Origin of the sequence: Bradyrhizobium sp. PMVTL-01 (genome assembly GCF_051861855.1) — a bacterium.
Taxonomy (GTDB): domain Bacteria; phylum Pseudomonadota; class Alphaproteobacteria; order Rhizobiales; family Xanthobacteraceae; genus Bradyrhizobium.
The window spans coordinates 1,856,647-1,914,317 of the sequence record NZ_CP193982.1; the positions used below are offsets into that span (position 1 = coordinate 1,856,647).

At 60.8% G+C, this 57,671-nt stretch carries 41 protein-coding genes and 9 pseudogenes (2 of these 50 only partly in view); 25 read left to right on the plus strand and 25 right to left on the minus strand.

Annotated elements, in window-relative coordinates:
- From ACRQ5Q_RS08565 to ACRQ5Q_RS08590, 6 genes are all read right to left on the minus strand, one after another.
- Positions 1-1,006, minus strand: the 5' portion of a protein-coding gene (locus ACRQ5Q_RS08565; protein ID WP_439397087.1) for a S8 family peptidase. The gene continues 251 nt to the left of window position 1, outside the view; the window shows 1,006 of its 1,257 coding nt (coding positions 1-1,006); it begins with the start codon at positions 1,004-1,006; its stop codon lies off the left edge, out of view.
- Positions 1,007-1,479: 473 nt separating this feature from the next.
- Positions 1,480-2,712 (minus strand): hypothetical protein, encoded by a 1,233-nt coding sequence (locus ACRQ5Q_RS08570; protein WP_439397088.1) that lies wholly within the window; start codon positions 2,710-2,712, stop codon positions 1,480-1,482.
- Between the two features lie 13 nt (positions 2,713-2,725).
- Positions 2,726-3,100: a hypothetical protein gene (locus ACRQ5Q_RS08575; RefSeq protein WP_439397090.1), complete on the minus strand. Its 375-nt coding sequence runs from the start codon at positions 3,098-3,100 to the stop codon at positions 2,726-2,728.
- Positions 3,101-3,339: 239 nt separating this feature from the next.
- Complete coding sequence (locus ACRQ5Q_RS08580; protein WP_439397092.1) at positions 3,340-3,996, minus strand: DJ-1/PfpI family protein; 657 nt, start codon at positions 3,994-3,996, stop codon at positions 3,340-3,342.
- Between the two features lie 337 nt (positions 3,997-4,333).
- Entirely contained in the window at positions 4,334-4,717 is a 384-nt protein-coding gene (locus ACRQ5Q_RS08585; protein WP_439397093.1) for a hypothetical protein, read from the minus strand.
- 382 nt (positions 4,718-5,099) lie between these two features.
- Complete coding sequence (locus ACRQ5Q_RS08590; RefSeq protein ID WP_439397095.1) at positions 5,100-5,321, minus strand: hypothetical protein; 222 nt, start codon at positions 5,319-5,321, stop codon at positions 5,100-5,102.
- A gap of 525 nt (positions 5,322-5,846) precedes the next feature.
- Between ACRQ5Q_RS08590 and ACRQ5Q_RS08595 the strand changes: the two genes are divergently transcribed.
- Entirely contained in the window at positions 5,847-6,104 is a 258-nt protein-coding gene (locus ACRQ5Q_RS08595; RefSeq protein WP_424578217.1) for a hypothetical protein, read from the plus strand.
- Between the two features lie 326 nt (positions 6,105-6,430).
- Here ACRQ5Q_RS08595 and ACRQ5Q_RS08600 read toward each other — a convergent pair whose 3' ends face one another.
- Entirely contained in the window at positions 6,431-6,574 is a 144-nt protein-coding gene (locus ACRQ5Q_RS08600; protein WP_424578216.1) for a hypothetical protein, read from the minus strand.
- Between the two features lie 242 nt (positions 6,575-6,816).
- Between ACRQ5Q_RS08600 and ACRQ5Q_RS08605 the strand changes: the two genes are divergently transcribed.
- Positions 6,817-7,761: a helix-turn-helix domain-containing protein gene (locus tag ACRQ5Q_RS08605; RefSeq protein WP_439397097.1), complete on the plus strand. Its 945-nt coding sequence runs from the start codon at positions 6,817-6,819 to the stop codon at positions 7,759-7,761.
- A 529-nt stretch (positions 7,762-8,290) separates the two neighbouring features.
- Here the strand turns inward: ACRQ5Q_RS08605 and ACRQ5Q_RS08610 are convergent.
- Positions 8,291-8,506: a helix-turn-helix transcriptional regulator gene (locus ACRQ5Q_RS08610; RefSeq protein ID WP_424578213.1), complete on the minus strand. Its 216-nt coding sequence runs from the start codon at positions 8,504-8,506 to the stop codon at positions 8,291-8,293.
- 523 nt (positions 8,507-9,029) lie between these two features.
- On the opposite strand from ACRQ5Q_RS08610, the gene ACRQ5Q_RS08615 reads away from it, so the two are divergent.
- The 6 genes and pseudogenes from ACRQ5Q_RS08615 (at position 9,030) to ACRQ5Q_RS08640 (ending at position 19,987) form a co-directional block, all read left to right on the plus strand.
- Positions 9,030-10,226: a DUF932 domain-containing protein gene (locus ACRQ5Q_RS08615; protein ID WP_439397099.1), complete on the plus strand. Its 1,197-nt coding sequence runs from the start codon at positions 9,030-9,032 to the stop codon at positions 10,224-10,226.
- 173 nt (positions 10,227-10,399) lie between these two features.
- A pseudogene (locus tag ACRQ5Q_RS08620) lies at positions 10,400-12,540 on the plus strand (ParB/RepB/Spo0J family partition protein).
- 102 nt (positions 12,541-12,642) lie between these two features.
- A pseudogene (locus tag ACRQ5Q_RS08625) lies at positions 12,643-13,055 on the plus strand (hypothetical protein).
- Positions 13,056-13,330: 275 nt separating this feature from the next.
- Positions 13,331-17,665 (plus strand): strawberry notch-like NTP hydrolase domain-containing protein, encoded by a 4,335-nt coding sequence (locus ACRQ5Q_RS08630; protein WP_439397101.1) that lies wholly within the window; start codon positions 13,331-13,333, stop codon positions 17,663-17,665.
- Positions 17,665-18,732, plus strand: a complete 1,068-nt coding sequence (locus tag ACRQ5Q_RS08635; protein WP_439397103.1) for a DUF7146 domain-containing protein — start codon at positions 17,665-17,667, stop codon at positions 18,730-18,732. Before ACRQ5Q_RS08630 ends, ACRQ5Q_RS08635 begins: the two co-directional genes overlap by 1 nt.
- A 325-nt stretch (positions 18,733-19,057) precedes the next feature.
- Positions 19,058-19,987, plus strand: a complete 930-nt coding sequence (locus ACRQ5Q_RS08640) for a DUF2493 domain-containing protein (protein ID WP_439397105.1) — start codon at positions 19,058-19,060, stop codon at positions 19,985-19,987.
- Positions 19,988-20,167: 180 nt separating this feature from the next.
- Here the strand turns inward: ACRQ5Q_RS08640 and ACRQ5Q_RS08645 are convergent, their stop codons facing one another.
- Positions 20,168-21,268 carry a HEPN/Toprim-associated domain-containing protein gene (locus tag ACRQ5Q_RS08645; RefSeq protein WP_439397107.1) on the minus strand — a complete coding sequence of 367 codons (1,101 nt, stop codon included), beginning with the start codon at positions 21,266-21,268 and terminating at the stop codon, positions 20,168-20,170.
- Between the two features lie 712 nt (positions 21,269-21,980).
- Between ACRQ5Q_RS08645 and ACRQ5Q_RS08650 the strand changes: the two genes are divergently transcribed.
- Positions 21,981-22,439, plus strand: a complete 459-nt coding sequence (locus ACRQ5Q_RS08650) for a hypothetical protein (RefSeq protein WP_439397109.1) — start codon at positions 21,981-21,983, stop codon at positions 22,437-22,439.
- On the opposite strand, the pseudogene ACRQ5Q_RS08655 reads toward ACRQ5Q_RS08650, so the two are convergent.
- Together ACRQ5Q_RS08655 and ACRQ5Q_RS08660 are read right to left on the minus strand one after the other, a co-directional pair.
- Positions 22,411-22,915 (minus strand): annotated as a pseudogene (locus ACRQ5Q_RS08655) (IS5 family transposase); the annotation flags it as partial. The gene ACRQ5Q_RS08650 and the pseudogene ACRQ5Q_RS08655 sit on opposite strands and share 29 nt — an antisense overlap.
- Before the next feature lie 21 nt (positions 22,916-22,936).
- Positions 22,937-24,214, minus strand: coding sequence for a hypothetical protein (locus ACRQ5Q_RS08660; RefSeq protein ID WP_439397111.1), 1,278 nt, complete (start codon positions 24,212-24,214; stop codon positions 22,937-22,939).
- 280 nt (positions 24,215-24,494) lie between these two features.
- Between ACRQ5Q_RS08660 and ACRQ5Q_RS08665 the strand changes: the two genes are divergently transcribed.
- The 3 genes and pseudogenes from ACRQ5Q_RS08665 to ACRQ5Q_RS08675 all read left to right on the plus strand — a co-directional run.
- Positions 24,495-24,875 carry a transposase gene (locus ACRQ5Q_RS08665; protein WP_439397112.1) on the plus strand — a complete coding sequence of 127 codons (381 nt, stop codon included), beginning with the start codon at positions 24,495-24,497 and terminating at the stop codon, positions 24,873-24,875.
- A gap of 51 nt (positions 24,876-24,926) precedes the next feature.
- A complete protein-coding gene (locus ACRQ5Q_RS08670; protein WP_439397113.1) occupies positions 24,927-25,115 on the plus strand; it encodes a hypothetical protein in 189 nt (62 codons plus the stop codon).
- A gap of 21 nt (positions 25,116-25,136) precedes the next feature.
- Positions 25,137-25,271: pseudogene (locus tag ACRQ5Q_RS08675) on the plus strand (IS110 family transposase); the annotation flags it as partial.
- Between the two features lie 384 nt (positions 25,272-25,655).
- On the opposite strand, the gene ACRQ5Q_RS08680 reads toward ACRQ5Q_RS08675, so the two are convergent.
- From ACRQ5Q_RS08680 to ACRQ5Q_RS08690, 3 genes are all read right to left on the minus strand, one after another.
- Complete coding sequence (locus tag ACRQ5Q_RS08680; protein WP_439397115.1) at positions 25,656-25,997, minus strand: hypothetical protein; 342 nt, start codon at positions 25,995-25,997, stop codon at positions 25,656-25,658.
- 153 nt (positions 25,998-26,150) lie between these two features.
- Positions 26,151-36,218 carry an amino acid adenylation domain-containing protein gene (locus ACRQ5Q_RS08685; RefSeq protein ID WP_439397117.1) on the minus strand — a complete coding sequence of 3,356 codons (10,068 nt, stop codon included), beginning with the start codon at positions 36,216-36,218 and terminating at the stop codon, positions 26,151-26,153.
- Positions 36,219-36,608: 390 nt separating this feature from the next.
- Entirely contained in the window at positions 36,609-36,845 is a 237-nt protein-coding gene (locus tag ACRQ5Q_RS08690; protein ID WP_439397119.1) for a hypothetical protein, read from the minus strand.
- Between the two features lie 840 nt (positions 36,846-37,685).
- Here ACRQ5Q_RS08690 and ACRQ5Q_RS08695 point away from each other — a divergent pair.
- The 7 genes and pseudogenes from ACRQ5Q_RS08695 (at position 37,686) to ACRQ5Q_RS08725 (ending at position 45,550) form a co-directional block, all read left to right on the plus strand.
- Entirely contained in the window at positions 37,686-38,558 is an 873-nt protein-coding gene (locus ACRQ5Q_RS08695; protein WP_439397121.1) for a tyrosine-type recombinase/integrase, read from the plus strand.
- Positions 38,545-39,099, plus strand: coding sequence for a hypothetical protein (locus tag ACRQ5Q_RS08700; RefSeq protein WP_439397122.1), 555 nt, complete (start codon positions 38,545-38,547; stop codon positions 39,097-39,099). Before ACRQ5Q_RS08695 ends, ACRQ5Q_RS08700 begins: the two co-directional genes overlap by 14 nt.
- Before the next feature lie 76 nt (positions 39,100-39,175).
- Positions 39,176-40,372 carry a hypothetical protein gene (locus ACRQ5Q_RS08705; protein WP_439397124.1) on the plus strand — a complete coding sequence of 399 codons (1,197 nt, stop codon included), beginning with the start codon at positions 39,176-39,178 and terminating at the stop codon, positions 40,370-40,372.
- Positions 40,303-40,905, plus strand: a complete 603-nt coding sequence (locus ACRQ5Q_RS08710; protein WP_439397126.1) for a hypothetical protein — start codon at positions 40,303-40,305, stop codon at positions 40,903-40,905. Before ACRQ5Q_RS08705 ends, ACRQ5Q_RS08710 begins: the two co-directional genes overlap by 70 nt.
- Positions 40,906-41,178: 273 nt before the next feature.
- Positions 41,179-41,451, plus strand: coding sequence for a DUF736 domain-containing protein (locus ACRQ5Q_RS08715; protein ID WP_439397128.1), 273 nt, complete (start codon positions 41,179-41,181; stop codon positions 41,449-41,451).
- A gap of 155 nt (positions 41,452-41,606) precedes the next feature.
- Positions 41,607-41,880, plus strand: a pseudogene (locus ACRQ5Q_RS08720) (DUF736 domain-containing protein).
- Positions 41,881-42,481: 601 nt separating this feature from the next.
- Complete coding sequence (locus tag ACRQ5Q_RS08725) at positions 42,482-45,550, plus strand: Ulp1 family isopeptidase (protein WP_439397130.1); 3,069 nt, start codon at positions 42,482-42,484, stop codon at positions 45,548-45,550.
- A 258-nt stretch (positions 45,551-45,808) separates the two neighbouring features.
- Here ACRQ5Q_RS08725 and ACRQ5Q_RS08730 read toward each other — a convergent pair.
- The 4 pseudogenes from ACRQ5Q_RS08730 to ACRQ5Q_RS08745 all read right to left on the minus strand — a co-directional run.
- Positions 45,809-46,548: pseudogene (locus tag ACRQ5Q_RS08730) on the minus strand (IS5 family transposase).
- Positions 46,549-46,613: 65 nt separating this feature from the next.
- Positions 46,614-46,832, minus strand: a pseudogene (locus tag ACRQ5Q_RS08735) (IS3 family transposase); the annotation flags it as partial.
- 9 nt (positions 46,833-46,841) lie between these two features.
- Positions 46,842-46,988, minus strand: a pseudogene (locus ACRQ5Q_RS08740) (transposase); the annotation flags it as partial.
- A gap of 514 nt (positions 46,989-47,502) precedes the next feature.
- Positions 47,503-48,396, minus strand: a pseudogene (locus tag ACRQ5Q_RS08745) (ISNCY family transposase); the annotation flags it as partial.
- A 201-nt stretch (positions 48,397-48,597) separates the two neighbouring features.
- Here ACRQ5Q_RS08745 and ACRQ5Q_RS08750 point away from each other — a divergent pair.
- Positions 48,598-48,822, plus strand: a complete 225-nt coding sequence (locus ACRQ5Q_RS08750) for a WGR domain-containing protein (RefSeq protein WP_439397131.1) — start codon at positions 48,598-48,600, stop codon at positions 48,820-48,822.
- Positions 48,823-48,896: 74 nt separating this feature from the next.
- Positions 48,897-49,043 (plus strand): hypothetical protein, encoded by a 147-nt coding sequence (locus ACRQ5Q_RS08755; RefSeq protein ID WP_439397133.1) that lies wholly within the window; start codon positions 48,897-48,899, stop codon positions 49,041-49,043.
- Positions 49,044-50,051: 1,008 nt separating this feature from the next.
- Here ACRQ5Q_RS08755 and ACRQ5Q_RS08760 read toward each other — a convergent pair.
- From ACRQ5Q_RS08760 to ACRQ5Q_RS08770, 3 genes are read right to left on the minus strand one after another with little or no spacing between them, the layout of a single operon-like run.
- Complete coding sequence (locus ACRQ5Q_RS08760; protein ID WP_439397135.1) at positions 50,052-51,056, minus strand: ThiF family adenylyltransferase; 1,005 nt, start codon at positions 51,054-51,056, stop codon at positions 50,052-50,054.
- Positions 51,053-51,439, minus strand: a complete 387-nt coding sequence (locus ACRQ5Q_RS08765) for an E2/UBC family protein (RefSeq protein ID WP_439397137.1) — start codon at positions 51,437-51,439, stop codon at positions 51,053-51,055. Before ACRQ5Q_RS08765 ends, ACRQ5Q_RS08760 begins: the two co-directional genes overlap by 4 nt.
- Before the next feature lie 11 nt (positions 51,440-51,450).
- Positions 51,451-51,849 carry a multiubiquitin domain-containing protein gene (locus ACRQ5Q_RS08770; RefSeq protein ID WP_439397139.1) on the minus strand — a complete coding sequence of 133 codons (399 nt, stop codon included), beginning with the start codon at positions 51,847-51,849 and terminating at the stop codon, positions 51,451-51,453.
- Positions 51,850-51,932: 83 nt separating this feature from the next.
- Between ACRQ5Q_RS08770 and ACRQ5Q_RS08775 the strand changes: the two genes are divergently transcribed.
- On the plus strand, positions 51,933-52,154 hold the full coding sequence (locus tag ACRQ5Q_RS08775; RefSeq protein ID WP_439397140.1) for a DUF6290 family protein: 222 nt from the start codon (positions 51,933-51,935) through the stop codon (positions 52,152-52,154).
- Between the two features lie 4 nt (positions 52,155-52,158).
- Here ACRQ5Q_RS08775 and ACRQ5Q_RS08780 read toward each other — a convergent pair whose 3' ends face one another.
- The 4 genes from ACRQ5Q_RS08780 to ACRQ5Q_RS08795 form a co-directional block, all read right to left on the minus strand.
- On the minus strand, positions 52,159-52,737 hold the full coding sequence (locus tag ACRQ5Q_RS08780) for a Fic/DOC family protein (protein ID WP_439397142.1): 579 nt from the start codon (positions 52,735-52,737) through the stop codon (positions 52,159-52,161).
- A 5-nt stretch (positions 52,738-52,742) separates the two neighbouring features.
- Positions 52,743-52,997 (minus strand): hypothetical protein, encoded by a 255-nt coding sequence (locus ACRQ5Q_RS08785; protein ID WP_439397144.1) that lies wholly within the window; start codon positions 52,995-52,997, stop codon positions 52,743-52,745.
- 104 nt (positions 52,998-53,101) lie between these two features.
- Complete coding sequence (locus ACRQ5Q_RS08790) at positions 53,102-53,491, minus strand: hypothetical protein (RefSeq protein WP_439397145.1); 390 nt, start codon at positions 53,489-53,491, stop codon at positions 53,102-53,104.
- A gap of 325 nt (positions 53,492-53,816) precedes the next feature.
- Positions 53,817-53,960, minus strand: coding sequence for a hypothetical protein (locus ACRQ5Q_RS08795; RefSeq protein WP_439397147.1), 144 nt, complete (start codon positions 53,958-53,960; stop codon positions 53,817-53,819).
- A gap of 476 nt (positions 53,961-54,436) precedes the next feature.
- Between ACRQ5Q_RS08795 and ACRQ5Q_RS08800 the strand changes: the two genes are divergently transcribed.
- The 3 genes in view from ACRQ5Q_RS08800 to ACRQ5Q_RS08810 are tightly spaced (at most 52 nt apart) and all read left to right on the plus strand, a layout consistent with a single transcriptional unit that may run on beyond the window.
- Entirely contained in the window at positions 54,437-55,687 is a 1,251-nt protein-coding gene (locus tag ACRQ5Q_RS08800) for a Tm-1-like ATP-binding domain-containing protein (RefSeq protein WP_439397149.1), read from the plus strand.
- 52 nt (positions 55,688-55,739) lie between these two features.
- Positions 55,740-56,543, plus strand: coding sequence for a phosphoenolpyruvate hydrolase family protein (locus ACRQ5Q_RS08805; RefSeq protein WP_439397151.1), 804 nt, complete (start codon positions 55,740-55,742; stop codon positions 56,541-56,543).
- Positions 56,536-57,671 carry the 5' portion of an FAD-dependent oxidoreductase gene (locus ACRQ5Q_RS08810; RefSeq protein WP_439397153.1) on the plus strand. Its footprint extends 640 nt past the window's final position, so 1,136 of the gene's 1,776 nt are visible here — the first part of the coding sequence; its start codon is at positions 56,536-56,538; its stop codon lies beyond the right edge, outside the window. Before ACRQ5Q_RS08805 ends, ACRQ5Q_RS08810 begins: the two co-directional genes overlap by 8 nt.

Consider the following 57,671-nt stretch of genomic DNA (forward strand, 5'->3'; position numbering starts at 1 on the left):
ACGTTGGGCTGACCACGTCGGGTTTCTTGAACTGATCGGCCCACTCGCCGGGGCCTCGGCTCGAATTGGTGTGCTTGCTTGGGATCATCTGATTGGAGCCATTGCGATCGACGGTGCCGACCGAAATGACACGGTCGTGGGAGTTCACGCTCCAGATCGTGTTGGGAGTATCCCCGTCCGGTTTATGCTGGCACACATCGACGTGATTGTTGCCTGCGGCGAAGACCACGGTAATGTCTGCATCAATCGCGGCCAGTATGTTCCTTAGATAGGGGTGGTCCCGCTGCATGACGCTGTTTGACGCGCATTGATACAGTCCATAGCTGTTTGAGATAACGAGCGGGCCGCTGATCGTGCCGGTCTTCTTGGCGCTGATGAGCTCGTCGTAGATGAGGAACAAGTCGGTCGCGGAGAAGTCCGTCCGTACCGCAATCAGTTTGGCTTCCGGAGCGACCCCGTCATACTTGCCCCCGTCGGCGATGGAACCTACGGCGATCGCCGCGCACATGGAGCCGTGTCCAACCTCATCGCTCCAGTGGTTGCTGTGAGCCGCGCTCGGAATATCGAGGTCCAGTCGCCGGGCCGGGCCGAATTCCTTCAAGGTCTTGGTGACCCCGGTGTCTATGATCGCTACGGTGACGCCGGCTCCCTTCGTCGTCGACCACGCTTGGGGCGCGCGGATCATTGTTGTAACCTCCGCAAGGTTTCCCCCCGCAGGCGAAAGTAACGGGCCCGGTTTCTTAAGCCAGAACTGCGACTGAGGATCTCGTGGAATGCCGGGATCGAAGATTTGAAACTGGACGTCTTCGTAGAGTTCAGAACCTTCAGCGATGAGTTGATTCGCCGTTTCCGGACTTAAGGTCGCAATTGTTGTGTCGGGGTGGGTTCGAGAAGGCCTAATTGATGCCGCTTCTGTGTCAATCCCTGTCTCAATCCCCTTGGAAACGATGCGATCTCTCGCCAACGCAGGTCGGTCCTGGGGTGCTACGATGAAATACCGCCTCATGTTGCCTCTCTGACAGTTCGTTAAGGTGCAACGCAGTCTTGCAACACCGAACAGGAACGTTGAACAGTTGGATTCATTGTAACGGTGCGGGCGTTGTCAGGTATAGTGCACGGCCTAAGACGCAGGAGCCATATGTTTCTCACTTTTGAAACCGACCAAGCTAGGGATGATTTCTTGCATATGGTCGCGCAGGATAATCCGCTGTTGTACGCTAAGCTGAGGCCGGCCAAATCTCAGCCTGTCATTGTCGCCAGAGATTTCACCGCAGAAGAGGAGGCATGGATCAGGAGCAAGGTTGGAGAGACCACAAAGGTCCATGGCGACGTTCATTTCTCACCTTTCTAGCGCTCACAATCCGTTGCGACATTGGTTGTCCGCGATAGCCCCGAACGAAAGTTTTAAAATAGCCCGATCAGTTCAGCGCGATCAGCGTGTCCTCGGTTGGAATGCTTATGGGATCACTTGTTGTACTTTCACCAAATGCACCGAGCAGGTGGCGCACTCGCTTCTCTTTTTCCTCTAAATGGAATCGAGTAGACGAAATCTGTTTGAAGATAGAATGGCTTTCCATCCTTCTTGAACCATTCAGGATCTGGCACGCCCCGTTCCATCAGAAGCTTGTCGGTGCCTGGCTCAAATGCCTTTTCGCCGATCAGTCCCTTGCATACCACCGGATCCAAACCCAAGGCAGGTAATGTCGGAGTCATCGCACACAATGCCCTCGCCTGCGCGGCGGGTAGAGGGGTGTTCTGCGAAATCGTTGCCGTCGCGTGGCACGTGATGCAAGACGACCGCTGAAAGGCGAATTCGACAAAGTGGTCCGACAGCATCGTGGCCGTTCCATCGGTACGCGTGAACTCAGTTTGAGTGCCGCCGGGCCGATAATTTTCCCAAACGGTTCCTTTGACCATAAGGGGCATCCCGAATGTGTCGGGCGTCTCAAACGTGTTGGAAGGGTTGTCCTTGTGATGAAAAGTCGCCCAGAACCAGTTGGGAACATCTTTTGTGAGGATGTGCAATGCCACGAGGCCGTATTTCTTTCCTTGAAACTCCGCCGTGTAATAGGTCTGCTGTTTGTCGGCGGGAATTAGTCGCTCAACGAAATCGATCCACGCGGCCTTGACTTCGATAGAGTCCGGCGGAAATTGGATCGCACTCTTCGTGCCGTCTTCAACGGCTTTCGCGTAACGTTGTTGACCATCGCGGCTGAATAGGCATTCTCGCCGAACGAACTCGTAGGTGCTGCGGTTAAGTCGCGTTTCGCCGAACCCACCGGAATCGTGGAATATGCCATCGGTCGGTGAAAACAGAATTCCTGGCTGACCTGCGCCGACGAGAGGTTGAAGCTGTGGCACCTTGCCGGGTTTTTCGTCTGGCAGGGAAGTATCGTTCCACTCCGGAGGTTCTCTCCCATCGCTCAGATAGACTTCCGAGTCTGCGTTGCGCCATGTTTCCCAAACGGAAGTGCTGCCGGGAGAGCCGAAGGGGCGAGTGCAGTCTGGCACGCCGCGCCCGAACTTCTTGTCCATTGCAGGATGATTGAGCATGACGAATAAATTCCAAGCATGCTTGCTTGGCCAATCCAACGCGTCCGACCTCGCAGGTATCGTTCTGCAGTAATTTTCGGGTGTCGCAATCCCGTCGGTAGCCAGCAACATTGCATGGAGAAAGACAAACCCGGCCAAGAGTCGCATCGGCTTGATCATTGCCATTCTCCTTTCAGCCGTTTTCAGGCGAACCTGCTGCCAGCCATGCATGGATGTCGGAAAGTATTTGCTGCCCAGTCACGACAGTGCCGTCGGCAAGCGTGATCGAATAGTTGGAATCGGAAACAAACGGCCCCGTTTTCGGCATTTGGGGCATCGCGCACCACCCCTGCTGCAGAATTTGGTAAAACGCCGACTTGGTGGGATCGATTTTATCGATGATGGGGACAGGCGCGCCTCCGCAGCGCTTGTTCGGAACGTCGCCCGCAGCGAACTTTTCAAATGTCGTCTGCCAGAAGAGCCCGTGCAGACTGTTGTTCGCGTCAAGGTTTGCTTTCCGGGCGATCTTGTCGAGATACTCCTGAAGACGCAGAAAGGTTATTGCCACGCCAGCCCTCCTTGCGAACACGATGTGCCAAGATCAAACCTACCATTCAATTGTAAATTGTCTAGGATGAAGTTGCAGGTGGGAGGCGAGTCCTGCACGTATAGCAAATTCGTAGCGAGCGTTCGGCGTTCCACGCGGCCGAGCGCCGAATGAAGCAGCGGCCGCAACCCGTCGCCGATGCAGCAACGTCCGCTAGCCGGCGCGCCGAAAGAAGTGCCTTGCCGAGCAATCGGGGCGGCCTAGGTCAGTTCGTCCCACTTGATCGGGCACTTCGGTGTCATGGGAATCACACCCATAACGGGCGGTTTTGGAAAATACTGCGTCGTAACTTGCACTTCCTTGGCGCGCTCGTCGTCGAACAGCAGGGAAATGAGTTTTAGCGCTTCATCGAGGCCAGCGGAGATGCCGCCACCGGTCAACCGGTTACCGGAAGCATTTTGTGAGACCACAAAGCGCGGATGGGTGATGTCCACCTTGATGCGAGGGAATTGCTGCAGACATTCGGTGAAATACCAGTGGGTGGTCGCCTCGTGGTTGTCCAGCAGTCCTGCACGCGCGAGCAACAGCGCACCCTCGCACACCGAGCAAACCCATTTTGCTTTGGATGCGACCTGGCGAAGATACTGCAGATAAGGAGAGACGGGATTATTCATGATGGCTTGCAGTGCAACGGGATCACCGCCGGGGACCCACACGATATCGAGGGCCGGCATCTGAGCGAAACTCGCCTGCGCCTCAAAACGCACGCCGTTTATGGATGTCACGGCGTGGCCGTCTTCAGAGATCAGGGTCGACCGCAAATCGCCATTGTCATGGCCCGCCCAATAGAACATTTCGAGTGGACCGGCGACGTCGAGCAGATTGACGCCTTCATAAATCGGTATTCCCAGGTTCATGGCGAAACCTCTCTGATGCTGCTGCACCCCGTGGTCCCATCAAATCACGGATGCCGAATCGATATCAATCCGTTGCGGATATGCTGAGGATGCTGGAAGCGAAGCGCTTGAGGAGTTTCACTTCTGCGTCGAAAACGGAACGAGCAGCCCTTGGCCAGCATTCAACCGATATATATCGGCGGCGTTCGCTTAAAAGAACGCGTTCGAAATCCACCGAGCAAATAGTTATGCCTCTCCAGCCTATGCAAGATCGGGTCCTTGCCGAAAAACATAAGTGTCTGCCGTCGATCTTCTGCGGCACCGTACGGCATTGTTGCACGCATGAAGTTCGTACCCATCACGGCGGCAGCCGTAAGTCCCAGACTGCGGGCGGTGAACTGAATTTGCTGAAGACGTTCGGCACGGCTGCAAAGAAGCCCCGGGACGGAACCGGCAGCGCGGTACCCCGGCGGCGGCTACGGCGTCTCCTCACCGCTCTCGGGGTCTCGGTGACGTATGGGATTTTATCGGTAATATAGAGTGCCGACTGCGCAGCGGATGGATGCCCGCTCACAAGACGTACCGGTCCCCGAGAAGCCGTTCCATTGAACCAGACAGGTTTGTCGTTCGGCAGAGCGAGCTGGCCAATATGGCCGTTTTCGGCCTTCACGGCGAGCACGACGGTGCTCGAGTCTTCGACGACGAACTGCAGGTCGGGATGGTCGATCCGGCATTTTGGCATTCGGCTTTGGTTGACTCCTCGGGATAAGCGTCGCGCATGCGCGCAACGGTCGGTCCCGGAATGGAAACAGTTGATCCGTTGGGAGTCGTAAAATTCGGGATGAAACCGCTCCTGAAAACCTAGGTGAAAGTATCGGTGGCGCAGTACAATTTGTGCAATGCTGGGTAGCATACACGGCCGTGTAGATTCTGCAACGCTTGGCCGCCCGCTATTGCGGTTCAGGCAGATTAGGCGTGAGGAGCACGTTCTGACAGATGTTGAGCAGGCCGAGGAAGAGGCCTGGGAGCGGAAGAGGGATCGCGCGGAGAGGCGGAATTCTTGGGCGACGTATTCTGTAACAGGCCCGCTTTCCCGAGTGGGACTTTCATCCGACCGCCAACTCTCATTTAAACTCGAACAGGTCTATGTGTTCCGCGGCTCTGCATTGCGCCGCAGTTTCCGCGACGCGAAGGTGCAGCGGCTTGAGCATATGGCGGGTGACATCGCTGTAGGCCTCGCGGCGCTTGTAGCAGCGAAAACGGAAGAGTGGCTTGGGCGCGAAGCGGAGCAGCGGAGAATCGAAGAGGAGCGTCGTCGCCGCGAACTGGATGCGCGCATCAAGCATATAGAGGGATCGCCGTACCACTTGGGCGAGAGAGCACCTGGCAAAGCGCGAGGCTGGCCTGTCGGCGCAGGCGATCGAGGATCAGTTCGAGACGGAGCGGCTATTCGACGACGATGCCGATCGCGATTTCACGCCATCCAGATGGTGCTAAGCGACCATACGGGCGAGTGTACCCATAAGTTGTGGGCTGCGCACCTGGCGGCAGCGCTCCAGGCGCCGGACCACAAGCCCTTTGATACCTTGCAGAAGATCACGCTCAATTACCCCAATCGAGGAATCAGCCGTGAGCAACCGTGTAAGTGGGGTAGTCGAGTGGGACACTTGTGCACCAGACGAGTAGTCTGCCGATCACATTGAAGCTGCGAAGGTTTCCGGGGCGTAAACGGAAAGTGGGGCGCTACTTGGGGACTGTAATAAGTGATCATTCGTGATCATCACGATACGTCACGAGGCATCAGTTTAGCGAAGGCAGCTTCACCGTAACTCTAAATGGACATCTGCCATAATGGGCACGGCGGAGTGATCTTGGATGAACTTAGTCACAGCATCCGGGGGCTTGCGATTCTCAAAACCTCCGGTGTGTTCAAGGAAGAGGGAGGCTCCTTCTACGAAATCGCCTCGCAGATCGGTAGCCTTACAGCATTCAGCATATCGCAGTGTTTGGGAGCCACAGCAGCAAAGCTCATCGTCCTGGCACTCCCGCTGGCGGTAGTAGGCTTCCGCGCGTGGATCTGCGCCAATGATTCCATACTGCTTTCCCGGCCATCGGCCGCATATTTCTAAATGGAGGTGCCGAAGAGCCCAAACCGTGTAGAGATCGAAGAGAGTACTAAGGTCGCCACCCTCGATCCAAACTCCGTCGTTGGGCGAGAACGCACAAATTGAACCGTCCCAGAAGTTTGTGTGACGCGGGCCGATCCAGCGCGCCGGCTCGGCCGCATCAGTCCAAAAGCCCCACGCGCGCGGCAATAAACCCGCTCGGTATGGAAGGGCTAAGAGAAATATGGCTTTTCGCTGCAAGCCCGAAATTACCGAGCTTTTGGCGAGAAGCCACATTCCGTCTTTGTCTGCGAAAGTCTGAAGAGTGGGATACGCCTCAGCAAGGCGGATCACTTGATCTTCGTAAGCGGCACGCAGGTCGCCGCCGATCCATGATGAGGAACGGGCCGCCCATGATCGACCGGCCGTCCCTTGTCGTCGGGCGGCCCCTTTCCGTGGTCGGGCTGAGGGTCCTCGCGTACTTTGTCGTTCATTACCAATCTCCTGAGTTGAAGTGAGCACCGGCAACTGGTCGTCGACGGTGATCAAGCCATGGACATGGACTCGGAGAGGCCGGTGTTGGTCCAATGCAGTTCCGACCTCATGCAACACGGCCCGGACGTCCTTCCCCAGGGAGGCTTCACCCAGAATCGGAAATGTGCGAGTCTTTGTCACACGCACAGCCTGCGCCCGAGTCGCCGGTTGTGTCAAGCCGTGCCATTCGCACAGAGGGAGCATGCCATCATTTGACGAAAAGCTGGTTCGAGCCATAAGGCGGAAACGAGAGGCTGAAGGTTTGAGCATCCGAGCGCTGTCAGCAGCCATCGGCGTCAGTTTTTCAACGCTCGCGAGAATCGAAAGAGGGGAAGGACTGCCAGATAACAACTCCAAAATTCGACTTATGGAGTGGCTTGGTCCTGATGCCGAAGACGCCGGGCTCGGGTTCGATAAAGTCGCATTCGTGCACTTCCGAGCAGGCAAGAACGTTCGTTCGTTAACTGTCCGCACCCTGTTGAAAGCGGCTGAATGCCTGCGCCAAACTCTAGCGACTGGCGCTCACTGGCCTGGTCATCAGGACATTGATGACCACGCAAGTCCTCCCAGCGTGTCGCTGTCCAAAGAAGAGCTTGAGCAAGCCGCTGAAAAGTTCAGAGCGGATCTAGGGCTCTCGCGGGATGAGCCAATCGATAGCCTTCGCATCGAAGTGGATGGGGTGCAAGTTGTCCCTGCTGGGAGGACGAACTGCCTTGATGCGCAAACAGTGAGACATCTAAGGGGGATTGCCGGAGGCGAATGGTCTGCAATGACTATTCCGCTGGATGCTGACAATGAGAATTGGGTCGTGCTCTTGAATGACAGTCACACGATCGAGCGCCAACGCGTAACTCTATTGGAGGAGTACTGGCACATCCTTCTGGGCCACAAGCTCACAAAGATAGCCCGCGTAGCTGAATCATACGGCAGAACATACGACAAGACGGAGGAGCACGACGCTTATTATCTGGCTTCCGCAGTACTGCTCCCGAGGACGGCGGTTGTCGAAGCAGTAAGCAAGAAACGGACCTCGAACGAAATCGCGCAGACGTTCGGTACGTCGACCGAATTGGTTGAGTATCGAGTGAAGCGCCTTGGTCTCTGGCGTGAGCACACCGGTAAGCAGATCAAGTTGTCTCACGACTAACCGGATCTACCACTGACTTTCGATCGCCATGATATGCCTGAAGCGGCGCCGCTCTGCGGGCCTTGCCGTTTTGAGTTTCGGAAACCAGTCGCTCGATTCTGTAAAACCAAGTGCGTCCAACATACGCGTTCATGTGCCGGACCAATGCTGATCTCGATGAAATCGAGCCGAGGTTTCTCTTCGCAAAGCCTTTCGCCTCCTTTGTCAAATCTGACGTTGTTGCGCATGTCCCGTTTGTAGCCCGCTATCGGCGATAACGCCAAGTAGACCGCGCATTACTCTGGCGTCAACATTAGCCTCCCAATTCTTACACTCGATATGAATTTTGGCGCGCGGGCCCGCCGTTTCTGCTCGCGTGTTTTCGCGACGTTCTTAATCGCCTTTTCGATCGTTCGTTGCCGCGGCAACAACCGATGATCACTATCATGCATGTCTGACCTCTAGCATTTCGGGCACAGCAGCTAAACCCGGTCGGGGCATACAAGCTGATCGCGCTCGGAATATTTGTGCGCGACGTCGATGCCCCATGCTAGCCCACATCCAGTCCTTTCGACGCACTACAAATCACAAGATTCCTGCGGTCCCATGCGTCAAGCTCGTCAACTGGGTATAAGACGGCTTTCCCGATCTTGATGTAAGCAGGCCCTGTTCGCATCGCGCGCCAATTCCGCAGCGTACCCACGGTAATCTCGCCACGATAGCGTGCAGACACTTCCTCGGTGGTAAGGAACTTAGCGTCTGTCATACGTCTTCTCCATCACTCCATCGTACGAGCCGTCATGGTCGATACCGCTTTGATGTTTACATCTAGAATGACGAAAGAAAACGACAATCTCGATAGCCCTGCCAGCTTGCGTCGAACGCCGACGGGTTGGCGCGTCGACCTTCGTTGATCCTCGTGGGATAGCGCGACGGAGCGTAATAAAAATACTTAGTCCTCTCGGCTGCTGGCTTGCGATGTACCCAAGGTGCGAGCGCATCCACGATGGACATGAAAGGGAGATCGCACGAGAAATCCGATGCGGTGAAGTGAGGAACAGCTCTGCGGAAGCGGCCAAACGGGCGGAAATTTGTCGATCCCGGCATCCTGAATTCTCGGGAGGCCTTTGAGGGGAAAGCCTTCCCCTACGCCCGAGCCTGAGGTCTCGGTCGACCCCTTCTGCGGGGAAACCGCGCAACGCCCCCTTAGAGCGAGAGGGCGGACGGGCTTCGCCGTGACGGGTTGAAGAACGGAGGAGAGGCCTCCGGCGCCTGTCGTGGAGATGACCATGACCCAAGTCGAAGTTCTCGATGCTGCTTGCAAACACGCTGGCGGCTACAAGGTGGATGTGACCCGCGGCGAGCGCGTCGGCCGCGTATCCTCGGAGTGGTTCGCGCGGCCGGCGGACGAGCGCTATCTGTCACTGTCGGACCTCCATGCCACCGTGCGCGGACGGACAGAACGCAGCCGGACCCGGACCGTTGAGAGCGCTGCGATCCGAGTTGAGGCCAGCCGCGACGATGTCGAGCACCTGGTTCTGCGGCTGCCCGGTTCCGACGCGCCGGTCGCGCCGACTCACTGGAGCTTCGGCCAACTTGCCAGCCTGGTCGGAGCGCCCGCGGCCTACCTCCGGCAGCTTCCCGTGCCGCTGGCTGGCATCAATCTGCAATACGGCTTGACCTCCCATTCCGCCGAGCAGGTGAAGACGCTCGAGATCGAAGACGGTCGCGTCGAGCTTCGCGCCGTTACGGGCCCCGAATACGGGCGCATATTTGACCACGAACTCGTGGCGGCCGTTGAGCTCATCGCCGGCAATGGTACGGGCGACACGCGCTGGAAGATCCCTGGCGTGCTCGACTGGTCGACTGGCGTCTACAATCCGAACGTCGATATCACTCAGGATACGACGACGCTCTACGCGTCCGATCGCGATGTCTTCCTGTTCCTGGTCGACGATCTCAATCCGATCGAGGCCGGCCGATTGAGCGACGGCTCGCCGGACCTCTATTTCCGTGGCTTCTACTGCTGGAATTCCGAGGTGGGCGCGAAGACGCTCGGCATGGCGAGCTTCTATCTTCGCGCCGTCTGCCAGAACCGCAATCTTTGGGGCGTCGAGGACTTTGAGGAGATCACCATCCGCCACTCCAAATACGCCGCCTCACGGTTTGCCCACGAGGCGGCCCCGGCGCTGGCCAGCTTTGCCAATTCCTCACCGAGGCCCTTCGTCAACGGCATCAACGTCGCACGGCAAAAGATCGTCGCCCGCACCGACGACGACCGCAACGAATTCCTGCGCAAGCGTGGGTTCTCTAAGGCCGAGACAGCGAGGATCATCGAACGGGTGTTATCTGAGGAAGGGCGCAAGCCCGAAAGCGTATTCGATTTCGTGCAAGGCATCACAGCGGTTGCGCGCGGCAAGACTCATCAGGACGCAAGACTCGATCTTGAGACGCGCGCGAAGCAGCTGCTCGATCGCGCAACCTGATACCTGGAAAGCCGGAGATGCGGAACGGCGTGTCTGGCGGTTTCATGCCCTTCCGTTCGTACTGATCGTCGGTTTGCGGCGGGGCCCTTGAGAGGAAGAGGGCCGCGCTGCGCTTCGTGACGGGTTGGAGGACCAAAGAGAGTCTTTGGGCCGCCCGTCGCGGAGTATCACCCATGGCTAACGCCGTTAAGAAGATCACCCTGTCGTCCTCGCGCGACATTCCCTTCAATAAGCTGGTGCTCAGCCAGTCGAACGTCCGGCGCGTGAAGGCCGGCATCTCCATCGAAGAGCTGGCCGAGGACATCGCCCGGCGTACCCTGCTCCAAAGCCTCAATGTCCGTCCGGTCCTCGACGTGGAGGGCGCCGAGACCGGCATGTTCGAGATCCCGGCCGGCGGACGGCGCTACCGTGCGCTGGAGCTGCTCGTGAAGCAAAAGCGCCTGGCCAAGACCGCGCCGGTGCCTTGTGTCGTACGCGACCCGGCGACCGACATTCTCGCCGAGGACGACTCGCTTGCGGAGAATATTCAGCGCGCGCCGCTACATCCGCTTGACCAATTCCGGGCATTCCTGGCTTTGCGCGAGAAGGGGCAGTCCGAGGAGGATATCGCCGCTGCCTTCTTCACGTCGGCTAATGTCGTGAAGCAGCGGCTGCGCCTCGCCGTGGCCTCGCCAGCACTGCTCGAAATTTATGCCGACGATGGCATGTCGCTCGAGCAGTTGATGGCTTTCACCGTCAGCGCAGATCATGGACGCCAGGAGCAGGTCTGGCAGGCCATCTCCGGCTCTTGGCACAAGGAGCCCTATCAGATCCGCCGCATGTTGACGGAAAAGACGGTGCGTGCCTCCGACCGGCGCGCCGTATTTGTGGGTATCGACGCCTACGAGACGGCCGGTGGCGTGGTGCTGCGCGACCTGTTCCAGTCCGACGATGGCGGCTGGCTTGAGGACGTTGCTCTGCTCGACGGCCTGGTTGCCGAGAAGCTGAAGGTAGAGGCGGAAACGATCGCCCCGAAGGTTGGAAGTGGGTCGAGGTCGCGATCGACTTCCCCTATGGCCATACGCGCGGCTTGCGCGAACTGGACGGCGTGCCCGCCGATCTCACCATCGAACGGGCGACCATCGAGGCGCTCGAGGCCGAATATGCCAAGCTCGAAGCCGAGCATGACGGCGCGGATGAGCTTCCCGATGAAGTTGACCTGCGCCTTGGCGAAATTGAGACGGCTCTCGCCGCATTCAATGATCGACCCGCCATCTATCAGCCGGCCGACATCGCCCGCGCGGGCGTGTTTGTCGGCATCGACGCCGAGGGCAAGCTCTTGGTTGATCGCGGCTACGTCCGACCCGAGGACGAAGTGCCCGTGACCGAACCGGAGCAGGGCACGGGCGGTGAACCTGTCGCCGCGGCCATGGATGGCGACGAACCATCAGCACCGGCTGTCCAGCGCGCCGTCATCACCATCGGCGGGCAGGTCGCGGATCCCGAGGACGAGGATGACGATGCGGTGAAGCCGCTGCCGGACCGTCTTCTGACCGAGCTCACGGCGGAGCGGACACTGGCGCTGCGCGACAAGCTGGCGATCACCCCTTCGGTCGCTTTCCAATCGGTGCTGCACAAATTCTGCCTGGACGTGTTCTCGCGCTATTCCTCCTTTGCTTCGGCGATGGAGGTCTCCGTGCGCAGCGCGAGTTTTCCGGTGCAGGCGCAAGGGTTGAAGGACACTCCGGCGGCCAAGGCGATCGACGCGCGCCACAAGACCTGGGAGGAGCGCTTGCCGAAAGACAAGTCCGATCTCTGGGACTGGCTCACGGCTCTCACGGGCGACGAGCAGGCGGCGCTCTTTGCGCACTGCGCCTCATTTGGCGTCAACGCGCTCTACGAGAAGGGCGACCGCTACGGCGGCGGCGCCACCCCGCACGCCGTCGAGCAGCGGATCGCGGATGCGAACTGCATCGCTCTCGCCGTCGACCTCGACATGGTGGCGTCCGGTTGGCGCCCGACCGTCGAGAACTATCTCGGCCGGGTCCCGAAGCGCCGCATCCTGGAGGCGGTGGGGGAGGGGGCCGGCGCGCGAGCTGCCCAGCTCATCGACCATCTGAAGAAAGGCGACATGGCCAAGGAGGCCGAACGGCTCCTGGCCGGGACCGGGTGGTTGCCCGAACCCCTGCGAATGGCCGACGTCGACCAGGCTGCGAGCGCCGACGCCGTGCAGTCTGAAAGCGATAGCGAGGCGCTGCCGGAATTCCTCACCGGCGACGACGAGGAAGCTCCGGCCGATGAAGCGGACGAGCCGCACATGATCGCGGCCGAATAACTCGACCGCGCGGGCCGGCTTCGGCCGTCCCGCGTCTCTTCACTACCAATCCACCCCAAAGCCCGGCTCCCGCCGGGCTTTTGCATTATTATGGAGGCTCTCGTGTCCCTTTTCACCATCGAGACGACCTATCGCCTGCGGATCTATCGGCAGCGAACTTACGACGCCGAAACGCTCGACCAAGCCTGCGATCTCGCGATCGCCGACGAGGGCTGGGACGACAGCAAGTCGGACGTTGAAGCATCCCGCCATACCTATGTCACTGGTGCATGGGAAGGCCGCGACGCCGCCTATATCGGCCGACTCCTGTCGTTTCCCTCACGTTTTGACGAGCAGGTCCAGCGCAAGGCCGATCATTTCGAGGTGCTGCTCGGTCTGCTTAAGATCCTCGCTCACGCTCCGGAGGGTGGCTCAACAGATGTCGAGCTTTGGCGTCGGCGGGCAGACGCTGCCATCGCGAAGGCCGAGGCCTTCTCGCGGCCGAAAACGATCCGATCGAGGGAGCTGCGTCATGAGGCAATACATCGTCACCGTCGTCAAGCACGACGCGAGCTACCTCGCAGCAGCCGCCGCCGAGGCTGACGACGGCTAAGGTTGGCCTTCTTGGCAGTTTGGATACTGAGGAATGCTCTGTGCGCGGCGCCCCGCCATCCGGTGGGGCGCCGTATCTCATGTCGGGCACCGCCTTGATGCTGAGAGCGAGAGGGCTGCCGGAACGGGTTTGAGCCGGTCCGGTCCAGAGAGAGCGCCGATCGGCTCGCCCGTTCCCGCTCTCCTTAAGGCTCCCCTCATGAACCACCTTTTCTGGATTGCGGCCGACGAGGCCGCCCCGGTCTCTCCTGTGCGCGCTGCTCCTGAGAGCGTCAGCGTTATCATCGCTGCGGCTGAGCAGCTTCTCCCGCATCTTGAGCATGGTCGGCGCATTGACGCCGCAATCCTACGCTCCGCAATGGAAGCGGCCTTCGGCGCATCCGATGCGACGGGCGCATGGGATTGGAAGACGGCCTACGATGCCTGTGAAGCTGCCAGCGCCATATTCCTGCGCAAATACGGAAAGGCGCTGTTCCGCAAAGCCGCTTCTCCGGCTTCACGACTTTCCGCCTTGGACAAGATCGCGAAGCTTCTGCCGACCCACACGCGTCGCTCTGCCGCGAGCGAGACTTTCCAGCAATTCTCGACCCCGATCTCGCTCGGCCTGGCCTCGGTGACCGCGGCCGCCGTTACGGCGGCGGATCGAGTGTTGGAGCCATCCGCCGGCACCGGGCTGCTCGCCATCCTAGCTGAGATCGCGGGCGGCGCCCTCGTGCTGAACGAACTGGCCGAGACCCGGGCCATGTTGCTCTCTTCCTTCTTTCCGGCCATTTCCGTCACGCGCTTTGACGCCGCCCAGATCGATGATCACCTCGATCCCACGGTGGTCCCGAGTGTCGTGCTGATGAACCCGCCGTTCTCGGCGATGGCGAACGTCTCCGGCCGCATGGCCGACACGGCGTACCGTCACATCGCCTCCGCCCTGGCCCGTCTGGCTGATGGCGGCCGGCTGGTGACGATCACCGGAGCAAACTTCTCACCTGAAGCATCTGCCTGGCGCGATGCTTTCGCCCGATTGCAGGAACGCAGCCGCGTGGTGTTCACCGCCGCGATCGCCGACACGGTCTATGCCAAGCACGGCACCACGATGGAGACGCGCCTCACCGTGATCGACAAAGTGCCTGCCGATGATCCGAACGCGTTCCCGGAGTCGCCGGGAATGGCGCCCGATGTCGCGACGCTGCTCCGTTGGATCGGCGAACACGTTCCACCCCGCCCGAGCGTCGCGTCAACCGCTGCACTTCCCATGTCAGCATCGTCGGCGCCTCGTACTGTGCGCGGCTATCTGGCGCGGGCCGCTGCACGGCCGGTCAACGCACCGGTCACCGATCCCGAGGGCGTCGACCTCGCCTACGAGACAGTCGATTGGACACCGCCCGAGGGCGCGCGCCTCAGCGACGCCATCTACGAGGAATACCGTCTCCAATCGATCCGGATCGCCGGTGCGCAGGCGCATCCGACGAAGCTGGTGCAGTCGGCCGCGATGGCCTCGGTCGCGCCGCCGAAGCCGAGCTATCGGCCGCGCCTGCTGGCGAATCTCGTCAGCGACGGCATCCTGTCCGACGCCCAGCTTGAGACGGTCATCTATGCCGGCGAGGCGCATGGCAACTACCTCGCCGGCGCTTGGACGGTTGACGAGACCTTCGACCTCGTCACGGCCGCCCGTGACGACGCACCGAACGCAGTCTGCTTCCGTCGAGGCTTTATGCTCGGCGACGGGACCGGCGCCGGCAAGGGCCGCCAGTCCGCCGGCATTATTCTCGACAACTGGCTACAAGGCCGGCGAAAGGCTGTTTGGATATCGAAGTCCGACAAGCTGCTCGAGGATGCCCAGCGCGATTGGTCGGCGCTCGGCATGGAGCGTCTGCTGGTCACGCCGCTCTCGCGCTTTCCTCAAGGACGCGAGATCCGGTTGGCCGAAGGCGTCCTATTTTTAACCTACGCTACGCTGCGGTCCGACGACCGCGGCGAGAAGCTTTCGCGCGTCCGGCAGATTGTTCAATGGTTGGGCTCCGACTTCGACGGCGTCATCATTTTCGACGAGAGCCATGCCATGCAGAATGCCGGTGGCGGCAAGGGCGAGCGGGGCGATGTCGCACCCTCGCAGCAGGGGCGTGCGGGTTTGCGCCTTCAGCATGCGCTCCCCAACGCTCGCATCGTCTATGTCTCGGCGACCGGCGCCACCACCGTCCACAATCTCGCTTACGCCCAGCGGCTCGGGCTCTGGGGCGGCGAGGATTTTCCGTTCGCCACCCGCGCCGAGTTCGTCGAGGCGATCGAGGAGGGCGGCGTCGCGGCGATGGAGGTGCTCTCGCGCGATCTTCGCTCGCTCGGCCTCTACACCGCCCGCTCGCTTTCCTACGACGGGGTCGAATACGAACTCCTTGAGCACCAGCTCACCGACGAGCAGCGGCGCATCTATGACGCCTACGCCGGTGCGTTCGCCATCATTCACAATCATCTCGACGCGGCGATGCAGGCCGCCAACGTCACCGGCGAGACCGGCACGCTCAACCGTCACGCCAAGTCGGCCGCGCGCTCGGCCTTCGAGTCCGCCAAGCAGCGCTTCTTCGGCCATCTGCTCACCAGCATGAAGACGCCGACCCTGGTCCGCTCCATCGAGCGAGACCTCGCCGACGGCCATGCCGCCGTGATCCAGATCGTGTCTACGGGCGAGGCGTTGATGGAGCGCCGGCTCGCCGAAATCGCACCTGAGGAATGGAATGACGTGCGCGTGGACATCACGCCGCGCGAGTACGTGCTGGATTACCTCGCCCATTCCTTCCCTGTGCAGCTCTATGAGCCCTTCACTGACAGCGACGGCAATCTCTCGTCCCGGCCTGTCTTCCGTGACGGCCAGCCGGTCGAGAGCCGCGAAGCCGTCGCCCGCCGCAATGAGTTGATCGAGCGACTCGCTTCGCTCCCGCCTGTTCCCGGCGCGCTCGACCAGATCGTGCAGCGTTTTGGCACGGACCTCGTGGCGGAAGTGACGGGACGTTCGCGGCGCGTGGTGCGTCGGGGTGGCCGCCTTGCCGTGGAGAACCGTTCGGCCTCCGCCAACCTCGCAGAGACCGCTGCGTTCATGGATGATTTGAAGCGCGTACTTGTCTTCTCGGAGGCTGGCGGCACGGGCCGTAGCTACCACGCCGAGCTCTCGTCGCGGAATCGCCGGCTTCGCGTCCATTATTTGCTCGAGCCGGGTTGGAAGGCCGATGCCGCGATCCAGGGCCTCGGTCGAACCAACCGCACCAACCAGGCGCAGCCACCTCTGTTCCGCCCCATTGCGACCGACGTGAAGGCGGAGAAGCGCTTCCTCTCGACCATTGCCCGCCGGCTCGACACGCTCGGTGCCATCACGCGCGGCCAGCGCCAGACCGGCGGCCAAGGCCTGTTCCGGCCCGAGGACAATCTTGAGAGCCACTACGCCCGCGATGCGCTGCGCCAGCTCTACCTGCTGCTCGCGCGCGGCAAGGTCGAAGGCTGCTCGCTCCAGACCTTCGAGGACGCCACGGGTTTGATTCTCGTGGACGAAAACGGCATCAAGGACGAGCTGCCGCCGATCACGACGTTCCTGAACCGGCTGCTCGCGCTCACCATCGACCTGCAAGGCCTACTGTTCACGGCCTTCGAGCAGTTGCTGAACGCCAAGGTCGAGGGCGCCATTGCCAGCGGCGTCTATGACGTCGGCCTGGAGACTCTGCAGGCTGACAGCTTCGTCGTCACCGATCGGCACCCGATCTACACGCACCCCGCGACCGGCGCGGAAACCCGGCTGCTCACGATCACGGAACGCCGGCGCAACCGTCCAATGACGCTGGATCATGCACTCGATTATCTCGCCGATGCTCGGGCTGTGCTGCTGGTCAACGAGCGCTCGGGGCGTGCCGCGGTGCAGTTTCCGGCGCCGAGCTTCATGCTCGATGACGGCGAGATCGAACGCCGCGTCCGGCTGATCCGCCCCATGGAGCAGCATCATGCTTCGATGAAGGTGATGGACGAAAGCCACTGGCAGCCTGCAGATCGCGAGACATTCGCCGCAGCCTGGAACGGCGAAGTTGTCGATGTTCCCGAGTTCGCTGAAAGTACCCTCCACATCGTCGCTGGTCTGCTGCTGCCCATCTGGAAGCGGCTCCCGAACGAGTCGACCCGGGTCTATCGGCTTCAGACCGACGAGGGCGAGCGCATCATCGGTCGCAGGGTCTCGCCGGCCTGGGCGGCGAACGCTTGCCCGACAGCGACCTGCAGCTTGACCCCACACGAGGCTTTCTCGGCGCTGATGGAGGGGCGCACCGTCCTTAACCTCGCCGTGGACCTGCAGCTCCGTCGCGTCCGCGTGATGGGCGCCCATCGTATCGAGCTGTCCGGCTTCACCGATGCGATGCGTGAGCGGCTGCTCGCGTACGGCCTCTTCAGCGAGATCATCTCGTGGAAGCTGCGCATGTTCGTGCCGACCAATGAGACCGGTGTCTCGGTGTTGGCAAAGGTGCTCGACCATTATCCGGTCGCGCGCGTCAGTGAGCGGGAGGTTGCCTGATGTCCCGCGACAACGCTTCCGAACTGGCCCGCCGTCTCGCGCGTGACGCCGAGGCTGTGTGCCGCCATTACCTGTCCAACGGGCGGCGCCAGGGCCGCTATTGGACAGTAGGTGACGTCCGCAATACGCCAGGCCGGTCGATGTTCGTCCGGCTCAGCGGACCGGAATCTGGTCCTGGCGCCGCCGGGCACTGGCGAGATGCCGCCTCGGCCGAACATGGCGACCTCCTCGACGTGATCCGCGAGAGCTGCGGTTTCACCAGCTTTCGCGATGTCGCGAATGAGGCACGACGCTTTCTGAGCTTGCCGCGTCCGGAACTGGAGTCCGAGCCAAATCACCACCGGTCGAGACAATTGCCCGCGCCCCTCGGATCGCCGGAGGCGGCGCGGCGGCTCTTCGGCATGGCGCAGTCGATCGTGGGCACGCTGGGAGAAGCGTATCTCCGCAATCGCGGCATTACGGCTTTGCACGAAACCGGAAGTCTGCGCTTTCATCCGCGCTGCTACTACCGGCCCGACGACCACAGTCCGACCGAGACTTGGCCGGCGATGATCGCTGCCGTCACCGATCTGAACGGCCATCTGACCGGCGCGCATCGCACCTGGCTTGACCCCGGAGGCTTCAGCGAGACGACGCTCGGCAAGGCGTTGATCGACACGCCGAAACGCGCGATGGGCGACCTGCTTGGTCACGCTGTTCGATTTGGCGTAGCGGGTGAGGTCATGGCGGCCGGCGAGGGCATCGAGACGATGCTGTCGCTCCGCAGCGTCCTGCGGGCCATGCCGATGGTCGCGGCCCTCTCGGCGGCGCATCTCTCCGCCATCCTCTTCCCGGACACGCTGCGCCGGCTCTACATCGCTCGCGACGACGATCCCGCAGGTAGCGGCGCCATGGCGACCTTGATCGATCGGGCGCAGGAGGCCGGGATCGAGGCGATCGTGATCTCGCCACGGCTTGGCGACTTCAACGAGGATCTTCGCCTGCTCGGATTTGACGCCCTTCGGGCCGCGAGCCGCGTGCAGATCGCGGCGCAGGACGTCGCGCGCTTTATGGAGCTGGCGGCATAGCCGGAACGGGATTAGGGCGAGGCGGCCGCTTCGTTACCGCGAGGCCGGTGGCCATGCTTCCCTCGGCGCCGGAGAGGACCGCCCCACGGCCTTCTTAAGAGGGCGATCGGGCGGCAAGCGGCCCGGACCGGCAACCTCGTGGGCCGACTATTTTCCGTCGGCGGCAGAGCCGCCTTTACATCGCGAGGCAAAATAGTCGGCCCCCTTCGGTCCTCTGCTCCGCTTCGGCCCTTCGCTTCGCTGCGGGTGCAAGTCCGTTCCGCCTGCCGCCTTCGTCGCCATGAAGGCCGCGATGGGCGCGGTCGATCCGGCGAGGAAAGCCGCAATGACCACCGACCACGACAATGATTTCGAGCCGCACCACAGCTCATCCCCGACTGACCATGTCCTCCAGGAACTCCAGCTCTATGGCTACCGTGCGTTCCAGGACGAGCCTGATCCGAGGCCGCTCCCCGAAGCGCACATCCTCGCCGGCAGCGTCGCCGACATCTTCGAGGCCTTGGTGGTGGCGCTGTCCGACAGCCGTCTCGAGCCCGACCTCGAAGACCTGCTGTGGTCGACGGTAAACGTCTTCCATCGCGCCATCGACAGGATCGAGCGAGAGCTCGACGACAACGAGCTGGCGCAGCAGCGGTCGCAGCGGGAGCAGGACGGCAGCGAGATCAAATCCGTCGAGCTGGAGCGACTGACGGCAGAGGGGCAGACCCAGATCGAGCGACGCAACGCCTTCGAGCTGATGCGAGACCAGGCCGCCGATGAGTTCGAGCGCCATACCCACTCCGCCTGGCGGCCGCGCAACGGATCGAAGGTCAACCACCGCAATCTGACCGTCGCGATGATCGACAGCCGCGATTTCTTGGCCGCGAAGAAGCGCGCCGACAACCAGGTGCTCATGCCGCCCGGCCCGAAAGTCGCGTTGACCGGCGGTCTCGAATTCAACGATCACCGGTTGATCTGGGCCAAACTTGACCAGGTGCACGCCAAGCATGTGGATATGGTGTTGCTGCACGGCGGATCGCCCAAGGGCGCCGAGTTGATCGCCGCCAAGTGGGCCGACAACCGCAAGGTCCCGCAGATCGCCTTCAAGCCCGACTGGACAAAGCATGCCAAGGCCGCTCCCTTCAAACGCTTCGATGCGATGCTCAATGAGTTGCCGATCGGCGTGATGCACTTCCCCGGCACCGGGATCCAGGACAACCTCGCTGACAAGGCGAAGAAGCTCGGCATCCCGGTCTGGAAATTCGGCGGCGCGTGAGCGCCGCAAATTTCTACTACCCGACTTGAACGACGCGATCGTGCAACTTTCGCTCCGCTTCCTCCGCCGCCTTCTCGACGGCACGAAAGATCGTGGTCCACACTTCAACCAACTCCGGAAATTCGATTTGCGCCTCGGCCGGGTTTGAACAATTCGCCACGGCGCGAAGGAACGTAGCCTCTACCTCTGCTTTTCCCTCAATCTCGCCTTGATAGGCATCGGCAGCAGCGTTGTAGCCGCTCCAGCGCACCCGCCGCAGCGCGCCTCCTTCGTCAAAGCCGCTTGGCCGAGGTAGAGCTCGATGCTTGCGGCTTTGCCGTTGACGTCGACGACATACTCCCCTTGAGGGCCGAAAGTCGGATACTGACGCGCAAGCTCCGTGTCCGGGAGCACGACCACGATCATGTTGTCCGGCAGTCCCAAGGCGGTGGCCTGCCGATACGCCTGACGTCCAGTTGTGTCGTTGTCGAATACGGCTACGAGGCGCAACGGTGCCCGCGCTGCCGCAAATGCCTTTAGGAATTTCACAAGATAGGCAGCGCCGCCATCCACGCTCAGCTCAGCGTGGTTGAAGAACGAGAAGTAATCTTTCCGCTCTGGAAACAGCGCCGTGAGCGAGCGTTGTAATATCCGAATGTCCGTGCTGCCCTCGGCAAGGATGACCGTTGTTGCCAGCGGACGGGGATCAAGGGGAGCGGAAGCTCTCTTGTCATCGCAAATGCTGGCGCCCGACTCGATCCAACCGCCGCCGATCAGCGCCGTGATGTCGAGAGAGACGTGCCGCATGTCAACGCAGGCATTCAACAAAGCCCGAAGGCTCATCAGAGATCCACAGCCGTCGAACCAAAGCCAGCCTTCGCCGTCGCGATCACGCATCCAGCGATCGATCTCGTCCGTCGCCACCTCGCGCGTGTAGAGGGTCGCCAGCACTTCGGGTGCCCGCCGATACCAATCCTCGACAGAGAATGAGCAAGGTGCCGCGACCGTTTCCTCTGCCCAATCGCCATCGGCGCAGTATTCCTCCCAGGTCTCGCGCGTCGTTGCGAGCCAAGCCTCCAGCCGTTCACGTGCCGTAGCGGCTGTGCAGCCCAAGAGATCCAGGCGGGACAAGACGACCGCTCGGGGCGCCTCGTAGACCACGTCAGAACTTTCCTCTTCATCGACCGACGGCCTGACGGATCGGTCGCTTTCCTGGAATAGCGCGCAGAAATGATCGGGAACGACGGACTTTGCGCCACAGATCTCGGTCCTATCGAAGTAGATTCCGCAGTAACTTCCCATCCATCACTCCTACAGGCCAACCTCCAGCATGGTGATGTGATCAGCGAGCGGTTGGCGCGCCCTTTGAACTCAGCCAAGTGGGCCTCCCCAACCGCACATCGACTCACAATCCATTCTAGCCGATCATCCCCGCACCGTGACGGCAACGATGTTCCAGCTGAGAGCCACGCAGCCCTGACAACCAGGCTCCTATCTGGCGGACACCGCCCCGCTGCTTCGGCGCTGATCCTTGATCCGGCCGCAGGCCTGACGCCATCAACCCGCAAGGGGTCGGCTTACGCTGAAGCGTGCCGCCGCTTCGTCTTCGCCTGCGCGGTGATTGCGGCCTACGCCCGGATTCATCGGGGGCCTGTCGCGCGGGGATGGTCCCCGCCTCAGAAGAGGAGCCGGACCGATGTCTCAAAGCCTTGCCTTCGCCAACGCATGGAACCTCGCCACCACCCTCATGGTCTGCGTCGTTATCTTCCGCACCCGGCATGGGCGGATACGGCGTCATGCCCGCCACCGAATACGACGGCGATCCGGCCGCCGTGATTTACGAATTCGATCCGTTCCAATGACGAAGGGGCGGGTTCAGATCGCTGGCCGGTGAGCGGAGGTCCTTTCGGATTTCCGCTCCCCGTCGCCGCCGTTTGTCGCTATGCTATCGATTGCGCCGTGGTGGTGGTGGAAGGCGCGACCGTCAGACCTCTATCTCACGGAGACCACCACCATGATCATCTTTGGACCACTGCTTGTCCTCGTTGGCGTCGGCTTCTTTTGCTGGTTGCTGTTCACGCTCGCTGTTTTTGCACTGCCTTTCTTCGTTGGCCTGACGATCGGCACCTGGGCCTTCCACACCGGCGCCGGAGTGCTCGGCGGCGCTGCAGCAGGGCTCATGGCGGGCGGTGTGACCATTGGCATTGGCCAACTCGCGCTCGCCTTCGTGTCATGGACTTGGCTTAGACTCTTGATCATCCTCCTCTATGTCGCGCCCGCTACGGTCGCCGGTTACAGCGCCACGCACGGAATTGCCCAGATGGCGATGCCTTCACCCGCGTGGCACACGGGTTTCGCGGTCGTCGGGGCTGTTGCCGTTAGCATCACGGCCTTGATTCGCTTCACCGGGATGGCCTTAGACGAACCAGCAAGACAACGCGTGGGCGGGTGGCGACGCGTCGGAAGTCCTTGAGCCTGCAGAAGCTGCGCTCGATGATATTTCGGCCTTTGTAGACCCGTTTGTTGGAGCGATGGATGACGATGCGGTTAGAACTGTTGGGATTACGGGTTTGGCGCCGTCGCCATCATAGCCCTTATCGGCGATGAGTGCGCGCATGGGTGGGGCGAGCGCCAGAACATCGGGTGCAGCAGTGATATCGGCATCCTGCCCCGGGGGCAGATGCAAGGACGACCGGCCGGCGGCGTGGATCGCTCAGCGCATGGATTTTTGTCGTGCGACCGCCGCGCGAGCGGGCCGATCGCCCGATTGTGCTCCCTCCTTTTCCGCCGGAGGCACAACGATGAGCTTTGATCGAGGTCGAGTCGAGCGACAGCGAGACGGAATCTTGCCGAGCTCGGCCAGCGCCTCAAAAATTGCGCACCATCGTGCGCGCTCGGCCCAACGATTGAAGCGATTGTAGACGGTCGTGTAGGGCCATATTCACGCGGACCTAGTATGTTCGAGAACAACTACCGAATGGCGGCGGGCAATATGGTAAGTTCATCCTGCCCTACAGCCACGATCTTATCAACCGAAAACCCGTTGAATCGCGCCATATCCGTATAGGCGCCCACATTCTGGAATTCAATCCAATCGCCTTCGCTCAAATCGCGTGGCAGCGAATACGAGAATCCAAGCCTGTCCATGCTGTCGCAAGTTGGGCCAAAGATGATGAAGTCCTGCCACTCCTCAGTCTGGATCGGCTGTCCCCCACGCCAAGCGCGGGCGGGAAGCAGAAAACATTGTCGGGCAGGTGAGAGCCCGCTGTAGATGCCCGCGCCGCAGTAGAGCGTCTCGCCTTTTCTTAAAATCACGCGGCAAAACAAAGAGATGCTATCGTGAACCAGTGCTCGTCCGGGCTCACACAACAGTTCAACACGCTTTAGTGCATCCGTTCGGCGCACCAGTTTCGTGATCTCGGAGAGCATGCGCAAGGGAGAGTGATAGGGGAAGTTCAGATAATGGCCGGGAAAGCCGCCACCGATATCGAGCGCTGTGGGGGCCGGAGAGACAGCTTCCATAATGTCGACGGCCGCCCGAATGCCATGCAGATAGGGATCGACAACGATCGTTTGGGAACCTGGGTGAAAGGACAATCCCGTGGTCCAGCGCGATTGCGCGTTGACGAGATCCAGCAGACGGCTCGCTTCGGCGGGCGAGGCACCAAACTTGCCGTTTAAGTCTATGATGGCGCACGTCGCGCTACACTTGAACCGGACGTAAATTCGTATTTCCGGATCATGCAACGGCAAGACTTCGAGGAGCTTCCGCAGCTCGGCTTCGCAATCGATGACATAGTCGCGAACTCTCAGATCGCGGAACGTCCGTTCGATATCGCGACGAGATTTCACGGGATTCATGAACCATGAACGGGCCCCGGGAATAGTGGAATGGACAAGGTGGGCTTCGGCCAGCGACGCCACGTCGAATCCGGCAACTCCGGCGCGAGAGACCGCGTGAAGAATTTTGGGCAACGGATTCGCCTTCACCGCATACAGAACGCGTCCCGAGAAATGCTCGGTAAATTCGCGCGTGACGGATGCAAGACGGCCCTCATTGAGCGTATAGAAGGCGTCAACTTCCGCTCTTTCCAATGACCTTACCAAGCTCATATTGGACCATTCCTCTCGCGCCAGACGCGGAGTAGCCAGCGCCGTTGTTGCCTGCTGCGAGAGCAATGACCATGCCAGCGTTCCTCGCGCATTAAACCGCGTGATTACGCTTTGAAACAGTTCGCCATGAGCCACGGCGCGCGATGTCTTGGATCTTACACCTTTTGTACACGGGCTGTGAAAAACCAGACAAAGATCGCAGGGCCGACGCATCCGGATCGTGCATCCCGGCCTTAACCTCTGGTTGAAATTCGCTCTGGGCCTAAGACAAGGAGCAGGCTATAAACCGGGGCGGCGGCCGTCAGTTTGAAGGCCAACTAGACCAGGGTCGGAATCAATCCACCCATTGAAATGGACCCCGATTTTGGGACCACGTGCTCAGTTGGGAGGGCTGCTCCGTTGATAAACGGAGCGCATGATGACGGCGAAGACGAGACGCAAGATTGACGCGGCACTGAAGGCAAAGATCGCGCTGGAAGCCGGACGGAAGGCGACGGTGGCCGATCTGGCCCAGCGCTATGAGGTTCACCCGAACCAGATTTATGCCTGGAAGATGCAACTGCTGGACCAGGCGGCCCGGGCCTTTGACTTAGGTGTCGGGCGCGAGAGCGAGGAGCCTCGCGAACGCGAGATCGAGAAGCTGCACGCCAAGATTGGACAGCTGACAGTCGAGCGCGATTTATATGAGCGATCTCACGTCAAGGGACATCGGATCGCTGTAAAATTGATCGAACATGGTTGCTCTCCCTGTGAGAAACACCGCCGAGTTAAACTCCCCGTCGGGTTGCGCTCATAGTATCTTTTTAGCGCGGAGGTCCGGAAGATGAGCACGCCGGACCGCCGAGGAATGCTCGATCGCGCCGACATGGCGCTGTCGATCCGCCGGCAATGCATGTTGCTTGCGAAATACCTGAGCGACAAGGCCCGCAAGGACCGCTGGGCATGGAACTTTGGCATCAAGCTGTCCCGCCCTATTACGGTTCGAGAGAACCGGCAATGGAAGCCGGCGGTTGCTGGCACCATCGGCGTGCGATAGCCGTAACCACCTCCCGCACCGATCTTGGTCCGATTCGTTTCGTTAGAGCTCAGCCGCTCTGCTTGGCTGATAACCTCGTTGTCACCAGAAACCGGTGAGAAGATGTCGAAACATTCGGTATCAGCTGGAGAGCTGGCCGGATTGTTCGCGCTGTTTCCGAACGGCTTCTGAGTTCATCGGGTGCTTGAAGGAAGGAGTTTCGAAAGCCACCCGAGAATCCATCCGCCCGATTGCGAGTACGGCTCGCAGAGTAGTGATAGGCCCAGTCCGCAACATGTCGCGCGACAGCCCCTGCTCGACCACGAACCGGAATGTTCAAGGAGGAGTCATCGATGGCAATTTACCTTATCGAGAGTATCGCAACGAAGTGCTTTGCTTGATTGTCTAGAACGCTCTCCGCTTAGACTTGTGTGTGGGACGAACGAAAAGTAAGTTGCGGCTGCGCGGGCGGCGGGAAAGCCATGCGCTCACGGCGTAAATTGTGCCCATGATAGCGAAAGCGATCGAGAGCAAAAAGAAGAATAGCATCGCTTGAACCTCTTAATTGTTGAAGGTGGTCTGGCTGCATGCGTGGACCGACGCGCGCAGCGCCGAATTAAGCCAGAGGCCAATCTTCATACAACGTGACGTAACGTCAGGATCAACAAGCCGGGCGGGGAAAACGATGTCCTGGCGGTTCGTGTGCACCTGATCGTCCGGGTTCCTTGGACTCAGCGATGGCGCGAACGCTGTCATGATCGGCGAGCGGATCAGACGATAAGGCGATAGCGAGTCGGGTCTGGCCTCGTAACAGGTCACCGACGCATCGCCCTCACCGAAGCAGCGAACCTCTTCTTCCGAGCCTGTTTTCGCGATTGCGAGGTCGGACGTCGATTCCGACACGGCTGGTCCTGCTGTTAGAGGATCGGCTCGGTACTCCGAGTAATCCTATTCGCTGTCAGGGCCGGACAAACGGAGGGAGGATTTCTGGTTCATCGTAGCCGTCAGGAGCAATGCCTATGGCGCGACAATCAGGATGAGAGCGCGTAGCGGCACCTACGATTGCTGCCGACGGTCTGGTGAATTGGTCAAGGCCATCGAAAGGCATCGAGCCAGAACTCGGCGGTTTTCTGGAATGTTCATCATCGTCGTGTGGTCACCCGGAACGGACACGGCGTGAATGGCCTCGGGACGCAAAACCCTGTCCCACCCCCGCGACGGCGAACTTGCTTCCTGACCTATTGAACGTCGTGCACGACGGCTGCGGACAGGCGCGTTGACGTAAAACTGGTTGATCTCGATTCCAAGAGGTGGAACTTCATACAATTCCAGTGCCCTTTGGAACTGCGCGGCCTTTTCATACATCAAAAGAAGGCTTTCTAGATCACGATCCAGGGGTATCGCCCCAATTTGCTGTGCCTTTTGAATCAGTTGGCCAATCGAGCTGTTTGCAGCAAATCGTTCTAAGAATCGGAAGCTCTCATCTTCCAAGAATTCCATAGAATCCAGTAGCACTTCCCGTGCCATTTGGGTCAGCGATAAGCTTCGTCGATTTGCAGGTAACGCAGCATCCATAAAGGCCATGAATGACACAGGTTCATTCAGATTCAGCAACTGCTGCGCAATTGCGTAAGCCAAGATTGCCCCTGATGAGTATCCAGCAAAGCGATACGGTCCTTGTGGCTGGATCTCTCTAACTGCTAGCATTACTTCCGCAGCTATTGCCTCAAGAGTTGGTGGATGTACGTCGTCGAAATGCGGCCATGGCAAAGCATAGACCGGACAGTCTAGGTCCATTTCCTTCACGAGGGGGAGGACATAGGAGCAATCGCCCAACCCTGTGGGAACAAAGAAGAGCGGTGGCTGTGATCCCGTTTCCAGAATGGAAATCACTTGCGGGCTGCTGAGCTGTCGCTTCAAATGAATCTTCGATGCAAGCTCCCTCAGAACAGGGGCTTGGAAGAGGTCGGCAGCGCTAAACGTCAGTCCAGCTTCTAGTGCTCGACTGAGCAGCTGCACCGCCAGGAGCGAGTGGCCGCCCAGTTCGAAGAAGTGGTCGTGGCGTCCGACCCGTTTCACACCGAGAAGCTCGGCCCAGATCTGTGCCAGCGCCGCCTCGATCTCGCCCTGCGGCAGCTCGTAAGCGCGATGCGCATACGCTTCATCGTCCGGTGCCGGCAGGGCCTTGCGATCAAGCTTGCCATTCACGGTCAGCGGCAGGGCCGCCAGCCGCACAAACGCCGCCGGCATCATGTAGTCTGGCAGATGCGCGCCCACATGCGCCCGCAACGTGGCGGCCAGCTCAGCTCCAGTTACATCCCGCTCATCCGATCGAGCTTCAGGCGCACACACCACATAGGCCACCAGCCGCTTCTCGCCGGTGCCATCCTGCTGCGCCACCACCACCGCATCGCGCACCCAGGCATGTTCGATGAGCCGCGCCGCAATCTCGCCCGGCTCAATCCGGAAGCCGCGGATCTTCACCTGCTCGTCGTTGCGGCCCAAAAACTCAAGATTGCCGTCCGGCAGATAGCGCGCCAGATCGCCAGTGCGGTACAGCCGGTCGCCGTCGACAAAGGGACTGGCGATGAACCGCTCCGCGGTCAGCTCCGGCCGGTTCAGATAGCCGCGCGCAACTCCCGCCCCGCCAATGTAAAGCTCACCCGCCGCCCCAAACGGAATCGGCGCACCGTGTCCGTCCAGCAGGTACACCCGCGTGTTCGCAATCGGACGGCCAATCGTCTCGACGACAGTCTCTCCCCGTCGCATGCAAATCCAGGTCGAGTACGTCGTGGTTTCCGAAGGCGCGTACAGATTGCAGATCTTCTCGACCCGACTGCTCTCGAAAGCCTTCTCTATGAGGCCTGCCTTCAGCCGCTCGCCCGCCAAATTGATGACCCTTGTCGAGGGCGGCACGGCTTTGTTATCGACCAGAGAGGCGATCGCCGAGGGGACTGTGTTGATCAAGGAGACATCCAAGGACGTCTGCGCCAGCGTCAACGCACTCTCGACAAGATAAAGCGTGCTTCCTTGTGACAGCGGAACGAAGCACTCATAGACTGACAAATCAAAACTGATCGAGGTGGAGAACAGCATGCGGCTGGTCTCCTCCGCAAACACGCCGCTGCTCCAATGCAGCAGGTTCACCGTGCTCGCATGCTCGATCATGACGCCCTTGGGGGTGCCGGTTGAGCCGGAGGTGTAGATCACATAGGCGAGATGGCGCGAGGTCAGCCCAAGCGGGCGCGGGTCCGGATCCGACGCTGGCAGATTTGCCCATTCCGGCGTCGCCGCCGCCAGATCGACCACCGTCAGATCGGCCAGCGCCTTAGCGCCCAGCGCGGCGCGGCCGGCCGCATCGGCCAGCAGCAGCCGCGGCGCCGCATCCTCCAGCACCTGGTGCAGCCGCGCACTCGGATAGGCCGGGTCCAGCGGCACATACGCCCCGCCGGCCTTCAGGATCGCCAAAAGCCCCACCACCATCATCGGGCTGCGCGCAACGCAGATCGCCACCGGCTGGTCCGGCTCGACCCCGAGGGCGATCAGATGATGCGCCAGGCGGTTGGCTTGCGCGTTAAGCTCGCCATAGCTTACGCGCTGGTCCCGATAGACCACCGCCACCGCATCCGGCACCTGGCGCACCTGGGCCTCGAACAGCTCATGGATGCACCGGTCCGACGGATAGGTCGCAGCCGTCTGGTTCAGCTCCTCCAGCAGATAGGTGCGCTCCTCAGGTGGCAGGATGTCCAGCTCCCGCACCGGCGTGTCCGGCGCCCGCTCCAGCGCCTCCGCCAGCTGCTCGAGCGCCCGCTGCATGTAGCCGCAGATCCGATCCGCTGAGACGCCCTCCGTCACCTGCGCCGTCAGCCCGAGTGCCTCGCCAAAATCCTCCACCGACAAGGTCAGCGGATAGTTGGTGCGCTCCTCCTCGCCCAGCCATTCCACGCCGGACAGCACCTCATCGGCTGCGGAGGCGGAGAACGCCGCCGGCGTGTTGTGGCGGTAGTTCAACAGCGCGCTGAACAGCGGTGCCGGCGCCGCAACGCCGCTGCAGCGCTGCGCCAGCGCCAGCGAAGCATGCTCATGTGCCAGCAGCTCAGCCAACCGGGCATGCGTGGTTCGCACGCTCGCCTCGACCGCGGTCCCATCAAGATCAAGCCGCAGCGGCAGGGTATTGATGAACAGCCCCATGGCGCGGTCGGCTCCGGCGTTGCCCTGCAGGCGACCGAACAGCACCGTGCCGAACACCACCTGCTCGCGGCCGCTGCTGCGCGCCACCACCTGCCCCCACGCCAGATGGCACAGGCTTGCCAGGCTCACCCCAAGCCGCCGCGCCTGGCTGCGCAATCGCGCGTTGAGCGCCTGCGGCAGCATCCGCTGCGCCTCATGAGCCCCGCGGCCGTCGCCGTGGACCTCGCTCAGCCCAAACGGCGTGGTCGGCTCGGCGATGTCCCCCACCATCGTCCGGAAGAACTCTTCATGCGCCTTTGCTCCAACGCCCAGCCCTGCCGCCGCCACCAGGTTACGGAACGGCTGCGGGGCTGCCAGCTCATGCTCGCGTCCCGCCAGCACGGCCCGGACCTCGGCGTGCATCAGCTCCAGCGTGGTGTGATCCCCGATCAGGTGATGCTGCAGCTCCAGCAGCAGCCAGCGCGCACTGCCGGGCTCGCGCGCAATCACAAACCGCAACAGCGGCGCCCGGCCAAGCTCGATGCGTTGCCGGCGCGGATCAAACCGATCCCTGAGCTGCTCGGCTCCTCCGCCATGAGCGGCATCCAGCTCGACCTCGATCACCTCCAGTCGCGCCTTCCGCCACACCAGCTGGGCCGGGCGCGACAGCCCTTCCCAGACAAATGACGTCCTCAGGATATCGTGCCGATCCACCACCCGCTGAACCGCGACAAGATAGCGCTCCAACAGGTCACGATCGGCAAACGCCATCTGCGATACCAGCAGGTACGGATCGCCCTTTGTCGCCAACAGATGATGGAACAGGATGCCGTCCTGCAGCGGCGACAAGCCATAAATGTCCTGGATGTTGCCAACCCCGCCGGGCACTGTGGCGACGATCCGCTCGATCTCGCCCTGCGTTAGCTCAATCAGCGGCAGCATCTCTGGCGTGATCGCCGGACTCTGTTCGCTGATCAGGTTGGCCGGTACCGCCACCTCGTGATGACTGCCGAGGCTCGCGGCAAGATCCGCCAGCACGGGCTTTGCAAACAAGGTCCGCACCTCGACCCCCAGCGACCGCCGCCGCAGCCGCTCCAGCAGCTGCACCGCCAAGAGCGAGTGGCCGCCCAGTTCGAAGAAGTGGTCGTGGCGTCCGACCCGCTCCACACCGAGAAGCTCGGCCCAGATCTGTGCCAGCGCCGCCTCGATCTCGCCTTGGGGCGGCTCATAGGCGCGATGCGCATACGCCTCATCGTCCGGCGCCGGCAGCGCCTTGCGATCGAGCTTGCCATTCACGGTCAGCGGCAGGGCCGCCAGCCGCACAAACGCCGCCGGCATCATGTAGTCTGGCAGATGCGCGCCCACATGCGCCCGCAACGTGGCGGCCAGCTCAGCTCCAGTTACATCCCGCTCATCCGATCGAGCTTCAGGCGCACACACCACATAGGCCACCAGCCGCTTCTCGCCGGTGCCATCCTGCTGCGCCACCACCACCGCATCGCGCACCCAGGCATGCTCGATGAGCCGCGCCGCAATCTCGCCCGGCTCAATCCGGAAGCCGCGGATCTTCACCTGCTCGTCGTTGCGCCCCAAAAACTCAAGATTGCCGTCCGGCAGATAGCGCGCCAGATCGCCAGTGCGGTACAGCCGGTCGCCGTCGACAAACGGGCTGGCGATGAACCGCTCCGCGGTCAGCTCCGGCCGGTTCAGATAGCCGCGCGCAACTCCCGCCCCGCCAATGTAAAGCTCACCCGCCGCCCCAAACGGAACCGGCGCACCGTGTCCGTCCAGCAGATAGATCCGAAGATCGGGAATGCGCCTTCCGATCTGACTGCCCGAATCGGTGGTATCAGACTGATCAAGAGACCGATAGGTGACATGCACGGTCGTTTCCGTAATACCGTACATGTTGATCAGTTGTGGTGCGCGATCTGAATGACTTGCATACCACGGCTTCAGAATCGATGGCTCCAGAGCCTCTCCACCAAAAATAACGTAGCGAAGGCGGTTTCGAGCACCGCTCTGACGCTCCAGATCCACAAGAGCTTTAAAAGCCGAAGGGGTCTGATTCAGAACTGTAACGCCGGACTTGCAAATGAGATCATCGAAGTCAGAAGCAGAGCGAGCGGTGTCGCTCGGCACAAGAATCAAACGACCGCCATAACGCAGTGCGCCCCACAACTCCCACACTGAGAAGTCGAACGAGAAGGAATGGAACAGGCACCATACGTCCTGCTCAGTGAACCCATACCATTCCTGCGTCGCCTCGAACAAACGAACGATCTGAGCATGCTCGACCATAACGCCCTTGGGCGTACCTGTGGATCCCGAGGTGTAGATTACGTAAGCGAGATGACGGGAGGTGAGGCCGAGCGGGCGCGGGTCCGGATCCGATTCCGGCAGGTTGGTCGAGGCCGGTGCCGCCGCATCGAGCTCCACCACGCTCGCATCGAGGCCCACATCGCCCAAGGCGGTGCGGCCGGCCGCATCGGTCAGCAGCAGCCGCGGCGCCGCATCCTCCAGCACCTGGTGCAGCCGCGCACTCGGATAGGCCGGGTCCAGCGGCACATACGCCCCGCCGGCCTTCAGGATCGCCAAAAGCCCCACCACCATCATCGGGCTGCGCGCAACGCAGATCGCCACCGGCTGGTCCGGCTCGACCCCGAGGGCGATCAGATGATGCGCCAGGCGGTTGGCTTGCGCGTTAAGCTCGCCATAGCTTACGCGCTGGTCCCGATAGACCACCGCCACCGCATCCGGCACCTGGCGCACCTGGGCCTCGAACAGCTCATGGATGCACCGGTCCGACGGATAGGTCGCAGCCGTCTGGTTCAGCTCCTCCAGCAGATAGGTGCGCTCCTCAGGTGGCAGGATGTCCAGCTCCCGCACCGGCGTGTCCGGCGCCCGCTCCAGCGCCTCCGCCAGCTGCTCGAGCGCCCGCTGCATGTAGCCGCAGATCCGATCCGCTGAGACGCCCTCCGTCACCTGCGCCGTCAGCCCGAGTGCCTCGCCAAAATCCTCCACCGACAAGGTCAGCGGATAGTTGGTGCGCTCCTCCTCGCCCAGCCATTCCACGCCGGACAGCACCTCATCGGCTGCGGAGGCGGAGAACGCCGCCGGCGTGTTGTGGCGGTAGTTCAACAGCGCGCTGAACAGCGGTGCCGGCGCCGCAACGCCGCTGCAGCGCTGCGCCAGCGCCAGCGAAGCATGCTCATGTGCCAGCAGCTCAGCCAACCGGGCATGCGTGGTTCGCACGCTCGCCTCGACCGCGGTCCCATCAAGATCAAGCCGCAGCGGCAGGGTATTGATGAACAGCCCCATGGCGCGGTCGGCTCCGGCGTTGCCCTGCAGGCGACCGAACAGCACCGTGCCGAACACCACCTGCTCGCGGCCGCTGCTGCGCGCCACCACCTGCCCCCACGCCAGATGGCACAGGCTTGCCAGGCTCACCCCAAGCCGCCGCGCCTGGCTGCGCAATCGCGCGTTGAGCGCCTGCGGCAGCATCCGCTGCGCCTCATGAGCCCCGCGGCCGTCGCCGTGGACCTCGCTCAGCCCAAACGGCGTGGTCGGCTCGGCGATGTCCCCCACCATCGTCCGGAAGAACTCTTCATGCGCCTTTGCTCCAACGCCCAGCCCTGCCGCCGCCACCAGGTTACGGAACGGCTGCGGGGCTGCCAGCTCATGCTCGCGTCCCGCCAGCACGGCCCGGACCTCGGCGTGCATCAGCTCCAGCGTGGTGTGATCCCCGATCAGGTGATGCTGCAGCTCCAGCAGCAGCCAGCGCGCACTGCCGGGCTCGCGCGCAATCACAAACCGCAACAGCGGCGCCCGGCCAAGCTCGATGCGTTGCCGGCGCGGATCAAACCGATCCCTGAGCTGCTCGGCTCCTCCGCCATGAGCGGCATCCAGCTCGACCTCGATCACCTCCAGTCGCGCCTTCCGCCACACCAGCTGGGCCGGGCGCGACAGCCCTTCCCAGACAAATGACGTCCTCAGGATATCGTGCCGATCCACCACCCGCTGAACCGCGACAAGATAGCGCTCCAACAGGTCACGATCGGCAAACGCCATCTGCGATACCAGCAGGTACGGATCGCCCTTTGTCGCCAACAGATGATGGAACAGGATGCCGTCCTGCAGCGGCGACAAGCCATAAATGTCCTGGATGTTGCCAACCCCGCCGGGCACTGTGGCGACGATCCGCTCGATCTCGCCCTGCGTTAGCTCAATCAGCGGCAGCATCTCTGGCGTGATCGCCGGACTCTGTTCGCTGATCAGGTTGGCCGGTACCGCCACCTCGTGATGACTGCCGAGGCTCGCGGCAAGATCCGCCAGCACGGGCTTTGCAAACAAGGTCCGCACCTCGACCCCCAGCGACCGCCGCCGCAGCCGCTCCAGCAGCTGCACCGCCAAGAGCGAGTGGCCGCCCAGTTCGAAGAAGTGGTCGTGGCGTCCGACCCGCTCCACACCGAGAAGCTCGGCCCAGATCTGTGCCAGCGCCGCCTCGATCTCGCCTTGGGGCGGCTCATAGGCGCGATGCGCATACGCCTCATCGTCCGGCGCCGGCAGCGCCTTGCGATCGAGCTTGCCATTCACGGTCAGCGGCAGGGCCGCCAGCCGCACAAACGCCGCCGGCATCATGTAGTCTGGCAGATGCGCGCCCACATGCGCCCGCAACGTGGCGGCCAGCTCAGCTCCAGTTACATCCCGCTCATCCGATCGAGCTTCAGGCGCACACACCACATAGGCCACCAGCCGCTTCTCGCCGGTGCCATCCTGCTGCGCCACCACCACCGCATCGCGCACCCAGGCATGCTCGATGAGCCGCGCCGCAATCTCGCCCGGCTCAATCCGGAAGCCGCGGATCTTCACCTGCTCGTCGTTGCGCCCCAAAAACTCAAGATTGCCGTCCGGCAGATAGCGCGCCAGATCGCCAGTGCGGTACAGCCGGTCGCCGTCGACAAACGGGCTGGCGATGAACCGCTCCGCGGTCAGCTCCGGCCGGTTCAGATAGCCGCGCGCAACTCCCGCCCCGCCAATGTAAAGCTCACCCGCCGCCCCAAACGGAACCGGCGCACCGTGTCCGTCCAGCAGGTACACCCGCGTGTTCGCAATCGGACGGCCAATCGGAGGCAATTGCGGCCAGCATGATGGATCAGCCGCGAGATGGTGCTCAGTAACAACGTGGGTTTCCGTGGGCCCATACTGATTTATCAACCTTGCTCTCGGGTGCGTTTCGAAGAACGACCTGATCTCGGGGGTGGCTCGTAATTGCTCACCCGCTGTATAGACTTCCCTCAAAGAAGGCAGCAGCGTCCCCCGAGCGCACCAAACTTCGGCAAAATGATTCAAGGCCACGAATGGGAGGAAAAGCCTTTCGATCTCTTCTCTCCACACAAAGTCCAACAACTCGGAGAAATCGGCACGGATCTCTTCCTGCACCAGCACGAGCAGCCCGCCGTCCCTCCAGCAACTGAACAATTCCTGGAACGAGACGTCGAAATTCAAAGTCGTGAACTGAAGTGTACGTCGTTTTGGTGCGTCACACTCCGGCGAGGACCAGAGCAAATTCATAAGCGACCTGTGGGGCATTTCCACGCCCTTAGGCATGCCTGACGACCCCGAGGTGTAGATCACATAGGCGAGATGGCGCGAGGTCAGCCCAAGCGCGCGCGGGTCCGGATCTGACGCTGGCAGATTTGCCCATTCCGGCGTCGCCGCCGCCAGATCGACCACCGTCAGATCGGCCAGCGCTTTAGCGCCCAGCGCGGCGCGGCCGGCCGCATCGGCCAGCAGCAACTGCGGAGCGGCATCCTCGATCACCTGGTGCAGCCGCGCACTCGGATAGGCCGGGTCCAGCGGCACATAGGCCCCACCCGCCTTGAGGATCGCTAACAGCCCCACCACCATCATCGGACTGCGCTGCAGGCAAATCGCCACCGGCTGGTCCGGCTTCACTCCAATTGCGATCAGATGATGCGCCAGGCGGTTGGCCCGCGCATTGAGCTCGCCATAGCTTACGCGCTGGTCCCGATAGACCACCGCCACCGCATCCGGCAGCTGGCGCACCTGGGCCTCGAACAGCTCATGGATGCACCGGTCCGACGGATAGGCCGCCGCCGTCCGGTTCAGCTCCTCCAACAGATACGCCCGCTCAGAGGATGACAACAGTTCAACCCGCGACACTGGCTGCTGCGCATCGGCCTTCACAGCAAACAACAAATTCTGCAAATGCTGTGTCATACGCTCGATCTGATTCGGCTCCAGGCGACTTGCATCAAAGTGCCATCGGAAGTTCCCATCCAGAGCGCAAATCTCGAGCGTCAGCAACTCACCGGAGCGAGCTATCTCATAACTGGAGCTCGAAGCCGACTCTTCAGCAGCAGAACAGCTTTCTCGGGTAAGCGTAACGCCAACCGGCCAGGGCCGGCGCAATCGTAGCGCCTCCACCCCGCGCAACGTCGGGCATCGCGCAATAAGATCCCGCGCAAAGGTATCCTGCTCGTTCAGCTGAGCGAATTCGGCCGCGACCGCCGTGCGCGCCTGTGCGAAATCATTATCGAGGTCAATAGTAATTGCCATCGGCACGACAGACGCAACAAGCGCCTCGAGCGCTTTCACGCCGGCTCGCGATCCACTCGGCACGGGAGTCCATCCCAATTGAAGCTCTGATTCCCCCGTGATGCGGGCGAGATAGACCAGCCAAGCAGCTAGCAAGAATTCCGCGCGATCACTGGGAGATAGCTCAGCCAACGCACTCGGCACGAGCCAAACGCTCGACTGCCATGTCGCCGGAGCCTTGCCTTCTAGCGACGAAAACGGAAGCTGAACTATGTTGAACTGCTCTAGTCGCTGTCGCCAGAACTCTTCACGAGATGTTAACAATTCATGGGCAGCTGCTGTGCTTCTCGCCTCGGCTTCGCTTAAGTTCGGGAGGCGGTGGCCTAGATCCATGCCGGAATTCCTCGCGAGTGCCCGCGCATCCACGGGCCGGCCGTCTGAGCCGCCGAACCAAACATCAACATCCTCCGTACCTGTCGCCACCCGCAACGTCGGGGTGATTTCAAGGAGGGAGAGCCCGCCGATAAGCCCGAGCGGTTAGACGACACCTCCAAGCACCTGATTGCGACAACGCCATCGCTTCTACATTTGGACCGATTGAGAACGTCTAATCCAAACCGAAACGAGGCGATCGTCACAGAGTTCTAGAGTTCTACGCATCTTAAGCAACCGACGTGCCAACGATGTTGCGCGAGAGTTCCTCAAAGAACGGCGCGCCTATAGCCGTGATAGAGGAGTTTTACTGTTCGACTTGAGGCATCGATGTGGTGAACCAGACACAGCTCAAACAACAACACCGACGAGAAGGCGACGATCACCGAAACAAGCAACTGCGTGGGCGAAGATCGGTAAGCATCCATCGGTGTTGACAATAGATGTTGCCAGGCCGCGTCGGATGACTTCAGCCTTCGGCAGCTCTCCAGCAAGAATGAGAGTCTGCGATACCAAACCTTCTAGCTTTTCCTGAAACCAAGGCTTGAGGCAGCGTAGCATGGGTGATGGCTTCGCTTCGCAGATCATCCAACAGCTTGTTACCTGCTTGACGGAGCACAACCGCAACCGACTAGCCACGCGGCAATGCGCGGGGCCCGCGATCGCGGAAGTGGAGATCCGTTTACCTGCAATAAGAGAGCTGATCACCATTGGATTCGGTTGCGCCAACTCTTTCAGTGGACTCGCAGATCGCCACGTTTTCCTTGATGTCAGCTCTATTCGGACCGAGCGCACCAAACGGCCTCTTCGATGGATTGATCTGGCCGAAGGACGGCTGACGCCTCGACCGCCTATGGCGCAACGGCGCCGATCGACTTTCTTCCCCTGCCGGCTGCGCCGTCATTCCTCGCGAAACAAGAAAGTCGCCTGGCTGCCATCCTCCGCTGACGCTTCGGCCCCTTCGGGTGCGCCGTCGATCGCCTCCGGCCTGTCGATCACCATCGAGGCCGCAAGGTGCGGGCTCGGAAAACTTCAGATCAAGGAGAACTACCATGGCGACCATCGGCACCTTCAAGAAGACCGGCAACAACGAGTTAGGTTACGCGCGAGAAGGTGTCCTTTAGCGCGCTGACTGTTGCGAGTTTTGCACGCAGACGTCCGGGTCAAGCGTTCCCGCAGCGAAGCGAGGACAACGCTTGACGCGGCGGCGAAACAACAAACTTTTCATTGGGTGCAGGCGAAGTCCTGCACCGCCTGCCACGTGGCGAACGGGGGTAGCGCGAGGGGGAACGCCTCGCATAAGAAGACTCGCGCCGAAGGCGCTCCGCTTATCTCTTGTTGTCATTTGTTGGTTCGATGGATTGGATAAGTACTTGGACGATGTTGATTCTCTTTGCGCCTCCGGGTGCGTTGCTTCCGGAGGGCGGGATGGTTTCGATCGTGCGGGCGACCGCCGGCGTTGAAGGGATTCCAGCTTGGTTTCCCTACTCATGGGCGCATCGGCGCGGCCAGATCGATGCGCTGCCGTTCGACTATGTCGATGTGTCGCTCCGGGCGGCGCGCCGGCAGGGTATGCTAGCGCATCTTGATCATCGGCCGCCGATCGTGATGGCGAACGTCCTTACTGTTTCGGAAGCCGAACGCCTGCCGCGACCGCTTCGCGTCGATCAGCCCCAACCTCTGTTCCAGCATCTTGAGCAGCCCTTTGACCTGATCGCCGAGTGGGCATTGGCAACGGGGATGCGCCGCCAAGAGCTATGCGGTTTTCAGCTTCATCAGGTGCCGGACGTCGCTCATCTCGATATTGAGGAAGATCCGCTTGTCGGTATTCCGCTGAGCACCACCAAAGGTGACCGGCCCCGAACCGTATACCCACCGCTACGATTGATCGACCGCACCCACAGGTATGTTGGAGAGGAACGTGCGGCCCTCGTGAAGCGCCTGCGCAAGGCTCAGCACGGCTATCGGGCGCCGGCGGCACTTTTTCTCAACTGCGGGGGCAATCCTGTAACACGAGCAAGACTTTCCGCGGCGTTCGGCGTGGCGTTCCTGGCCGCCGGGGTTACCGGATCGGGACATTGGCTGCGCCATACATTTGCGATGACGATGCTCGTGCGCCTGCAGAAGCAGGTGGCGACAACGCCGGACCTCAACCCGCTCAAGATCGTGCAGGTCCTTCTTGGTCATGCATCGATCCAGTCGACCGCCATCTATCTACGTTGTGTCGAGCTTCACGCGGACACACTCGCCCAGAGCCTGGCCTATCTGTATGGCGAACTGGTGCCTCATGGCCGGTCGTAAGCGGTCCCCGATCGACCGCCGGTTTGCGGCTGAGGCGATGCAGACGGCGGCGGTGGTCTCGATGGGGCCAGCCGACATGATCATATTCGTCGACGCCTGGGGCAACCCCGATCAGCGGTTCGATTCCAGACAGCTCGCCGGCTTGCCTGCTGATCTGTGTGACCTCCTGGTTGAGGCATTCCGCGAGCACTGCGTCGCTCAGCAACCAACAACACACAAGACTACATGGAGCGCGCTGCGCCGTTTCACCAGTTTCGTCGTATACGACGGCATGATCAAGGCCGCCAGTGATCTCGATACTGCAGCACTTGGCCGTATGTACTCTGGCTCAAGAAGCAAGGGGCATCGCGGGCACCACGCGGGACCCACGCTATTCGCCTTCGATCTTCTGCGGCCCTTGCTCTTCTGGTGCCAGCGTAATCGGCGGGAACGCCTCGCACGAGCTCGAGATCCCCTGGAATGCATTCCCAGGGCGAAGGAACAGCCACGGCGACGGCTTCCTCCAGAACAGCTCAAAGGCAATCCTGCGAGCCTGCTATGAAGAGATCGAGGAGGCCTGGGCCCGTTTTCAGCATGGGCAGGAGGTTATCCGGCGCCCCGAGCTACCGCCCAAGATCTTGCGCGGCCAGGGCCTCGACCGATGGATATGGCGCATCGGCCGGATCGACGGCGGCCTCATGCCGAACACGACGACCCTTGAAGCGCACGGGATCAAAGCTGCCACACTGGTCCAGTACTACGGTGGCGCCCGCACCATGGCGCAGTATTTCCACGTCACGACCGACACGCTCGTTCCTTTCTTCTTGGCGATCGCCATCCAGACCGCGGCCAATCCCGAACCCCTGCGATACATCCGTCGCGATTGCCTCGTACCGCATCCGCTCGACGAACACCGCGTCATCGTCGACTGGAACAAGCCCAAGACGGGCACGCGGCTCCAGAAGGCGCAGCGGCGGTCCTTCGATCGCCGTCGGCGCTATGCCGCACCCAACCTGATCGAGATGATGCTGGTGCTGACAGAACCGATCGTCGCCACGGCACCGCCAAGCGAGCAGGATCGTCTGTTTCTGACGCGCAGCAGTTTTGAGATGCATTCGCGTCGCTCGCTTCGCGGTCGCACCGGGGTCATCGAGCACACCGTTCTAAGGCTCGCCATCCTCAGATTCATCAAGCGCGCCAACCAACGTATCGAGGCCTGGAACACGACTCATCCGGATCAGCTGCGGGAGCCGATTGCCGACTTTGCTCCCGCGTTATTTCGTGGAAGCGTGGCGACCGAGCATTACCGCGCCTCGGGCGGCGACATTCTCGTCGCCCAATCGATCCTGAACCATGCCGGTGTCTTGACGACGGAGACCTATCTTAAGAGCGAGGAGACGACGCGCTTCCAGCGCCAGACAATAGCCCGCTTGCAAGACCTGATGATCGACTGGGTGTCCGGGCCCGACCGGAACGAGCGGGCGCCAATATCATGCGACACGCGCGCCGCCGTTCCCTTCGGCCACGATTGTCTCGCCCCTGTCGCTCCCGGCCGTGACGGTACCGAACGCCTGTGCCCGCGCTTCGGTCTGGCAGGCGCGCCTCGAGCGCAACCTCGCACTGATCGCAAACGAGCATCTCGACCAAGCGAGCCGTGCTCTCGCCAGCACGCGTATCGCCGAGTGCGAGCGCATCCTGTCCGATCTTTCGTCAACAGAGGAATCTCATGGCCAAGCCATCAGTTGCAAATCCACATGACAGGCGCATGGTGGCGACCGCCGAGAAGCTGCATGCCGCGCTCGATCGCCTGCTCCGAGAAGGCGAGCAACGCCTGACCGTCGCGGCACTGGCACGCGAGGCGCATGTCGGCCGTAACGCCATCTACGCCAATCACCGCGATATCCTCGACGATCTCAACCGGGCTCGCCAGCGGCAGCGCGTGCCCGACCGGATCACCACCATCGAAGAAAGAATCGCCGAACAGCGCAATGCGATCGAAGACATGCAGCAACAGATTCGACAGCTCGCGACCGACAATGCCGGACTCATGCGGCGCGCGATCGAAGCTGAACGCCGTGCCGACAGGGCCGACCGCCGCTGCGTGCAGTTGACGAAGGACTCAATCGCCATCGCCGCCCCATGTTGCTGCGATCGTCAGAAGGTGAGCACCGGGACGATGCTCGATGATGCCGTCATCTTGCCCAGGTTCCTTGCCGCCCCTGCCAAGCACCGACAATGTCATGCCAGTCGCGGCCTCCCGGTAACAAGTCATGTCCGATGTTGGGAGTGTCTCGATGCTCCCCGTCACGCCGTCCCCGCTGATGTTCTGCGCCATGAGCCAGGTCTCTCCTCCGCAGGGCTGTCCTGAGGTGCGTCCGTTGCGGCCTTTCTTGCTGGCGTATCTCACACCGCGTTCGGCTGCTGCGCTGCCCGCCCTTGATCCCGCAACAGCGCGATGCCGACCTTCTCCCCGCCGTGCTCGGCTGACGCCTCCGCGCGGCTTCCTCGCGAGGCAAGAAGCTCGTCCCTGCGCCGCCTTCCACTTCGTTCCAGCCCTTCGGGTGCGGGCCGGTCGCCCGGTGTTTTCCGATCGCCATCAAGGCCGCGATGGTCGCGACCTGATACAGCAAAGGAGAAGCCCATGGCTCAGATCGGCACGTTCACCCGCAATGAAGACGGCTCGTTCGCCGGAGTCATCAAGACCCTCAGCCTCAACATCAAGACCCGCCTGGTTGTCGCCGAGAAGGACAGCGACAAGTCGCCCGACCTCCGCGCGCTCGTAGGGAAGAACGTCGCCAAGGAGACTGGCCGGGAATATCACTCCGTCAAGCTTGACGACCCCAGCTTCCCCGCGCCGATCTACGCGAGCCTCGTGGAGAACGAAGGCGGATACGCGCTCATCTGGTCACGCTGAGGCGGCCAATCGTCGGAAGCGGCGCTTCGCACGGGTCGCCGCGATCCAGCAAAAAGGACACTCGCAAATGTCCTCCAGCAAATTGCGAAGCATACTCTGATGCTTGATTTCAAAAGGACGGTTGACGGCTGACCTAAAACGAGTTCAACGGCGAGATCGTGACCTTCTTGCTCCAGGCTAGGAACGTCTGGATCATCCCCGAAACCAGCCGCTCGGGCGAGAACAGCCCCAGCCGCCGAATCTACTGTGGCAGAGCGGAGATCGGTGCCGGCTGGCCCCAACCGCTCCAACGAGGGCCCCGATTATCTGAGCCTCAAGGTTGACGATCCGAGCTTCACCGCTCCGATCTGCGCCAACCTCTTCGACGATGAAGAAGATGAGGGCTTCAGCCTAATCTGGTCCCGTCCCAACCGTCGGAACGGCGACTGATCCGACGAGCTGCGATGAGTTGGCGCAGGCTGGAAGGCGATGAAAGCCGAGCAGCTTACCGCGATAGCTAGGGGCTTGATGCCAACGTAGCGTCAGGTTGCAGAGTCTGACAGGGCTCAACTATCTCAGGTGTGTCAGAGTATGTCACTATGCAGGCATGAAGGGGTTGGTTGTAGCGAACGGGAGGGGCATTGCGCCGAAGAACTGAGCCCAAGTAGAGCTTGGCAAGTATCGCAGCCCGGACGGGGTTCAACAGTAGCTGGGACTATCGATTGCGACCGCGATGTAACGCACGCGATCTTGCGCGGAAGGAGGGCGGTAGCTTTGTGGCTTTCGGATCGTTTGACGGCTTCGGTGTTTCTCAATCTGCCTTGAGATTTGGCAAGCGGTTACCTGTTGGATACGGAGGCTGTGGCGTAAGCAGCCAAGGTGGCAAATGCGAGTAATGCGGGAGCTCTCATCACGTGGTGAGATAATAGTATCATCCCTTCGATTTGGCGATTTTTGCCTCCGGCTTCTTGAGCCCGCAGCCCAATGGTCACTGCACCGGCGTGTGCCTCTGGGGCTGCTATGAAAACTGATCTCAACTAAGGAGAGCGGCATGGACCCGAGCTATCACGATCCGAACTATTGGATGCGCTGGTACGCAGAGCAGCAGGAACTGCAGCGTGCGGGAGAAGAGATCGAGCTTGAGCCAGCATATCAAGCCGGCTTTGAGCAGCAATTGGGTGAGCTGCAGCTCCACTCTCACGAGGTGAGCTCGCCTGAGGGAAGTTCTTCCGAAAGTTCGGCGGGCGGGTCGCACGGAGACATTGAGCGCACAGACATCGGTGGTTCGATGAGAATACCGCCAAGATCCGATTTCCGGGACAAATCGATCAGCAGCACGCGTTGCAGCACTGATGTTTCGCACGCTCATCTTGGCTCGGCCGCAGATGATTACCGCACTGACTTACGACGGAGACCATTCAGCAGCACGCGCTACACGGCGCCCTCGGAAGTACAATCTCCGCTCCAGACGAGGGACAACAAGTCACGTGGGCTGTTCTCCCGGGTCAAATCAAGACTGGGTGAAGTCTTTGGAGTAAGCCGCCGTGAGAGGTGGCCGAGCAGGCCAGCGCCTGTTGACTTCCGCTCGGAGCTTCGCATGGACTTCGCAAAGCGCAGTCGGCCGTCTGAAGCAGACCTGGAGCTGATTGAGGAGTTCAAGACGGCGTTGGTCAGCGCGAACCGTCCGACGAAGACTATCAAGAACCATGAGACAGCTCTCCGATGGTTCAGCGAGTTCCTCCAATCCAAGGGCGTCATTTTGAAGGACCTGCTTGGCAATCCCGATCTGCTGGCGGCTTATAAAGCTGAATTTACGAAGCAGGCGAGCGCCAACAGCAGTAGCCGCGTGGGCGGAGCGTTGGATGCACTTCAGCATTTCCACGCTAGAAATTCCCTTTCAGCCCCCGATTGGGTGGGTAGGCAATATGAACCGATGTATCCTTCGGACGAGCTAATGATCGGCCAATTCGTGAAGAATGTCCAAGACTACAGAATTGAGCCCGATGGTACCAGAGGACGCGGGACCGGAAAGGTCCCCACGCGCACAATTACGTCCAATGTGCAGCCGCTTACCACGTTTGCTCAGTGGCTGCGAGCGCACAATAAGGGTCCACTGGCTGATTACGCGTTCAACGAACCAAGCCGGCTCGCCGCCATGGTCGACGAGTATGTCAATGCTGGCGGTGATGAGGATGACAAGCTCAGTGTGGCACTGTCTCATCTACGCAGGATCGGGGCGAACGAGCTCGAAGCTGTCGGTGCCGGGCCTCGCCTGATGGGCCGTGAAACATTGGGGGCTTATCAGCAGGACAGAACCGCCATCGATGGCTTTTTGACGCACGCTATGTCCAGCTTTGCATCCAAGGTCGCTTCCCAAATGGCTACCAACCTACGCGGTTTTAGCGACTGGCTTCAAAGGGAGGGAAAGCTGGGTATCATGGATCGAATTGACGGCGACGTTGAGCAGCAGTCTTCATTGAACGCAGATTATGCGGCCTTCCGCAAAGCCACAAAGCGGACAGCGCCACTCAATTCGTTTCGAGAATACCTCGGTCTCGAGCCCCAATTCAGGTTCCGTCCTCACGACGACGACGCCAGCCTCATCCAGGGCTTTGCCGACGAAATGTTGAGAAACCCAGATTCCAAGAGAACAAGCCTTACAAAGGTTGCTACGGCGCAACGCGGGTTGAGTCATTGGCTCCGTCAACAGGGTAAGGAAAGTATCGCTAGCCGAATCAACGGCAATGAAGAGCAGCAACGCTCACTGGCCGCAGACCTCCAGGCCTTTATCGAAGCCAAAGGGAAAGATGCTGCTTTTCGTCTGCGCCTGAACAAGCTCAAGCAGTATGCGCAGGTCGTTGATGCAAACAGGATGCTCGGTGTGAACCTCCCGCAGCAGAGAGCTGATTCGGACTCAATCTCTACCTGGATGCGAAATTTGCCTACGCCGCCATCCGAAAGTGAGTGGCCGCCCTTGCTGACAGGCCTGGTTGGCGAGGCGGGGTTGCAGGAACCGGCTAGCTCGACCTCAACCTGGGTTCGAGATCTGCAAGTGCCGTCCTACTTCGATTTTCCGACGCCGGAAGGCGCGCCAGCCCGGTCCTCAGAGATTTACCGAGGTCTTGCTTCTTTCGCTGATCTGCCCTCTACACCCCAGGAAATGCGTGACGACGCCCAGTCAAATCCTGTGCACAGCCTAGCCGGCGGACCGCCGTTCTTCATCGGGCCGTCAGGCGTGCCGCAGGAGCTGGAGGATATCGGACACCTCGTCGGCGAGGATTGGCAGCATGGCTCACAGCCGGTGTCGGATTATCTGCTCGATGTGCTGGACAATAAGATGCTGTTGCCGAGTTCGCGAATGGCTCGCCAGCCGGTCGCCATCAACGGTGAGACCTATTCCATCACGTTGGGGCCGCGAGGACGCCGCGACGCTCAGCTGATTCATCACCCCCGCTCATCCTTCGTTCCCGGGACCACCGCCTCGACCGAGAGTGGCTCTGACGACTGCGATGGGCGGGTGCTCGGGGCCAGGCAATGGCTCGGTGACCAGCACATCCTTCGCGACTACGAGCTCCTGTCGCAGGAGTTGCGGCAAAGCAACCCAAATCTCGCCGCTCGGACCCGGTTGGTGGATCCCCTGGTGGCTTTTCAGGTGGGCCACTTTCCAGACGCGGACGCCCTAACTGCATTCCATCGCCTGGTTAACGATCGGAATGGAAACGACACAGCCGACTTCCTGTTCTTGCCGGTGAACGATACTAGTGCCGAAGAAATGCGGCAGGCTCTGGAGGCCGCTTTCAGACGCCGCGTGCGCCCCCTCGGCAGGCATTGGTCGCTGCTGTTCGTTGACCGTCGCGACCGGCACAGGCCGATTGCTTATCATTACGACTCCGCTCAGGGGCACAATGCCGGACCTGCGGCCATTCTCGCAGCGCGAGTAGGGGCCGATCTGCAAGATGCCCCCATTAGCCAGCAGAGGAACGGCTACGATTGCGGTATCTTTTTGGTAGATGGGACGCGGGCGCTGGTACGACGGCTCGCGGGAAGGCGGCAGGCAGATCTGGGCCTCGGCAACCTCGTAATCGATCGGCAGGCACTTCAAAACCGACTAAGTGGCTGATGTCAGCTTCAATTGAATAGGTCGGTTTATTGAAGTGCAACTTCTGCCCACGGAACTCTGCACCGGCACGTTCGCAGCCGATGATGGAGTCTCACCGGGAGTGGGGTCTGAGCTAGGGCTGCTTTGCAGATAGCGAAGCAGCCCGGCCGGCACTCATCCGGCGTTCCGGCCCTCATCGAGCTCTCCGGGTATGATCGCCCTAGCTAACCGATTCCCAGCTGCGCGCCAGGTGGCTAGGGTGAGAACTAGGGCTCGGACTCAATTGATCCAATAGGCAACGATGGCGGCGAGAAGTTCCTGGCTAGTTTGTCGTAGCGAGTTGCGACACGCCTGAAATCCTTGAGGCGGCAGAAACAGCGCTCGATAACGTTGCGCCCCTTGTAGGCGCGTTTGCTGAAGCTGTGGAGAGTGACCCTGTTGGATTTGTTTGGAATGACGGGCTTGGCACCACGATCGACGATTTCGGCTCGAAAGCCGTCGCCGTCGTACCCTTTGTCGCCAATGAGGGCAGACATGGGTGGCGCGAGTTCCAAAAGGGCTGGCGCTGCGGCAATATCAGCGTCCTGGCCTGGAGTGAGATGAAATGCGCAAGGTCTGCAGTCAGGGTCGCTCAGCGCGTGGATTTTCGTGGTCCGCCCGCCGCGCGAGCGGCCGATCGCTTGTTCATGCTCCCCCCTTTTCCGCCGCTCGCCGAGCGATGCGCTTTGATCGTGGTGGAGTCGATGGACAAAGTCACGCCGTCTTTGCCGCAGCGGGCGAGCGCTTCAAAGATCGCCCGCCAATGTCCGGGCCCAGCGATTGAAACGATTGTAGATCGTCGTGTACGGACCATAGTCGGGCGGGCAATCGCGCCAGCGTGCGCCGCACTGAAGCATGTGAATGATACCGCTGATGACGCGTCGATCGTCATCGCGCACCGGTCCGGTCTGGTTCGTTGGCAGATGCGGCTCTATCAGAGCCCATTGCTTGTCGTTGAGCCAGAACAGTCCTTTGCGCATCGAAGTCCCCCGCGTGGAATCAACCCGCTGCGAGGGAATCACAGTTCGCTAATTAGGTACAGACCCTAGATGTTAGTCCCCGCATTTGAGCTGCTGCCGGTTTGATGGACACCCGATTGAGCTAATCCCACCTTGCGCTCGAACTCAACCGGGCTGAGATAGCCGACGGTCGAATGCCTGCGGGTCGTGTTGTAAAATCTCTCGATGTAGTCGAACACATCGGCTCTCGCCTCGTCTCTGGTCGTGTAGGTTTTGCTCTCCGTCCGTTCGGTCTTGAGCGACGACTGCACCAGGTCGGAGCCGAACTCCATTACCCATTTGCGCAGAACGTTCTCATGAACATCCAGGTCGCGGCCGGCTTGCGCCACTGACACCCCACGCTCCCTGACCAGCTTGACCCCCTCGATCTTGAACTCGCGACTGAACTTCCGTCTCTTCATCGCTCACCTCCGGCTTCATAACCTATCTAATCTCGGTGTCGATGAAGCCGGCAGCAGCTCAGTATCCTGGTCAGCGCTTGATGCGCGGAACGTTCTATTCGCTCCAGGCCGTCGACCGCAGCGAGGGTCTCGCGATAGTGCCGTATCGCTTCGATGGTCCTGTCTTCGAGGCCGCTATTGTCGCTCATATGGCGAGACAATCAGGATGAGAGCGCGTATTGCCGCATCTAGCGATGTTCCCGATAGACCTGTTGTTGCCTCATCTAGTTTGCTCCCTACCCAGGGGAGCGAAGGAAGGCGGTCGCACTACTGGTGGGCATTTCGAGCGCGCCGATGTCGCGCTCGGTCCTCGACCGAGCGCTTGCAGAGCCAACAGACCGGTGATCGGGCGTGGTCAAGGCCGCCAGCCGCCGAAGGCGGTGGCGCAACGCGCCAGCCTTGAGCACGGTCGATCACCGGTCTACTTCACGCCGTCGTTGCTTCATCCAGCAGCGGCGGGCTTTCCGGTGATGGATCAGTCACGTCGGTTTGTGCTGCGTTTTCCGCCGGAGCTAAACAACAGTGCGCTTGCTTGCCCCCTGCGTCACGATTGAGACGACGTTGAAGAGTTCGGAGTACTTTGCTTGGGTAGACCCCGGGGGATTCTGCCTGAAGTTTGCAAAGGAGTTTCGCTCCCGGTTCCCCACGGCTCGGCCTCGAACCATTCGCGCAGTTGTGGTGTAGCCTTGACGAGCGGATCAGGGCGTCGTCGCTCACGCTTCGGCTTCGCAATTGGTCTGTCGGTCGGGCGGACCGCTCCTTCTTTCCACGCGACTCGCAAGCTCGATAAAAACTGTTCGATCGTTGGCGCCGCAGGTGGATGGCTTGCTGGGGCGGCGTCCGTGAGACTGGCTAACTTCTCCTGCACGGCTCGGATATCGCGCAAGGCGACGGGATCCAACCGGGCATACATTTCATTGACGCGGGAGCGGACGGCATCAGGTGTTCTTGCTTCGGCGACCAGCCGCTGATGTGGGGTCGCGGGGCACACGCGCTCCGTCGCGCTCGTTTCGTATTAATTTGAACGATGGCTGGAAAAAGTTCACGAACAAGCGGGCCGAACGATAAAGCTGCGCCAGCAAAACAGCCGCTTCGAGCCCCTCGAATCAACGGTAGCCGACCATCCGGCGGACCACCGCGCCGTTGTTCTGCTCGACAAAGATCGTTCTTGCGATAGGGGCGACAGCGCGTGAAAGACGATGTCAACCTGCTCGCAATATTCTTTCAACGTCTCATCATGAACACAGTGTCGTTGTCGGTGTCCAGACCCAGGAGCGCAAATGGTAGCTGTTTACGAAGATCGGTCAGAACCGTGATCAACAACCTGTTCGCGCACCAGAAGTGGCGCGCATTCCGTCCAGCCGGTCGCTGCGTATTCCGCGGATGGTGCCAAGGCCAGCGGTCGCAAATTCGGACCCAAATTCAGCCTTGGCCAGGAGCAGATCGCACACGCGCAGAGGCTACAGGACGAAGAGAAAGGTCTGCGGGAGATAGGCAGGAGTCTCGGCTGCCACGCTTCGACAGTGTGCCGTGCATCGCAAACCCGACAACAAAAGGAGGAGGAAACCGCATGACCGCCATCATGCTCACCCGCATAGACAATCGCCGCAACATGGCGCGGTTCTACAAGCTCGCCATTCAGCCTACCCTGTTTGGTGAGTGCTCCCTTGTGCGAGAATGGGGGCGCATCGGCCGCGCCGGCACAGTTCGGATTGATACGTACTCATCCCGAGGCCTGGCCGATATGGCCATGATTTCGAAATGGGCGCAGAAGCGAAAGCGGGGCTATCTGTAGCCAACGGAGGAGCTTTGCCGCATAGTCTGTTCGCTCATAGTGAGCATGGTGCCTCGCAATCACCTGGAGGCATCATGAAAAACATGAGCGCGTTCCTGCAACTTGTATGGCGAAGGCTCGCACTGACGTTCAGCCTGACCTTCAAGGTGCAGGAAATAGGAAAGGCCCCGATTGCAGTCGGGGCCCCTTCCAATCACCTAAACATGCTCATGGAGCGCTAGCTATATAGGTCGGTCAACCAAAGATTTCAAGTGCGCTTCTGAACACGTCTTATTTCATACGGTTAGCGCATGCCACTCCAATTGTGTAATCGCATTTGCGGTTACACGATTGAGCGCCAGCACTGCATTCATGCAGTCTGAGTCTTGCGGCGGTGGCGGCCCTGGCTTTTTGCCGCCATCTATATCGTCGTGGTAATGTAATCGCATGCAAACGGCTGTTATCAGAGGCCGGGGTATCACTGGACCAGTGAGGCGGCCGACCTGCTCGTGAGGTTTATCGGATGTGGTACGACGAACTGCCGGGGAGATCGTGGACGAGCCTGTGGTCAGGCTATGTGGTGTGCGGAGGGGACTGTCCGGGTATTCGTGGGGTTAGTTCACCTTGCCCGGCGTGCGGTGCTGGCCCATTCGATACTTCACCACAGACAGTAATCATAGATGGTCGCGAGATCATTGTCCCGGTAGCCTTCGCAGGCGCGGCAGGCCGCTATGAGGACTACGTCTATTTGCAGATGCTGCAACGGGAGTGGGAGCGCCCAGCCGCTGAGTTTGAAGGTTTGTCGCATTTCCCCGACGCGGATCGCCCGGCCGCCCGTGCGGCCCTAGTGCTCCTCTTTTGGAGCTACTTTGAAACACGCATTGAACGACTTCACCGGGCAACCATGCGCAAGCTTCCGCAGCGCGTCTTAGACGACGCGCTTCGGCGCTATTCTGGAATAGGGCCTCGTCTGTACGAACTGTACAAGATATTCTTTGGAACCAATTATTTCGATGATCTTCGCGCACACGGCTTTGCCGGCGTCGCCGATCTATTGAACGACATCCACCAACGCAGAAACGAGTTCAGTCACGGAAAGCCGCAGGCGATTAACGATGCGACGGTGAAAGCCCTCGTTGAGAACCTAAAGGAGGAACATGAGGCGTGGATCGCAGTGTACAATTACATCAATCTGCGATTCGGCAGCATTGGCCTGCCTTTTGGCTTCCACCACCGCACGAGTGCTAGCGTCATAGGCACGATAAGCAAAGAATGCGCTGAGAAATGCCGCCCAGCAACACACCGCAATCGATCACGGGTATCGCGAGGAAGGTTGAAAATCGGGAAAGAACCAGGCGGCCCGCGTTATCGTCGGTGCAGCCGAAGACCACGTCGCAGGGGATCAGCTCACGCGCCGTCTTCTCGAGCGTCACCATCGCGGTGACAGCGTTGCAGGAGAGGTCTGGCGCAATGGCCATCAGGTGGCCTTTCAGGATCGAGGCCTTGGGTTCGCCAACCACGCCAGGTGTCGAGCCGTAGACGCGCGTGACGTTGCTCTCGGTCAGTGTGTCGGCATCGATCAGGGTCAGATGGCGAACGCCGAGACGCACCAGCTGCTCGGCGACAGCCGACCCGGTGCCCCCACAACCAACAATGCCCACCCGCAAGGCGCCAAGCGTCTGCTGGATATCAGGGCCGAATGCACGGACACTCCGATCAAAGATCGCGGGGATCTGCGGCGCGGCCGAATTGAACGAATTGACGAGCTGCCAGTTGTCGCCAACGCGCCAGAGCCGGTCGATCGGGGCTTTGCCGCCGTCGCCGAAGTTCACTTCGCCGGTAAAGGTAATGCCATCGTCGCGTGGCGACACGATCAGCGTGACGTACAGTTCTGCACCCGAACGCAGCCGGAAGAGGTCGGAGATATCCTGATCGACCTTGCGGTCGGCCATGCTCGGGGTCGGGTGACCGACCGTGCCGGGATGGGTGTGAAACCAAATCGGGATGGCACCGATGCGCTCGGCTTCAGCGAGCGCAGGAACGTAGCCCTGCGACGCGATTGCAAGGTGATCTCCCTCGCGCGCGAGATAGGCATCTTGCGGTACCCAACGCATGCCGCGCCCAAGCAGCCGGATATCGCCATTCGGTGCATGAGCGATCCCGGCAAGCAGCACGCCTGCGGTCTCCACCGACAGTCTGGCGGTCTGTTCGATTTCCTGGAACAGCGGTTCGGTAAGGACGAGTGTAACGATCATGATCCCCCCGGCGCCGCTTTCAGCAGCTCGTTCCTGATCAGGGCAAAGTAGCTTTGAAGCGAGTCGATGCCCGAGCGCCATTGGCCCGCCGTAAAATGCCGGGACCAGCGCTGCCATTGGCGCCCGAGATGGCCCTCCTGGGCTTGCGTGGCCGGGATTTCGACACCGTCCTTGCGGCGGACGGGCGGATGGAACCACCACATATCCGGCGGCACATCGGGATAACCGGGGGCCAGGCGAATGAGGAGATCGCTGGCCTCCCGGTCAAACTCTGGAGGCAGGGCGTAGTTAGGCACAACCACGCAGATGACGCCGCCTTCGCTGGTCACCTGGTGGCCCGTCGCCTTGGCGTTAAGGTATTCGATGTCGTGTGAAGGCAGCACTGCGGTTGTCCTTAGATTGAGCCCGGATTGATTTGGGCCGGCGCCGAGAAGAAGCGCAGCCCGTCGCGCATCTTCACTTCCTGGTTGTCGGCGATCTTCTCGTCCGAGCCACCCGGCACGACCTCGAACAGATCGCGGTCAGGACCGATCGGCGGGTTGGGCAGAGCCCGCAGCTGAGCGCCGGTCCGGAAGTGCTCCTTCACCTTGAACTCGGTGCGGTCGATTTTGATCTCGTACGGGTGCTGGCGCTCCTCAAACTCCTCAAGTTCCTCGCGTTCGCGGTTCTCGAACTCCTCCAGCTCCTTCAGCTGCTTTTCCTCGAACTCACGCAGCTCACGAAGCTGGCGCTCCTTAAAAGCCTCCAGCTCCTTGGCGCGGTCTTCCCGTCCGGGTTCTTCATGCTCAGCCATCTCGGCACCTCCATTCATTGATACCAAGATACCACATAACCAGGGTGCTTGACAAGGCCGGTGTTAAGGTGCAGATTTCTCGCATGAAAACCACAAAAGCAATGACCATTCGCCTCACCGACGAGCAGGCGGAAGCGCTCGAAACCGTCGCGTCGGTCGAGCAGCGTGCCGTTTCGGACGTGATTCGTGCGGCTATCAGCGAGCACATCGAGAGCCGGCGTAAAGACCCTGCCTTTCAGGAGGACCTGAAAGCCCGGCTGGCGCGCGCGCGTCGTCTGTTGGCCCGGCAGGCCGGCAGCGAATAGTCGATCATCCCAGCAATCCTTCCAGTTCGGCTCTTAATGGGCCGGTATCGCCGTGGAAGCTCGCGATCATGGCGGGCATGAAGGTCTTGCGGTCGACGCGCTTAAACTCGAACGGATGACCGGCGCGTTGCCCGATGAGGTGCATGAAGGACAGCTGAGATCGACCGTTGCCCTCCCGGAACGGATGGATGACGTTGAGGGTCGTAAGGAAGTCTGTGGCTTCTTCCAGAAAATCGTCCACTTGCGATTCAGGTCGGAACGCCGGCAGCGCAAGCTTCTTGAACAACTGGTTCATCGAAGAGGCGATATGGTCAGGGTAGGCGAATGGGTTTCTACCCTTGAAAGTCCAAACAGTCCGGTACTTTCCAGCCCAGGTGTAGACGTCCTGGAACAGATGATGGTGGATGCTTCTGTAGTGTGCTGGCGTAAAGCGGCCCGCCGGTAATGGCTCTAGCGATCTCAGCGTCGACATTTCGAGCTCGAAATCGTCCAGGGTCTTCGCATCCCTGAGGCCGGCTCGGTTCTTGAGGACGAAGGTGCCTTTATAGCAGTAGGGATCGTCAAAAACGTCGTAACGACCCAACGGCGTTAGCGACCTTTAGGCTGGACGTACGCCCTCAACACCTCAGCCCTCTTTTGGGCCGGCGTCAGATTCTTTTTGTTGAGGGCTGACAAGCGCTCCCTAGAAGCTTTGCCGAGCTTCAACCCTTCCACGGCCGAAATAGCCGCAAAAGTTTTGTCTCCCAGAATGCGGGAGGAGGAGTTGATGCTGGAGCCCTTGCGCTTATCGGTCATGATCGAACCATAACACGGATTCTCAAGAGTGGCGAACTCGAACTTCATATACATTACCGAGCGTTATCGTGACCTTACTTATATGGGCTGAAACGCTTGCGAGCCAAGGGAGGGAAGTGGCTGCCGGAAACAGATTAACGGCACGGGTGTCCTTAGTCTCTCTGGGTGGCCACGGGTCGAGCTGTGCCGGCAGGCCCATCCTCGTAAAATCGCATTCGCGGCTTTGCGGGTCTTTTTTCGGCTCCGAATTGCTGTATCCTCGCGTATTCGTCCACGACGACGAACACGCGCCCTTCCTTCCAGCTGCGCCAGTTTTTTTCGAGCATAATAGTTTCACGCTGAGCCATCAGCTCGTCCAGCTCTTCGAAGGCGGCCGGCACGTCCTCGATCGCGTTGCAAATCGTGACCTTGGCATGCCCGCCATAGCGTGGCGCGAACTCGAATTTCTTGAGGTCAACCAGCACCAGGCGCTCCACGGTCTCGGCCTTCAACAGTTGGCTCACCAGGCCGTGAAGCCAGACCGTCTTGCCGGCGCCGGTCATTCCTCCAATGAGAACATGCTGAAACTTCCCGGTGCCAGCCTGATGTCCTTGTCGGTCTCAACATCGATGCCGATGATGTGTCCACTGCGCCGGGCTCGTCCGCGAGCCAATCCGTGACGACCTCGTGCAGGAGCGGCGGCTGATGTCCCACCGGTTGTAGCGGCATCGACAGCATGACCTGCGGGCCGGCATAATCCGGGCCACGCGTGGCTGACGCCAAATCGACCAGCACCGGGCCCAGTATCGGATTAGACCGCAGGTCGATGCTGGACGCGCTGCTGAGCTGCGTCAGCACGGTCGCGGGCAGGCCGGTCAGCTGACTTGGTCAGCTGATTTCGCTGACGTCCAGGCGACGGAGCCTGGCTGGAAGGTTGGGCAGACTGGTCAGCTGGTTATTGCTGGCGGAGAACTCCTCGATCGTTGCCGGAAGGGCGGGCAGATCGGTCAGCTGGTTGCCATCGACCGTCAAGCTGCGGAGCCTGGATGGCAGCACTGCCGGCAGGCAGCCAAGGATTGGCCGGAATGGTTGCCGCGGGAAGCTCATCCCGTGGGCATCCACCAGATGCGCGACAGTTTTTCGCTTGGCTGAGCGAGGCGACGTAGCGGTCGGTGAAACGGGGCATCGGATTCCGGCTCTCGGCGTGCTGTTTCCCCCGGGGAAACTTTTGCACCAAGGCTTGTTCGTTCCTGTTCTGTTTAAGACAAGCCTGGAGGCGGCGGCAATCAAAGGGCCAGTCAGATCAATGGCATGGATCGCTTGGACGAGCCCAGACAGTCTCAGAATCTAAGTTTTGGGGATTTCGTGTCCACCGCGAAGCGGCTGCTGCTCCAAAGGGCCGCTTGGCATCTACCCAACTTTACCCAGTCGCGCTCGTATCCGGGCTTATGAGCCATTTTACTTCGATCTAGACCTCCAAATGTCCAGAAACGTCCAGGAGGAAGATCGTGTCTCACCATTGCGCGGACGACCAGAGGTCGGTCCGGGATGGTCATCCGTCCGATCTTGCCGGCAAGGTCGCGATCGTCGCAACCCTGGACACAAAGGGCCCCGAGACCGCTTATCTCGCACGAGTGATCGAACAGTGGGGCCGCAAGACTCTTACGATAGATGTAGGCACATCAAACAGGAGGGGCAGAAGCGAGCCGGACGGCAGCGATGCACGGGTGGCTGCGCCCGCCGAGCTCTTACGGGAAATAGCTGCAAGCGCGCGTGCAGAGGTGAAGGAGCTTCTGCGATCAGGTGCGATCGACGCCATCGTCGGCGTAGCGGGCGGCAAAGGCAGCGCAGTCTTCGGTGAAGTTGTTTCGGATTTGCCGTATGGCTTCCCGAAGTTGCTGGTGAGCAGCGCGAGGCCAGCCCTCCTGGCCGAACTGGCCCTCCACAATGATATCATCCTCTATCCGACCCTGGTCGATCTGTTCGGAATCAACGCGTTCACCGAACGCGTTCTCGACAACGCAGGGCGGGCCATTGCGGCGATGCGCTATGTGCCTGCTCGAGAGCGGCGGAAGAGAAAGACAGTTGCGATCACGGCCTTTGGGGTCACGACGCCGGCGGCAAATCGCTGTGTCGCGCACCTGGCAGAGGCAGGCATCGACGCGATTGTCTTTCCGGCCAATGGCTCCGGTGGACGCAAGATGGAGCAACTCGTGTCCGCCGGTGAGTTCGATGCGGTGCTCGATCTGACCACAACCGAACTCGCTGACGAGCTTGTCGGCGGCACCGCCAGTGCAGGTCCGGATCGGCTCAAAGCAGCTTCTCACCGCATAATTCCCCAGCTCATAGCACCGGGGGCCGTCGATATGGTGAATTTTGGCCTTCCCTCGAGCGTGCCTGCCGAATTCAAGGGGCGCGAATTCTATTCGCATACTCCCTTCACGACGCTCATGCGCACGACCGTCTCGGAGAACGAGCGCATAGGCAGGCTCACAGCCGAGCGCCTTTCCCAAGCAAAGGGGCCCGCTCTCGTGTTGTGGCCGGCCAAGGGGGTGTCTGACTATGACCGGGACGGCGGCATCTTTCGAAATCCTGAAGCCGATAGAGCCTGGTTCGACGCGGTGAGGCGACACCTGCCACGCTCGATCATCGCCCGCGAGTTGGACTGTCACATCAATGATCCGGAATTTGCGGAGGCGGCCGCATCGTGGATCATCGAACAATTGACACCAGGAGGTTCATCCCGTGCGGATGTTTGATCGGGCCGAAATACTCGCAAAGGTCACAGCTCAAGTTGCAGCTGGGAAGGCAGTGCTTGCCGCGGCGAGCAGTTGTGGCCTCGTCGCAAAATGCGCAGCTCTCGGCGGCGCCGACATGCTTGTGGTCTACAGCACCGGCCTATCGCGGTTGATGGGGCTGCCGACGAGCCGGATAGGCGATTCCAACGCGCGCACGCTCGAACTCGCTGCGGAGATCCGCAACGTCGTCTCCTCCGTTCCCATTATAGGCGGTGTCGAGGCTTGGGATCCACTCCGGCTAGACCTCGATGATCTCTTGGACAAGTTCTGGGCTGCCGGATTCTCCGGCGTGATCAATTACCCGACCATTTCAACGATGGGTGAGAAATGGCGCGATCGTCGAGGCCGCGTGGGGCTCGGCTTTGAGCGTGAGGTCGAGATGGTCGCGGCGGCGCGCAAGAAGAACATCTTCTCGCTCGCCTATGTCGCAAGCGCGCACGATGCCAAAGCGATGGCGACCGTTGGAGCCGACTGCATCGTCCCGCATGTCGGCGCAACGCGCGGCGGACTTGTTGGTCATGAGGAGGGACAGTCAATCGAAGAGGCAATCAGGCGCATCAACGAGATCAATGCTGCGGCTCAAGCCGTTCGCCGGGATATCATCCTTCTCTGCCATGGCGGGGCAATCGCTGAGCCTCAGGATACCTCGGAAGTCTACCGGTCGACCGGATGTGTCGGTTTCGTTGGCGCTTCCTCCATCGAACGGATCCCGATCGAGCGGGCCGTGAAGGCTGCAGCCGAAGAGTTCAAAGCCGTTCCGCTCCCGCGAAAGCGTCAGCATTCACGGCAGAATCTGCACCGAGGCACGAATGAATAGCCCAATCTCCGAATTGAAACCCACTGCCGCCTCCTTCTCGAAAGCGAGCAAGCCAACGCAGGATTGGGAGACGGACGTGCTCGTGATCGGCAGCGGCGCGGCTGGACTGTCCGCAGCGCTCTATGCAGCAAAGGCCGGACTTCGGGTGACGGTGTGCGAGAAGTCTGGCCGGCTCGGTGGGACGACCGCTCTGTCGAACGGCATGATCTGGGTTCCATGCTCAATGCAGGCCCGAGCGGCGAAAATCGATGATTCGATTGCGAATGCGAAGATCTATCTGCAACACGAACTTGGCAATTACTATCGCCCCGAGTTCGTGGATGCCTATCTTGAAGACGGCCCAACGGCGCTCGCCAGCTTGGAGAATGGGAGTGAGGTCAAGTTCACACTGGCCACCGCTCCGGATTATCATTCGAGCCAGATCGGCGGGATCGACAAGGGCCGGGCGCTGAGCCCCGCACCTTACGACGGACGGCTTCTCGGCAAGGATTTCGACCTGATAGGTGATCCGATTCGCGTCGTGCTCGGCGGCATGATGATTTCGTCCGGCGAAGTCAGAAGCTTCCTCAATCCCTTCCAGTCGGCTGCCTCGCTCAAGCACGTCCTTCGCCGGGTCAGCCGCTACGCAGGCGACCGGCTGCGCTACAGGAGGGGCACTGAACTCAGTGGCGGCAATGCTCTGATCGCGCGGTTATTGGTAAGCCTTCGCAGATATGGAATCGAAATCTGGCCAAACTGCCCAGCGGTTGATCTGATGAGGGAGGGAGGGAGAGTTACTGGCGCACTCCTCAAGCGGGATGGCACGGATCTCCGCGTCCGAGCCTCGCACGGAGTGATCCTGGCAACCGGTGGCTTTGCGCGGAACGGTCAATTGCGAGCCCAGCTCAGCCGAGCCCACCAGCACAATGATACGCTGGCCCACAGCGATGTGACTGGAGACGGCATTGCGCTCGCAGGCAGGCTCGGAGCTGCGATCGATAATGACGTTGCATCGAGTGGATTCTGGACGCCCGTGTCGATCCTCAGGAACGGCCGCTCCTCGCAAGTGATCCCGTACGGCTGGCTCGATCGTGGCCGTCCAGGTGTCATCGCGGTGGGGCCAAATGCTAAGCGCTTCGTCAATGAATC

Excerpts from the sequence above, each read along its gene's own strand:
- ACRQ5Q_RS08570 (WP_439397088.1), bottom strand. The coding sequence starts at position 2,712 with ATGATCAAGCCGATGCGACTCTTGGCCGGGTTTGTCTTTCTCCATGCA.
- ACRQ5Q_RS08580 (WP_439397092.1), bottom strand. The coding sequence starts at position 3,996 with ATGAACCTGGGAATACCGATTTATGAAGGCGTCAATCTGCTCGACGTC.
- ACRQ5Q_RS08585 (WP_439397093.1), bottom strand. The coding sequence starts at position 4,717 with ATGCCAAAATGCCGGATCGACCATCCCGACCTGCAGTTCGTCGTCGAA.
- ACRQ5Q_RS08590 (WP_439397095.1), bottom strand. The coding sequence starts at position 5,321 with ATGCTTGATGCGCGCATCCAGTTCGCGGCGACGACGCTCCTCTTCGAT.
- ACRQ5Q_RS08600 (WP_424578216.1), bottom strand. The coding sequence starts at position 6,574 with ATGAACGACAAAGTACGCGAGGACCCTCAGCCCGACCACGGAAAGGGG.
- ACRQ5Q_RS08605 (WP_439397097.1), top strand. The coding sequence starts at position 6,817 with ATGCCATCATTTGACGAAAAGCTGGTTCGAGCCATAAGGCGGAAACGA.
- ACRQ5Q_RS08610 (WP_424578213.1), bottom strand. The coding sequence starts at position 8,506 with ATGACAGACGCTAAGTTCCTTACCACCGAGGAAGTGTCTGCACGCTAT.
- ACRQ5Q_RS08615 (WP_439397099.1), top strand. The coding sequence starts at position 9,030 with ATGACCCAAGTCGAAGTTCTCGATGCTGCTTGCAAACACGCTGGCGGC.
- ACRQ5Q_RS08630 (WP_439397101.1), top strand. The coding sequence starts at position 13,331 with ATGAACCACCTTTTCTGGATTGCGGCCGACGAGGCCGCCCCGGTCTCT.
- ACRQ5Q_RS08635 (WP_439397103.1), top strand. The coding sequence starts at position 17,665 with ATGTCCCGCGACAACGCTTCCGAACTGGCCCGCCGTCTCGCGCGTGAC.
- ACRQ5Q_RS08640 (WP_439397105.1), top strand. The coding sequence starts at position 19,058 with ATGACCACCGACCACGACAATGATTTCGAGCCGCACCACAGCTCATCC.
- ACRQ5Q_RS08645 (WP_439397107.1), bottom strand. The coding sequence starts at position 21,268 with ATGGGAAGTTACTGCGGAATCTACTTCGATAGGACCGAGATCTGTGGC.
- ACRQ5Q_RS08650 (WP_439397109.1), top strand. The coding sequence starts at position 21,981 with ATGATCATCTTTGGACCACTGCTTGTCCTCGTTGGCGTCGGCTTCTTT.
- ACRQ5Q_RS08665 (WP_439397112.1), top strand. The coding sequence starts at position 24,495 with ATGATGACGGCGAAGACGAGACGCAAGATTGACGCGGCACTGAAGGCA.
- ACRQ5Q_RS08670 (WP_439397113.1), top strand. The coding sequence starts at position 24,927 with ATGCTCGATCGCGCCGACATGGCGCTGTCGATCCGCCGGCAATGCATG.
- ACRQ5Q_RS08685 (WP_439397117.1), bottom strand. The coding sequence starts at position 36,218 with ATGGATCTAGGCCACCGCCTCCCGAACTTAAGCGAAGCCGAGGCGAGA.
- ACRQ5Q_RS08690 (WP_439397119.1), bottom strand. The coding sequence starts at position 36,845 with ATGATCTGCGAAGCGAAGCCATCACCCATGCTACGCTGCCTCAAGCCT.
- ACRQ5Q_RS08695 (WP_439397121.1), top strand. The coding sequence starts at position 37,686 with ATGGTTTCGATCGTGCGGGCGACCGCCGGCGTTGAAGGGATTCCAGCT.
- ACRQ5Q_RS08700 (WP_439397122.1), top strand. The coding sequence starts at position 38,545 with ATGGCCGGTCGTAAGCGGTCCCCGATCGACCGCCGGTTTGCGGCTGAG.
- ACRQ5Q_RS08710 (WP_439397126.1), top strand. The coding sequence starts at position 40,303 with ATGGTGGCGACCGCCGAGAAGCTGCATGCCGCGCTCGATCGCCTGCTC.
- ACRQ5Q_RS08715 (WP_439397128.1), top strand. The coding sequence starts at position 41,179 with ATGGCTCAGATCGGCACGTTCACCCGCAATGAAGACGGCTCGTTCGCC.
- ACRQ5Q_RS08725 (WP_439397130.1), top strand. The coding sequence starts at position 42,482 with ATGGACCCGAGCTATCACGATCCGAACTATTGGATGCGCTGGTACGCA.
- ACRQ5Q_RS08750 (WP_439397131.1), top strand. The coding sequence starts at position 48,598 with ATGACCGCCATCATGCTCACCCGCATAGACAATCGCCGCAACATGGCG.
- ACRQ5Q_RS08755 (WP_439397133.1), top strand. The coding sequence starts at position 48,897 with ATGAAAAACATGAGCGCGTTCCTGCAACTTGTATGGCGAAGGCTCGCA.
- ACRQ5Q_RS08760 (WP_439397135.1), bottom strand. The coding sequence starts at position 51,056 with ATGATCGTTACACTCGTCCTTACCGAACCGCTGTTCCAGGAAATCGAA.
- ACRQ5Q_RS08770 (WP_439397139.1), bottom strand. The coding sequence starts at position 51,849 with ATGGCTGAGCATGAAGAACCCGGACGGGAAGACCGCGCCAAGGAGCTG.
- ACRQ5Q_RS08775 (WP_439397140.1), top strand. The coding sequence starts at position 51,933 with ATGAAAACCACAAAAGCAATGACCATTCGCCTCACCGACGAGCAGGCG.
- ACRQ5Q_RS08785 (WP_439397144.1), bottom strand. The coding sequence starts at position 52,997 with ATGAAGTTCGAGTTCGCCACTCTTGAGAATCCGTGTTATGGTTCGATC.
- ACRQ5Q_RS08790 (WP_439397145.1), bottom strand. The coding sequence starts at position 53,491 with ATGACCGGCGCCGGCAAGACGGTCTGGCTTCACGGCCTGGTGAGCCAA.